Source organism: Streptomyces durocortorensis, from assembly GCF_016901035.1.
GTDB lineage: Bacteria > Actinomycetota > Actinomycetes > Streptomycetales > Streptomycetaceae > Streptomyces > Streptomyces durocortorensis.
Window position 1 is genome coordinate 1 of sequence record NZ_JAFEUF010000026.1, and the last position, 49,006, is coordinate 49,006.

Sequence of the window (49,006 nt, forward strand, 5' to 3'; positions counted from 1 at the left end):
GTCCCGTCCCGTCCCGCTCTCCCCGTCCCGTCCCGTACGGTTCAGTCCTCGTGGCCCAGCTGGAGGTCCCGCTCGGTGCGGCCGCCGCCCGCGACCTGGAGGACCGTGGCGACCGGCGGGTATCCGGCGGCGATCACGGTGTACTCCCCCGACGACAGGTCGACGAACCGGAACGAGCCGTCCGCCCCGGTGGTGAGCGTGTCCACCACGTTCCCCGCCGCGTCGAGCAGGGTGACCCGGGCGTCCTCGACGGGCCGCCCGCCGGTGGCCCGGACCACGCCGCGCAGGACGGCCCCGCCCGCCAGCTGGATGTCCTGCCGGGTCTCCCGGGCGGCCTGCACGCTGACCGGGAGGGCGGCGGGGCGGAAGGCGGGGGCGCTGGCGGCGAGGGTGTACTCGCCCGCGATCAGCTCGCCGATGACATAGCCGCCCTCGCGGCCGGTCCGCGTCGAGGCGACGACCTCGCCCCGTACGTCGGTGAGGGTGACGGCCGCGTCGGGGACGGGGGCGCCGTCAGGGGTGAGGACGGAACCGGCCAGGCGGCCGGCGCCGCCGAGCACCACGTCCAGCTCGACGGGGCGTTCGCCCACGGTGACGCTGACGGCCTGCGGCTGGTGGCCTCCGGCGGCGGCGATCAGGACGTACGAGCCGGCGCCGGGGACGCTGAGTGCGTACCGCCCGTCCTCGCCGCTGCCCCCGCGCCCGACCTGCTGCCCCTGGACGTCGATGAGGGTGAGGGCGGCCCGGGGAACGGTGGTGCCGTCGGGGTGCTGGACGCCGCCGTGGACCGGGACACCGGCGCGCTGACCGGAGGCGGCGGGCCGGCCGGAGTCGGCGCGGGCGGCGGGGATCTGGGTGGTCGTGGGCTCGGCGGCGGCTTCGGGGCTGTGGTGGGACACCAGCGGTTTCTCCTTGAGGAAGAAGGCGAGGATCAGGCCGAGCACGAGCACCGGCACGAGGTAGAGGAAGATGCGCGGCATCGCGTCGACGTACGCCTGGATGTAGGCGTCGCGCAGCGCGGGTTCCATCGCGTGGACGATCTGCGGGGTGATCGACTCGGGGTCGGGCAGCTCCGCACCGGTGGGCAGGCGGACGCCGAGGGCGTCGGAGAGCCGCCCGGCGAACAGCGTGCCGAAGATCGCCGCGCCGACGCTGCCGCCGATCTGCCGGAAGTAGTTGTTGGCACTGGTGGCGGTGCCGAGGTCGGACGGGCGTACGGAGTTCTGCACGGCGAGCACGAGGACGGACATGACCAGTCCGATGCCGAGGCCGAGGACGGCCTGGTAGAAGCTGTACGCCAGGGGGGAGGTGTCCGCCTCCAGCAGGGACAGCAGCGCCATGCCGACCACCGAGACGGCGCCGCCGACGATCGGGTAGATCCGGTAGCGGCCGGTGCGGGTGATGAGCTGGCCCGAGGCGATGGAGCCGCCGACGATGCCCATCATCATCGGGAGCATCAGCAGCCCGGACTCGGTGGCGCTGACCCCGTCGACCATCTGGAGGTAGGTGGGGAGGTAGCTGGCGGCGCCGAAGAGCGCGACGCCGACGACCGCGCCGATCAGCCCGGTGACGTTGAAGACGGAGTCACGGAACAGCCGCAGCGGAATGATCGGTTCCGCGGCCCGGTGCTCGACGGCGACGAAGAGCGCCGTGGAGACCACCGCGCCCGCGGCGAGGCCGAGGATGGTGCGCGAGCCCCAGGCGTACTCGGTGCCGCCCCAACTGGTCACCAGCACCAGGCAGGTGGAGGCGACGGCGAGGAGCACCGCGCCCAGGACGTCGAGCCGGGGGCGTACGGCGGGCCGGGGCAGCTTGAGGACGACCGCGATGACGGCCAGGGTGACCAGGCCGAAGGGGACGTTGATGTAGAAGCACCAGCGCCAGGAGGCGTGGTCGGTGAAGAACCCGCCGAGCAGCGGTCCGGCGACCGAGGCGAGGCCGAAGACCGCACCGATGAGGCCCATGTAGCGGCCGCGCTCCCGGGCCGGGACGATGTCCGCGATGATCGCCTGGACGCCGATCATGAGACCGCCGCCGCCGACGCCCTGGAGGGCGCGGAAGGCGATCAGCTCGTCCATCGTGCGGGACCAGCCCGCGAGGGCGGAGCCGATGATGAAGACGACGATGGCGAACTGGAAGACGCCCTTGCGACCGAAGAGGTCGCCGAGCTTGCCGTACAGCGGCAGGACGATGGTGGAGGCGAGGAGATAGGCGGTGACCGCCCAGGACATCTTCTCCAGGCCGTGCAGCTCGCCGACGATCTTCGGCAGGGCGGTGGCGACGATCATCTGGTCGAGCGCCGCGAGCAGCAGGGTGAGCATCAGCCCGAGGAAGACCATGCGGACCTTGCGGGGGCTGATGTCCGCCGCCGCCTGGCCGGATCCCGGTCCAGCCGGAGGGGGCGGCGGGGGCGCCGGTGCGGTGGCTCCGGCGGCCGCCGCCGTGCCGCCCGGATCCGAGCCCTCCGGTCCTGTGCCGTCCGGCTCGTCCTTCACCAGCGTGATACCGCCCACCACGTAACGCTCCCCTCGTCGCACCTGCGCCGCCCATTTCTCGCATCGCGCGGCAAGGCGGGGCAAATGTGACGAGGGGCGTACGCGGCGCGCACAGAGGGCTTATGCGCCGGTGGGAGCCACTACGGCGCACAACCGGCCGCCCCGGAAAACCACCCGTTCCGGTGAGGCCGGTCCTCCCGCGGAGGCCGGATCGTCCGACCTCCGTTGCGGGGAAAGGGAGTTGCTTCTCGACCTCGGGAGCGAGGTTGAGGAAGTTACTTCTCGACCTCGGTGGCGAGGTTCTGGAGCAGCTCGTCGTAGATCCGGGCGAGGCCCTTGGGGGCGAAGGTCCGCTCGAAGAACCCGCCGATGCCGCCCGCGCCGTCCCAGACCGTGACGACGACGGCCTTGGACTTTCCCTCACCGGCCGGGGTGACGGTCCAGGTGGTGACCATGGAGGAGTTGCGGTCCTTCTCGACGAGCTGCCCGTCGGTCGGCTCGCTGACCTCCAGCAGGCAGTCGCGGACGCGCTTGCTGGTCGCCTGGAGCTTCCAGTGCACGAGGGTGCCCTCGCCGTCGCCGCCCTCGCGGACCTCGTACTCGCTGAAGTGCCCGGGCAGCACCTTGCCACGGACGTCCTTGTAGTCGGCCAGCGCGTCGAACACCGCCTCTGCGTCCGCCGCGATGATCCGCTCCGTGGTGGCCTCGACCTGCGCCATGGCTGTTCCTCCAGCACTCGGTTGTTCGGTGGGTGAGCTGAGCCAACCACCTCGGGCACAGCCGCTCAAAATCGGGGCTGGGAGAGGGTCGACGGGAGGGGATCGGGAGGGGATCAGGGGTGACGGGCGGCGAGTACGCAGAATTCGTTCCCCTCCGGGTCGGTGAGGACGGTCCAGCTCGCCCCGCCCTGTCCGACGTCGGCGCGCCGGGCCCCGAGCGCGAGCAGTCGTTCGACCTCCTCGTGCTGTTCCCGGTCGGTGGGGTTGACGTCGATGTGGAGCCGGTTCTTGACGGTCTTGCCCTCGGGAACGCGCGCGAAGGTCAGCGTCGGCGGCACGGGGCCAGGGCGGTCTTTCCCCTCGGGCACGGCGGGCGAGCCGATGGTGACGACGCCCTCCCCCTCCTCCACGCCCTGCACCTCGTAGTCGAGGACCGCGCACCAGAAACGGGCCAGGCCGGCGGGGTCGGCACAGTCGACCGCGAGCTCGGTGAACTTGCTGGCCATGGTCGGGACCTCCCGGTCAGGTAGCGGCTCCTTGACGGGCCACACGCTAGTCGCAGGGCTGCCTCGCACGATCAAGGGAACAAGTGTTCTATTCTGCGAGCAGTGCTACCGAGGAGGCGTCCATGCGCTGGGACAATTTGGTCGAGAACGGCTCGACGACCGGGAACAGCGCGCTCTTCGCCGCGGACGCGGTGACCACGCGCACGTTCGACACCCCGGAGTTCCGGGGCATCACCTTCCACGAGATCCGGGCCCGTTCGATCCTGAACCGGGTGCCCGGGGCCTCGCGGATGCCGTTCGAGTGGACGGTGAACCCGTACCGGGGCTGCTCGCACGCCTGTGTGTACTGCTTCGCCCGCAAGACCCACAGCTATCTGGACCTGGACACCGGCATCGGCTTCGACTCCCAGATCGTCGTCAAGGTCAACGCCGCCGAGCTGCTCCAGCGGGAGCTGGCCTCCCGGCACTGGCGGGGCGAGCACATCGCCATGGGCACGAACGTGGACTGCTACCAGCGGGCGGAGGGCCGGTACCGGCTCATGCCCGGCATCATCAGCGCCCTGCGCGACCGCGCGAACCCGTTCTCGATCCTCACCAAGGGCACGCTGATCCTGCGGGATCTGGAGCTGCTGCGGCAGGCCGCCGAGGTCACCGAGGTCGGCGTCTCGGTCTCCGTGGGCTTCACCGACCGGGAGCTGTGGCGGACGGTGGAGCCGGGCACCCCCTCCCCCGGCCGCCGCCTCGACGCCGTCCACACGCTGACGCAGGCCGGGATCGGCTGCTCGGTCCTGATGGCGCCCGTCATCCCCTTCCTCGGCGACAGCCCGGAGCAGCTGCGCGCCACGGTCTCCGCGATCGCGGCGGCCGGGGCCGTCTCGGTGACCCCGCTCGTCCTGCATCTGCGCCCCGGCGCCCGCGAGTGGTATCTGCGCTGGCTGGGCCTGCACCACCCGCACCTGGTGGAGCGGTACGAACGGATGTACGGGGACGGGGCGTACGCCCCCACCTGGTACCAGCGCCGGATCACCCGTCAGGTGCACGAGCTGGCGGACGAGTTCGGGATCGGCCCGGCGCACCGGGGGGAGACGACCCGCCGGATCACCCCGGCCCCGGCAGCCCAGGCGGCTGCCCCGGAGCCCGGGCCGACCCAGCTGACCCTGCTCTGACATCCGTCCGAAGGCGACCGGTGGGGCCTGTGGGTACTCAAGGCCACCCGTGGGGCCGATGGCGTGACCGTACGGGTCGACTCCGCGCGGAACGGGCCCTTCCGCGGGGGAATTCGGGGAGCATGCGGCGGGGACCGGTGATCCGGCGCCGCGTCCCGCCACTCCGGGAGGCCCCATGACGAAACGTGCAGGAATTCTGGTCGCCGTCGGCGCGACCGTCGCCGGTCTGCTGACCGCCGCGCCCGGTCCGGCCGCCGCCACCTCGGCTAGCACGCCGCCCGCCCCGAAGCTGAAGTGGACCGACTGTCCGACCGAGAGCTACCCGACGCTCCAGTGCGCGAAGGTCCGCGCCCCGCTGGACCACCGTCGCCCCTCGGGCCGTCAGGTCACGCTCGCCCTGTCCCGTGTCCCGCACACCGCGAAGAAGTTCCAGGGCCCGCTGCTGGTCAACCCGGGCGGGCCGGGCGGCAGCGGTCTGTCGATGGCCGGGTTCGTGGCGTCCTCGCTGCCGAAGAAGGTGGCCGCACAGTACGACGTGATCGGCTTCGACCCGCGCGGCGTCGGCAAGAGCACGCCCGCCCTGAACTGCCTGCCCGGGCACTTCGACCCGGTCCGCCCCGACTCGGTGCCGACCTCCTACCGCTCCGAGCGGATCAACCGGGACCGCGCCGAGGCCTTCGCCCGGGCCTGCGGCGAGAAGCACGGCGATGTGCTGCCGTACATGGACACGGTCAGCGCGGCCAAGGACCTCGACGTGATCCGCAGGGCGCTGGGCTCCCGGCAGCTCAACTACTTCGGCTACTCCTACGGCACCTACCTCGGCGCGGTCTACGCCAAGCTGTACCCGGAGCGCGTGCGCCGGCTGGTGCTGGACTCGGTCGTGGACCCGGACGACGTCTGGTACGAGGGCAACCTCGGCCAGGACTACGCCTTCGACGACCGCCACAAGGCCTTCGCCGCCTGGGTCGCGAAGAACGACGCCACGTACGGCCTGGGCACCGACCCCGCACGGGTCGAGGCCGCCTGGTACCGGATGCGGGCGGACGTGGCACGGACGCCCGCCGGCGGCACGGTCGGCGCGAGCGAACTGGAGGACACCTTCCTGCCCGGCGGGTACTACAACGGCTACTGGCCCTACCTCGCCGAGGCGTTCGCCGCGTACGTGAAGAACCGGGACGCCGAGGCGCTGGTCGAGGTGTACGAGAACTTCGGCGCGGTCGACGCGAGCGGCGACAACGGCTACTCGGTCTACACGGCCGTCCAGTGCCGCGACGCCGGCTGGCCCGAGCACTGGAGCACCTGGCGCAACGACAGCCGGCGCATCCACAAGAAGGCGCCGTTCATGACCTGGAACAACACCTGGTACAACGCGCCGTGCGCGAACTGGCCGGTGCCTCCGCTGCGGCCCCTCCCGGTGAACAACCGCCAGCTGCCCCCGGCGCTCATCCTCCAGGCCACCGACGACGCGGCGACCCCGTACGGCGGGGCGGTCAGCATGCACCGCAAGCTCAAGGGCTCCAGCCTCGTCGTGGAGGAGGGCGGCGGCAACCACGGCATCACGCTGAGCGGCAACGACTGCCTGGACCGGCATCTGACGGCCTATCTGACCGACGGCACGGTCCCGCGCGGCCGGGGCGAGGCCGACGCGGTCTGCGCCGCCCTGCCGGAGCCGAAGCCGCTGCCCGCCGAGAAGGCGGCGGCCCAGTCGGTGGACAACAGCAAGGGCAGCCGTCTGCACGGTCTGCTGGGCTTCCGCCGCTGAGCCGTCTCTCGCCGGCCCGTTGACGCGGCGTCGAAAATCACGGGCGGGGCGCGAGGGAGTGGTCGAGGATGGTCCGGCATGAGCCACTCCACCACTCCCCCGCACCCGCCCGGCACCACGGTCCGTGACATGCGGATCGAGGACTGCGAGGCGGTCGCCGCGGTCCGGGTGCGCGGCTGGCAGCACGCCTACCGGGGCCTGCTGCCGCAGCCGTATCTCGACCGGATGGACATCGCCGAGGAGACCGGGCTGCGGCGCAGGCACTTCGAGGAACGCGGCGAGACCGTCAACGTGGTCGCCGAAGAGCCGGACGGCACGGTGACCGGCTGGGCCTGCGTCGGCCCGCACCGCGCCGAGGACCACGGGCTCCCCGGGTGCGAGCTGTACGCGATCTACATCCTGCCCGAGCACATCGGGACCGGGACCGGCCGCGCCCTGCTGGCCGAGCTGACGGCCCGGGCCGCCGCCGCGGGCCACCCGGACATGGCGCTGTGGGTGCTCCGGGAGAACGCGCCGGCGCGCCGGTTCTACGAGCGGGCCGGATTCCGGCCGGACGGGGCCGAGGACACGTTCCTGGCGGGCGGCACCCTGGTGAACGAGGTGCGCTACGTCCGCCCGCTCACTGCACCGAACGTACGCCCCCTCACTCCCCCGGCAGCCGGCTGAGCGCCGCCGCGGCGGCCGCGCCGAGCCGGGGATGCGGGAGGGCAGCCGTGAGGACCGGACGGGCCTGTTCGTCGGCCAGTCGGCCGAGGCCCTCGACGCAGGCCAGGGCGACGCGCCAGTGGGGTTCGCCGGGGGCCAGCAGGCGCTGGAGGGTGGTGACCAGGGCGGGGACCGACTCGGGGGCCCGCAGGTCGGTCAGCAGGCGTACCGGGTGCAGGGCGTAGGCGGTGCGCAGGGCGTTGGTGGCGAGCGCGGCGGCGGCCCGGGATGTGCGGGGGTCGTCCAGGCGGGCCAGGGCGTGGGCGGCGGAGACGCAGCGTTCGGGGTCGCGGTGGTTGAGCAGGAGCACCAGTGCCTCGAAGGCCCGCCGGTCGCCCGCGCAGCCGAGCCGGAAGGCGGCCATCTCGCGGGCCCACAGCGGCTGGTGCGGCTCCACGAGGACGCGGGCCAGCTCCTCGGGGTCCTCGGCGGCGACGAGCAGGGCGTAGCGCGGTGACCCGGCCGCCTCGGGCTCCAGCCGGTCCACGAGTGAACGGAACTCCTCGTCCATGACGTCATCCATGACGCTCAGCGTATCGACGGACACGCTCCGTGCGGGGCCGGTCGGCGGAGCCCGTGTGGTCCAGGGCACACGAACCCAGGGGTGGCGCGCTCGTTACTCGCCGGTTAATCTCATCTGAGCGGGGCACACTCCCCGCAGGCTTCGGTGGCCTGGTGACGCAGCCATCGGAGTGCTTGTCGGTTCGGCTTTACGTGCGACGGACTCCGGGACAGAGTCCGTCACCCCTCACGGCCGGGCGCGCTCGCTCGCGGCGCGTCGGCCCCGTGCTCCACGACACGCAGCTCCCGTACGCCACGCGCCGCTCCCTCATCGCCGCGCGCGCCGTGCTCCCACAGTCGTCACTCACCCTGGAGTCCCGTGATGGACACCCCTCTCTCCACCATCGCCGTCGTCGGCCTCGGCACCATGGGCACCGGCATCGCCGAGGTCCTGGCCCTGGCGGGCCGCGAGGTCATCGGCATCGACATCAGCGAGGCGGCCGCCGTCGGCGCCGTCGCCTCCCTCGAAGCGTCCACCGCACGGGCCGTCGCCCGCGGGCGGATCACCGAGCAGGAGCGGGCCGCCGCGCTCGCCCGGTTCCGCACCGGGGACAGCCTCCGGGCCGCCGCCGATGCCGAGCTGGTCATCGAGGTGGTGCCCGAGTCGTACGAGATCAAGCAGCAGGTGTTCCGGGAACTCGACGCGATCGTCTCCCCCACCGCGATCCTGGCCACCGGCACCAACGCCCTGTCGGTGACCCGGCTGGCCGCCGAGTCGCAGCGCCCCGAGCGCGTGCTCGGCCTGCACTTCTTCAACCCGGCGCCCGCGATGAAGCTGGTCGAGGTGGTCTCCTCGGTGCTGACCGCACCGCCCGCCGTCGAGACCGTCACCGCGCTGGCCCGGGAGCTGGGCAAGGAGCCCGTCGCGGTCGGCGACCGGCCCGGGTTCGTCGCGGACGGGCTGCTCTTCGGCTACCTCAACCAGGCCGCCGCGATGTACGAGGCGAACTACGCGTCGCGCGAGGACATCGACGCGGCGATGAAGCTGGGCTGCGGGCTGCCGATGGGCCCGCTGGCCCTGCTGGACCTGATCGGCATCGACACCGCGCGCACGGTCCTGGAGGCCATGTACGCCGAGTCCCACGACCGGCTGCACGCCCCCGCCCCCGTCCTCGGGCAGCTCAGCAGCGCGGGCCTGACCGGGCGCAAGGCCGGGCGCGGCTTCTACACGTACGACGCCCCGGGCGGCCAGGACGTGGTGCCCGACGCGCTGACCCCGGCGGCGGAGAGCACGGCCGGGTCCGGGCGCGAGGTGACGTCGGTCGGGGTCGCGGGCTCCGGGACGATGGCGTCCGGCATCGCGGAGGTCTTCGCGAAGGCCGGTTACGGCGTCGTGCTGGCGGCCAGGAGCCAGGAGAAGGCCGAAGTCGCCAAGGGCCGGGTCGCGAAGTCGCTGGAGCGTTCGGTGGCCAAGGGGCGGCTGAGCGCCGAGGCCCGGGACGAGACGCTGGCGCGGATCACGGCGGCCGGTTCGCTGGACGCGTTCGCGGAGGTCGACCTCGCCGTCGAGGCGGTCGCCGAGGACCTGGAGGTCAAGCAGCAGCTTTTCGCGGCGCTGGACAAGGTCTGCCGGCCCGGCGCGGTGCTCGCCACCACCACCTCCTCGCTGCCGGTCGTCGCCATCGCCCGGGCGACCGCACGCCCCGAGGACGTCATCGGGATGCACTTCTTCAACCCGGCGCCCGCGATGAAGCTGGTCGAGGTGGTCCGCACCGTCCTGACCGCCGACGACGTGCACGCCACGGTCCGCGCGGTGTGCGCGAAGATCCGCAAGCACCCGGTGGACTGCGGGGACCGGGCCGGGTTCATCGTGAACGCGCTGCTGTTCCCGTACCTCAACAACGCGATCAAGATGGTCGAGCAGCACTACGCCACGCTGGACGACATCGACGCCGCGATGAAGCTGGGCGGCGGCTACCCGATGGGCCCGTTCGAACTGCTCGACGTGGTCGGCCTGGACGTCTCGCTGGCCATCGAGAAGGTGCTCCACAAGGAGTTCCGCGACCCGGGCCTGGCGCCCGCGCCGCTGCTGGAGCACCTGGTCGCCGCGGGCTGCCTCGGCCGCAAGACGGGGCGCGGCTTCCGCGAATATGCCCGTCGCTGAACCGGGAGCCGGGTGGGGCGGGCTGCTGGGGCCCTCCGGCGGCCCGCCCCCGCAGGCGCGCTCTCCTGCACCGATGCGTTACGTTCATGCCATGTCCCAGCCCGCCAAGTCACCCCGTGCCACCGCCGCGACCGACGCCCCGGAGACCACCACCGCGGGAACCCGCGCCGCCGCCCAACGGCTCAAGATGCGCCGCGAACTGGCCGCCGCGGCGATGGAGCTCTTCGCCACGAAGGGCTACGAGGCGACGACCGTCGACGAGATCGCGGGCGCCGCGGGCGTGGCCCGCCGGACCTTCTTCCGCCACTTCCGCTCCAAGGAAGAGGCCATCTTCCCGGACCACGACGACACCCTCGTCAGGGCCGAGGCCGTCCTGAACGCCGCCCCCGCGCACGAGCACCCGCTCGACACCGTCTGCCGCGGCATCAAGGAAGTCATGAAGATGTACGCGGCCAAGCCCGCCGTCTCCGTGGCCCGCTACAAACTGACCCGCGAGGTGCCCACCCTCCGGGAGGCCGAGATCGCGTCGGTGGCCCGCTACGAGCGGCTGTTCACCCGCTATCTCCTGGGTCACTTCGACGAGCGCGACCACCATGTGGGCAACGACGACCCGCTGCTCGCGGAGGTCGCCGCGTCCGCCGTGGTCACCGCGCACAACCATGTGCTGCGCCGCTGGCTGCGGGCGGGCGGCCAGGGCGATGTGGAGGCCCAGCTCGACCGGGCCTTCGCCATCGTGCGCGACACCTTCGGCACGGGCATCGGGGCCGGCCGGACCGCGGGGGCCGAGCCCGAGCGGGCCCCGGCGGCGTCGGTGGCGGCGGACGGCGAGGTGCTCGTCGCCGTGGCGCGTACCGACGCCCCGCTGGACGAGGTCATGCGGACGATCCAGCAGGCGCTGAAGGACCGCTGAGGCCGGACGCGGAACCCGCGGGACACGGGGCCGTAAACCGTTCGCGGCCACCACGGCCCCGTGGTGGGGTTCCGCCATGCGAAACGACGACGTACGCGCCCTGTACGACCGCACGATGCGCGAGCACGCCCGTCCCGACGGCCCCGGTGTCCGGGTCGAGCGGGACGGGCCCCTCGTGCGCCAGGTGGGCGGCCCCGACGACTGGAACGGGGTCGTCTGGTCGTCCCCGGACCTGGACGCGGAGGGGGCCGACGCGGCGATCGGGGCCCAGATCGCCCACTGCACCGCGCACGGCCTGCCGGAGTTCGAGTGGAAGCTCTACTCCCATGACCGGCCGGCCGATCTGGGCGACCGGCTGCGGGCGGCCGGATTCGTGCCGGAGCCGCCGGAGACCCTGCTGGTGGCGCCTGTCGCACCGCTGACCGGGCCGGTCGCGCTGCCCGAGGGAGTCACGCTGCGCCCCGTGACGGACGCGGCGGGGGCGGAGCTCATGGCGCAGGCCCACGAGCGGGCGTTCGGCACGGACGGGAGTCGACTCCTGCTCCAGGTCGCGAAGCGGCTGGAGGAGGCCCCCGAGGACTTCGTGGCGCTCGTCGCCCTGGCGGACGGCGAGCCGGTCAGCTCGGCCCGTATGGAACTCCACCCCGGCACCGGCTTTGCAGGTCTCTGGGGCGGCGGGACGATCGCCGAGTGGCGGGGCAGAGGCCTCTACCGGGCCTTGGTCGCCCACCGGGCCCGGATCGCCGCCGAGCGCGGCTACCGCTTCCTCCAGGTCGACGCGACCGACATGTCCGCCCCGATCCTCGTCCGGCTCGGCTTCACGGCGCTCGGGACGACGACGCCGTATGTGTACCGACCCGGCCGGTAACCGCCTGCCAGCAGGACAGAACGTCTCGTAACGCCCATCGTGTTGCTCATGCGTGCCCACGAGATGACAAGTGAGAGAAATTGTTGGCACTGGGTGCCTTGTCAGGTGTCACGGAGTGCCATACGTTGAAGGTGTCCGGGCGGCCGGCGTGCTGAGACCTCATACGTACGCCGGCTGTCCCCGCAACCACCGTGCTGCGCGCCCGGACGCCTGCGTCACAGGCACCCTTCTGCTCCACCGAGCAAAGCCGAGCTCCACCTGCCGAACCGACGGCAACACCTCCACACCGCACCGCACGCCCTGCCAGCAGGGCCCCTCAAGCGTTCCCTCGACGCCGCATCACCGGAGGCAACACCGTGAAGGAAATCCTGGACGCGATTCAGTCGCAGGACAGCACCGCCGCGGACTTCGCGGCCCTGTCCCTCCCCGAGTCCTACCGCGCGATCACCGTGCACAAGGACGAGGCGGAGATGTTCGCGGGCCTCGAATCCCGCGACAAGGACCCCCGTAAGTCGATCCACCTCGACGACGTCCCGGTCCCCGAACTCGGCCCCGGCGAGGCCCTCGTCGCCGTGATGGCCAGCTCGGTGAACTACAACTCCGTCTGGACGTCGATCTTCGAGCCGGTCTCGACGTTCGGCTTCCTGGAGCGGTACGGGAGGCTCAGCGAGCTGACCAAGCGCCATGACCTGCCGTACCACGTCATCGGGTCGGACCTGGCGGGCGTCGTCCTGCGTACCGGTCCCGGTGTGAACGCCTGGAACCCGGGCGACGAGGTCGTCGCGCACTGCCTGAGCGTGGAGCTGGAGTCGAGCGACGGCCACAACGACACGATGCTCGACCCCGAGCAGCGCATCTGGGGCTTCGAGACCAACTTCGGCGGCCTGGCGGAGATCGCCCTCGTCAAGTCCAACCAGCTGATGCCCAAGCCGAAGCACCTCAGCTGGGAGGAGGCAGCCGCCCCGGGCCTGGTCAACTCGACCGCGTACCGCCAGCTCGTCTCGCGCAACGGCGCCGGCATGAAGCAGGGCGACAACGTCCTGATCTGGGGAGCCAGCGGCGGACTCGGCTCCTACGCCACCCAGTTCGCGCTGGCCGGCGGCGCCAACCCGATCTGTGTCGTCTCCTCCCCCGAGAAGGCCGAGATCTGCCGGAAGATGGGCGCCGAGGCGGTCATCGACCGCAACGCCGAGGGCTACAAGTTCTGGAAGGACGAGCGCACCCAGGACCCGAAGGAGTGGAAGCGCTTCGGCAAGCGCATCCGCGAGTTCACCGGCGGCGAGGACATCGACATCGTCTTCGAGCACCCCGGCCGCGAGACCTTCGGCGCCTCGGTCTACGTCACCCGCAAGGGCGGCACGATCACCACCTGCGCCTCCACCTCGGGCTACATGCACGAGTACGACAACCGCTACCTGTGGATGTCCCTCAAGCGCATCATCGGCTCCCACTTCGCCAACTACCGCGAGGCCTGGGAGGCCAACCGCCTCATCGCCAAGGGCAAGATCCACCCGACGCTCTCCAAGACGTACTCCCTGGAGGACACCGGGCAGGCGGCCTACGACGTCCACCGCAACCTCCACCAGGGCAAGGTCGGCGTCCTCGCCCTCGCCCCCCGCGAGGGTCTGGGCGTCCGCGACCAGGAAATGCGCGAGCAGCACATCGACGCCATCAACCGCTTCCGCAACGTCTGAGGTTCTCCGATGAACGAACGTCAGAAGGACCGGCCCTGGCTCATGCGGACGTACGCCGGTCACTCGACCGCCGAGGCGTCCAACGAGCTGTACCGCCGCAACCTCGCCAAGGGCCAGACGGGTCTCTCGGTCGCCTTCGATCTGCCGACGCAGACCGGATACGACCCGGACCACATTCTCGCCCGCGGCGAGGTGGGCCGTGTCGGTGTTCCCGTCTCGCACCTCGGTGACATGCGGCGGCTGTTCCAGGACATCCCCCTGGAGCAGATGAACACCTCGATGACGATCAACGCGACCGCCATGTGGCTGCTGGCGCTCTACCAGGTGGTCGCGGAGGAGCAGGGGGCCGACCCCACCAAGCTCCAGGGGACGACGCAGAACGACATCGTGAAGGAGTACCTCTCGCGCGGGACGCACGTCTTCCCGCCGGTGCCCTCGCTGCGGCTGACCACGGACATGATCACGTACACGGTCAACCGCATCCCCAAGTGGAACCCGATCAACATCTGCAGCTACCACCTCCAGGAGGCGGGGGCCACCCCGGTCCAGGAGATCGCGTACGCCATGTCGACCGCCATCGCGGTGCTCGACGCGGTCCGCGACTCGGGCCAGGTGCCCGAGGAGAAGTTCGGTGACGTGGTCGCCCGCATCTCGTTCTTCGTGAACGCGGGCGTCCGCTTCATCGAGGAGATGTGCAAGATGCGCGCCTTCGGCCGCATCTGGGACCGCGTCACCCGCGAGCGGTACGGCATCACGAACGAGAAGCAGCGCCGCTTCCGCTACGGCGTCCAGGTCAACTCCCTCGGCCTGACCGAGGCGCAGCCGGAGAACAACGTCCAGCGGATCGTGCTGGAGATGCTGGCCGTCACCCTCTCCAAGGACGCCCGGGCCCGCGCGGTGCAGCTGCCGGCCTGGAACGAGGCGCTGGGGCTGCCCCGGCCGTGGGACCAGCAGTGGTCGCTGCGGATCCAGCAGGTGCTGGCGCACGAGAGCGATCTGCTGGAGTACGAGGACATCTTCGCCGGTTCGCACGTCATCGAGGCCAAGGTGGACGCCCTGGTCGAGGAGTCGCTGGCGGAGATCGACCGGATCCAGCAGATGGGCGGCGCCATGGCGGCCGTCGAGTCCGGCTATCTCAAGTCCGAGCTGGTCTCCTCGCACGCGGCCCGGCGGGCCCGGATCGAGGGCGGCGAGGAGAAGATCGTCGGCGTCAACATCTACGAGTCCACCGAGCCCAACCCGCTCACCTCCGACCTCGACGGCGCGATCATGACGGTCGACCCCGAGAACGAGGCCCGGGTCGTGGCGTCCCTGCACGAGTGGCGGGACAACCGCGACGAGGCGCGGGCGTCGGAGGCACTGGCCGCGCTGAAGAAGGCCGCCGCGGGCACCGAGAACATGATGGAAGCCACCGTCGAGTGCGCCCGCGCGGGCGTCACCACCGGCGAGTGGTCCTGGGCGCTGCGGGACGTCTTCGGCGAGTTCCGCGCGCCCACCGGGGTCTCCTCGGCCCCGGTCGCGGTCACCGCCGAACCGGGCAGCACGCTCGCCCTGGTCCGCGAGAAGGTCACCCGGACCGCCGCCGACCTGGGTGTCGGGCGACTGCGTCTGTTGGTCGGCAAGCCCGGTCTGGACGGGCACTCCAACGGGGCCGAGCAGATCGCCGTACGGGCCCGTGACGCCGGGTTCGAGGTGGTCTACCAGGGGATCCGGCTGACCCCCGAGCAGATCACCGACGCAGCGCTGGCCGAGGACGTGCACTGTGTGGGGCTGTCCATCCTGTCCGGCTCGCACGCGGAGTTGGTCCCCGACGTGCTGCACCGGCTGCGCGAGGCCGGGGCACCGGACATCCCGGTGATCGCGGGCGGCATCATCCCGCCGGCCGACGCCGCCGCACTCATCGAAGCCGGAGTGGCCGCCGTCTTCACCCCGAAGGACTTCGGCATCACGGAGATCATCGGCCGTATCGTCGACGAGATCCGGAAAGCGAACAAGCTCGACCCTCTGGAGGTCCCCGCATGACCACGCCCACCACCCCCGTGAACCGGCTGCGCCCGCGCCGTTCGTGCCTGGCCGTGCCGGGCTCGAACCCGCGCTTCCTGGAGAAGGCCCAGGGCCTCCCGGCCGACCAGGTCTTCCTGGACCTGGAGGACGCCTGCGCGCCGCTCGCCAAGGAGGGTGCCCGCCACACCATCGTGGACGCGCTCAACAACGGTGACTGGAGCGGCAAGACCCGGGTCGTGCGGGTCAACGACTGGACGACGCACTGGACGTACCGGGACGTCATCACGGTCGTCGAGGGCGCGGGGCCGAACCTCGACTGCATCATGCTGCCGAAGGTCCAGGACGCCCAGCAGGTCGTGGCGCTGGACCTGCTGCTGACCCAGATCGAGAAGACGATGGGCTTCGAGATCGGGAAGATCGGCATCGAGGCGCAGATCGAGAACGCCAAGGGTCTGGTGAACATCGACGAGATCGCCGCCGCCTCGCCACGCCTGGAGACGCTGATCTTCGGCCCGGCCGACTTCATGGCGTCGATCAACATGAAGACCCTGGTCGTGGGCCAGCAGCCGCCCGGCTACCCGGCGGACGCCTACCACTACATCCTGATGCGCATCCTGATGGCGGCCCGTACGCACGACCTCCAGGCGATCGACGGCCCGTTCCTCCAGATCCGTGACGTGGACGCCTACCGCGAGGTGGCCGGCCGCGCCGCCGCCCTCGGCTTCGACGGCAAGTGGGTGCTGCACCCGGGCCAGGTCGACGCGGCGAACGAGGTGTTCTCGCCCTCGCAGGAGGACTACGACCACGCCGAGCTGATCCTCGACGCCTACGACTGGTGCACCTCCGAGGAGGGCGGCAAGAAGGGCTCCGCGATGCTCGGCGACGAGATGATCGACGAGGCCAGCCGCAAGATGGCCCTCGTCATCGCGGGCAAGGGCCGGGCCGCCGGAATGCAGCGCACGTCCAAGTTCGAAGCCCCGGAGGCCTGACCATGCAGTTCGGACGCACTTTTGAGGAGTTCGAGGTCGGTGCCGTCTACAAGCACTGGCCCGGAAAGACGGTCACGGAGTACGACGACCACCTCTTCTGTCTGCTGACCATGAATCACCACCCGCTGCACATGGACAGCAACTACGCGGAGAGGACGACCGACTTCGGAAAGAACGTCGTCGTCGGCAACTACATCTACTCGCTGCTGCTCGGCATGTCGGTGCCGGACGTCTCCGGAAAGGCCATCGCCAATCTGGAGGTCGAATCGCTCAAGCACATCGCGCCGACCTTCCACGGCGACACCATCTACGGCGAGACGACCGTGCTGGACAAGACCCCGTCGAAGTCCAAGAACGACCGCGGCATCGTGTATGTGGAGACCAAGGGATACAAGCAGGACGGCACGGTCGTCTGCGTGTTCCGGCGCAAGGTGATGGTCCCCACCGAGACGTACATCAAGGAGCGCGGCGGGGAGCAGCCCGGCCGCCCGACGCCCGCCAAGTAACCGTGTGCAGCCTTAAGGCCATCCGCGTGAAGCCACAGGAGAAGCAGCCATGACGCGACTCGCCCAGACAGCCGGTCTGAACGACATCCAGCGGGAAATCCTTTCCACGGTCCGGGATTTCGTCGACAAGGAGATCATTCCGGTCGCGACCCAGCTGGAGCACCGCGACGAGTACCCCACGGAAATCGTCGAGGGGCTCAAGGAACTCGGCCTGTTCGGGCTGATGATCCCCGAGGAGTACGGGGGTCTGGGTGAGTCGCTGCTCACCTACGCGCTGTGCGTGGAGGAGATCGCGCGCGGCTGGATGAGCGTGTCGGGCATCATCAACACGCATTTCATCGTGGCCTACATGCTCAAGCAGCACGGTACGCAGGAGCAGAAGGACACGTTCCTGCCGCGGATGGCCCTCGGCGAGGTGCGCGGCGCGTTCTCGATGTCCGAGCCGGCGCTCGGCTCGGACGTCTCGGCGATCTCGTCCAAGGGCGTGAAGGACGGCGACGAATACGTCCTCAACGGCCAGAAGATGTGGCTGACGAACGGCGGAACGTCTACTTTGGTGGCTGTTCTGGCCCGAAGTGACGAAGGCCACCCCGAGGGCACCGCACCGCACAAGTCGATGACGACCTTCCTGGTGGAGAAGGAGCCCGGCTTCGGAGAGGTCCGGCCCGGCCTGACCATCCCCGGGAAGATCGACAAGATGGGCTACAAGGGCGTCGACACGACCGAGCTCATCATGGACGACCTGCGCATTCCGGCCAATCGCGTCCTCGGCGGCACGACCGGCCGAGGGTTTTACCAAATGATGGATGGCGTCGAAGTCGGCCGGGTGAATGTCGCCGCGCGTGGCTGCGGTGTCGCGCAGCGTGCATTCGAACTGGGCGTTTCGTACGCCCAGCAGCGCCACACCTTCGGCAAGCCGATCGCCCAGCACCAGGCGATCCAGTTCAAATTGGCCGAAATGGCCACCAAGGTCGAGGCCGCCCATGCGATGATGGTCAATGCAGCACGCAAAAAGGACTCCGGGGAGCGCAACGACCTGGAGGCAGGGATGGCGAAGTACCTCGCCTCCGAGTACTGCAAGGAAGTCGTCGAGGACGCCTTCCGCATCCACGGCGGCTACGGCTTCTCCAAGGAGTACGAGATCGAGCGCCTCTACCGCGAGGCGCCGATGCTGCTGATCGGTGAAGGTACCGCCGAGATCCAGAAAATGATCATTGGCCGGCGACTCCTGGAGGAGTACCGATTCCAGGGCTGATTGTCCGTTTCGGGGTGATTTAGTGGCGAAGAACGTCACACCAAGTCACCCTCGACGGGCGGCGTTCGACAGTCCGACTCGGCTGCTGGCTTGCCCAGTTGCGCCCGGCAACCGATAGCATCTTCGGAAAGCCGCCGTCCCCCGTTGCCAGCGCGGCATCATCCGCTACGAAGGTCATTCATGCCCGACAGCACTTCCACCGCATCCCGCGGCGGGGTCCGCATCGCCCGCGGAGCATCGCCGTGGCTCCTGCCGACCGTCGCCACCGCAGCCCTCAGCCTGGCCCGCGCCCGCAAGTCGGGGCGCTGGGCAGCAGCGGCCGTGCCCACCACCGCGCTCGCGGCGGGCATGCTGTGGTTCTTCCGTGACCCCGAGCGCGAGATCACCGAAGGCCGGGTCATCTCCCCGGCCGACGGCGTGGTGCAGAGCATCATGCCGTGGAAGGACGGGCGCACCCGCGTCGCGATCTTCATGAGCCCGCTCAACGTCCACGTCAACCGCGCGCCGCTGGCGGGCACCGTGACGTCGGTCGAGCACATCCCGGGCGGGTTCGTTCCGGCGTTCAACAAGGAGAGCGAGAACAACGAGCGCGTTGTCTGGCACTTCGACACCGAGCTCGGCGACATCGAGATGGTGCAGATCGCGGGAGCGGTCGCCCGTCGGATCGTGCCGTACCTCCCCGAGGGCACGAAGGTGGAGCAGGGCGAGCGCATCGGCCTGATCCGCTTCGGCTCGCGCGTGGACATCTACCTCCCGGAAGGGATCGATGTCGCGGTCGAGGTCGGTCAGGCCACTACCGCGGGGGTGACTCGAATTGACCGTGATTGATCCTGACAGTAAGGCCGACTGGGTTCCGGAGGCCGACAGCGAGAACGACGTCGACGGCGACGACATGCCGCTGTCGATGCGGCTGTCGATAGCGGACACGCTCACGCTCGGTAACGCGACGTGCGGGTTCATGGCGGTGTACTTCACCACCACGGGCATTCTGATCCCGCACCTCACGGGCAGCGACGAGACGGGCATGGCCCGGCACTCGGCCGCCACCGCCGTGATCCTCATGCTGATGGCCGCGATCTTCGACCTGTTCGACGGACTCGTGGCCCGCAAGCTGCGTTCCTCGCCGATGGGCGCCGAGCTGGACAACCTCTCGGACCTCATCAGCTTCGGGCTCGCACCGGCCTACTTCGTGCTCGTGTACGGCATGGTCGCCGACGACGCCCATCAGCGGGTGTCGGCGCTGGCGGCGATCGTGGTGTTGCTGGCGGTGGTCCTCAGGCTGGCCAGATTCTCCTGCGTGACACTGAAGGACGGCATGTTCCAGGGCATGCCGAGCCCCTTCGGAGCGCTGACGGTCGTCTCGATCGTGCTCCTGGAGCTGCCCTTCGTGCCGACCCTGCTCGCGATCGTCGGCGTGGCATGGCTGATGGTGAGCCGGGTGGAGTACCCGAAGCCGCGGGGCATCCTCGCGGTGGCGATGCTCGGCTGGATCGTGGCCGCGATGGGGCTGCTCGCCGCATGGGCGTTCGACGCGCCCGGCGGTCAGCTGCTGCTCCAGACGGGCTGCGCGCTCCAGGTGGTGCTCGGCGCGGTGATCCCGCTGTTCGCCACGGCGCGGCGCGTGAACACGTTCCGCGACAACCGGCGCGAGGCACGGGCGGCCCAGCTGCCGTAGCGGTACGTGTGTGAACCAGGGCGATGGCCCGGATGCTCCCCGGCATCCGGGCCATCGTGCGTTCCCGGTCCGCCGTCCGCCCGGTCGGGGCGGCTCTCCGCCGCATACCACCGCGCGCGTCCCACCGCCAGAGGCGAAGCCCTCCCGGTGGCTGAGAAGTTTCGGCAGCGAGGTGAGTACCGGGTTCCCGTCCCTGTGCCGTGCCCGGCTTCTAGAATCGCCTCGCGACCGATACCCGAGCCATTTCGGCCACGGCGCGGTCCGCGGGATCAGGGGGGTCCGGGATGAAGCTGATGCTGGTGGGGACACGCGTGGTGGCGGTCGCGGCGGCGGGGGTGCTGCTGGCTGGATGCGGCGGTTCGGGGTCGAAGGACAAGGACAGGCCCGACCCGAAGCCGAGCGGATCGGCGAAGCAGGGCGGCCCGGCGACCGGAGGGGAGAAGACGGGAGCCTCGGGAAAGCCGGACCCGAAGCAGTCCACGCTGCCGGGTGCGCTGCCCAGCGCCTACGACTTCACGCCGGATCCGGCCCGCGTCCCGAAGAACGCGGCCCAGGCGCGGAAGCTGACCCGTAACGCCGCGCTCGGGGAGAGCGACTGGACGGCGGGGATGGTCCGCCACACCCCGTACGAGAGCGGCGGCAGCTGGCCCGTGCTCCCGGACTCCTGCGTCTGGACCCGGTCCGCGCTGCCGTCGGGCATCCTGGACAGCTTCACTCGGCGGCTCGACATCCCGGCGCAGGGCGGCAAGGGCCGGGTGCAGGGGGCGGTGACCGTGACCGTGCACCGGACGGAGGCGGGGGCCGACCGGGAGATCAAGGACACCGTCCAGGAGAGCTTCCGGTGCCCGAACCAGGAGCTGGGCGGCGGGCAGCGTCTCAGCGGTCTGATGTCCCTCCAGTTCGACCAGAAGGACGTGCGCAACGCGGACGCCTCGCTGTTCGAGGCGGGGAAGTACACCGGGCCCGAGTCGGGCGGGGTCCAGGACTACGTCTGGTCCAAGTCCCGCATCGGCCCGGTGACGACCGCCGTGTCGGTCAAGGGCGCCAAGGGCTACACCAACACCGATCTGCTGCGGATCGCCGCCGAGGGCGGTGCCAAGGTGCTCTACCGCGTCGAGCTGGAACTGAAGTGACCGCGGGCCCGAACCCGAAGTGACCGCGCGCCCGGACGAAAGGCACTGACCCCTGATGGAACCGCTCCGTTCCACCGACCCGGCACGGATCGCCGGGTACCGCGTCCTCGGCCGCCTCGGCGCCGGGGGCATGGGCGTGGTGCTGCTGGGCCGGTCGCCCGGCGGCGCGCTGGTGGCGATCAAGCTGATCCGCGCGGAGTACGCCGACGACTCCGGCTTCCGGGCCCGCTTCCGGCGGGAGGTGGCGATCGCCCGGCAGGTCCGCAACCGCTGGGCGGTGCCGGTCGTCGACGCCGACACCGAGGCGCCGGCCCCGTGGCTGGCCACCGAGTTCGTGCCGGGGCCCGCCCTGAGCGAGGCGGTCGGCACCGGAGGGCCGCTGCCGGAGCGCGGGGTGCGGGCGCTGGGCTCGATGCTCGCGGAGGCGCTGGAGGCCGTCCACACGGCGGGCCTGGTTCACCGGGACGTGAAGCCCGGCAACGTGCTGCTGGGTCTGGACGGCCCCCGGCTGATCGACTTCGGGATCGCGCGGGCCCTGGACGACACCGTCCTCACGGCGACCGACGTGATCGTCGGCTCCCCCGGCTTCCTCTCGCCCGAGCAGGCGCAGGGGCGGCGGATCGGCCCGGCGAGCGACGTGTTCTCGCTCGGCTGCGTCCTGGTGTACGCGGCGACCGGCGGGCGGCCGTTCGGCACCGGCCCGGTGGAGGCGATGCTGTTCCGCACCGTGCACGACACGGCGGACCTGAGCGCGCTGCCGCCCGGGCTGCTCCCGGTCGTCGAGGCCTGCCTGGCCAAGGAGCCCGAGGACCGTCCGGCGGCGGCGGACATCCGGCAGGCGTTCGCGGAGGACCTGTCGGGCGGCAGCTGGCTGCCCGGTCCGGTCACCCATCTGATCGCCGAGCGCTCGGCGCGGATGCTCGCGCTGCCCGACATCGACGCGACGAGCCTGGACGCCGGCGCGGACACGGGGACAGGAACCGGTACGGACACAGGCGGCGGGGCCGGAGGCCGGGACACGACGGCAATCCCCGCCGCCCCCGGCCGTCGCCGCTTCCTCGCGTACGTCACCGGGGGCGCGGTGCTCGCCGCGGCGGGCTCCACCACCGCCTGGCTGGTCTCATCCGGCGACGACAAGGACCCGGGCGGCGAGGGCGAGGGCGACGGGAAGACAGCCCGTCCGGAACTGCACATCGGACTCCAGGCCGATCTGAGCGGCCCGTCGGCGGCTGTCGGCAAGGGCCAGGACCGGGCGGCCCGGCTCGCGGTGGCGGAGCACAACGCGCGGGGCGACGCGCCGTTCACGCTGCGGCTGACGACGGTCGACGACGGGGGCGAGGAGGACCGGGCGAAGGCGGCGGTGCGCCGCTTCGCCGAGGACCCGCTCATGGTGGCCGCGATCGGGGCGACCGGCACGGACGCGGCCCGGGAGGCGCTGGTCGCGTACGACGAGGCGGCGCTGCCGCTGCTCAGCGTGGTCGACGGGGACATCCGCCATCTGAACCGGATCTTCCTGTGCGCCCGGCCGCGCAACGACATGCAGATGCTGCCGGTGGCGGAGTTCCTCGGGGCGTACGAGATCGACAAGGTCGCGCTGGTCGACGACGGCACCGAATACGGCCGGCAGACCACCCGCTTCCTCGACGCGGGGCTGCGCGGCAACGGCCGCACGGTGTTCGCGGAGACCGTACGCGAGGGCGCCCGGGACCTGGACGCGGAGGCCGAGCGGATCGTCGCGAAGCAGCCGGGGGCGGTGGTGTACGGAGGCGGGTGGCGGGATGCCGGACGGTTCGCGAAGTCGCTGACGAGGGCCGGGTTCCTGGGGCCGAAGATCGGCACCCAGGCCGTGCACGACCCGCGGTTCCTGGCGGAGGCGGGCGAGGACGCGGCGGGCTGGCTGGTCGTCTCGACGGCCGCCGACCCCGCCTCCGTACCCGCGGTGCACCCGTTCGCGGCCGCCTACCGCAAGCGCTTCGACCACGCGCCGCCGCTGTTCGCGGCCGAGGCGTACGACGCGGTGGGGCTCATCGCCGCCTGCGCCGAGAGGCTGAAGCGGGAGAAGGTGACCCGCCAGGATCTGCTGCCCGCGCTGCGGACGACCTCGTACAAGGGCGTCTCCAAGAGCTACGCCTTCGAGTCCGCCAACGGGATGTACACCGGGACCGGGGTCTTCATCTACCGCGTGGAGCGGGGCCGCTTCCGGTACATCGGGATGGACGGCCGGGAGGTCTGACCGGGGTGCCCGGTCGGACCTCCCGTCGAAGGAGAGTTCAGGAGCCGGTGGTGAAGGACTCGGCCGCCGGGGCGACCTCGGCCGGTCGGACCACCTTCAGCCCGCCGGCTGCACCGGCGTCGGGCTTCATGATGACGCTCTCGCGGGTGGACGGCGCCTTCGGGTCCGAGAAGTCGTGCGTCACCCCGAACTCGGTCCCGTACCCCTTGATCGTGAGGAGCGCCTTGTCGATGCCCTCGCGGGTGAGGTCCTTGTCGTCGCAGGCCTTGGTCAGGGCCTCGCCGAAGAGGGAGGCTGCCGTGTATCCGGCGACGACGCCGTTGTCGAGGACGTCCTTCGGGTACTGGGCGGCGTACTCCTTGGCGAGCTTGGCGGGGCCGTCGCCGGGGTCGCCGATGGGGAGCGTGGAGGAGGCGACGTAGTAGTCCTTGAGCAGGGCCGGGCCCGCCTGGGTCTTCAACAGCTGGGGCGCGAAGGCCGAGTTGTTGCCGACGACCGGAACGTTGAAGCCGGTGGCCGCCGCGACGCCGACGAGCGAGGCCGCCTGGCGCGGTCCGGCGCTGACGATGACGGCCTTGACCCCTGCCTGCTTGAGGGCGGCGACCTGGGCCGTCATGTCGTTGTCGGTCGGCTTGATCTTCTGCTCGACGACCGTGAGCCCGGCCTCCTTCGCCGCGTGCTTCGAGCCGACGAGCGCGTTCTCGCCGTAGTCGCCCTCGAAGTACACGTGACCGATCTTGTCGCCCTTCGCGATGCGCTTCTCGGCGAGGAGGTAGTCGATGAGGTTGATCGTCTCGACGTCGTAGGTGGCGCCGATGACCCGGATGTACGGGGAGCCCAGCAGGTTCGCCGACCAGGCCTGCGGCAGCACGAGGCCCTTGTCCTGGCCGTCGATGCGCTGCTCGACGGCGGCGACGAACGGGGAGCCGATGAACTGGGCGAAGCCCGCCACGTCCGGCACCAGTTCGGTGTACGCGGCGATCGCCTTCTGCGGGTCGTATCCGTGGTCGCGGACCGTCAGTTCGATCTTCCGGTCGCAGATGCCGCCCGCGTCGTTGGTCTGCTTGACCCACAGCTGCTGGGCCTGGGTGACGCTCTTGCCCAGCGAGGCGTAGACGCCGGTCATGTCGGTCAGCACACCGAGGGAGATCGTCGAGGAGGAGACCCCGGGGCCCGTCTTGATCCCGCCCTCGCCCTCCCCGTCCGCCTTCCCCTCGGTCGCCTTGCCGCTGCACCCGACGAGGGTGACGGCGAGGGCCGCGACCACGGCCGTGAGCACTCTCAGTTTCATGACTTCTCCCCTGGATTCTTCGGAGCCGCTGGTTGCTTCGGAACAGCCGGATTCTTCGGCTTCTTCGTGCGGGCGAGGCCCAGGCGGGCGAGGCCGCCGGGCAGGAACAGGACCACCGCGACGACCGCCGCGCCGTACAGATAGCGGGACGCCTCACCGGGTGCCAGACCGCCCGTGCCGGGGGCGGAGACCAGCGGCAGGGAGTCGCTGTAGTGCGTGAACACCTGCGGGAGCAGGGAGACGAAGGCGGCGCCGATCACGGCTCCCGCGACGCTGCCGAGCCCGCCGATGACGATCATGGCGAGGTATTCGAGGGACAGGATCATGCCGAAGTACTCGGGCACGGTCCGCTGGAAGACCAGGGCGAGCAGGACGCCCGCGAGGCCCGCGTACATCGAGGACAGGACGAAGACGCCGGCCCGGTAGCGGGCCACCGGCACACCCATCACCCCGGCCGCGATCCGGTGGTCGCGGATGGCGTTCATGGCGCGTCCGGGACGGCCGCGCAGCACGCCCCGGGCGAACAGCGCGCTCAGCAGGAGCGCGAGCAGACCGGCGTACCAGAGCTTCTCCGAGGAGCCGAACGGCACGGCGGCGACGACGAGTTCGGAGTCGTCGAAGGTGAACCCGAAGACGGACAGCGGCGGTACGGCCCTGCCGTTGTAACCCCCTGTCAGCGAGCCCGCGTTGAACAGGATGTGCTGCCCGATGAAGATCAGCGCGAGGGTCGCGATGCCGAGGTACGCGCCGCGCAGCCGTCCGGCGATGGGGCTGAAGATGCCGCCCGCCGCCCCGGCGAGCAGCACCGCGAGGATCGCGGCGAGCCAGGTGGGCAGCCCGAGGCCGTTCAGCGTGTGGCCGTTCTCGGTGCTGCTCTCCCCTGCCAGGACGCAGTAGCCGTACGCGCCGACGGCGAGGAAGAAGGCGTGGCCCATGGAGAGTTGGCCGGTGGCGCCGGTGAGCATGTTGAGCCCGATGGCACCGATGGCCGCCGCCATCGCGAACAGTCCGGCCTGGAGCCAGAAGCGGTCCAGGTAGAACGGGAGGGCGAGGAGCAGGAGGGAGCCGATGAGGACGGCGTACGTGCGGGGGCTGCGCAGCCGGTCGGTGAGGCTCTCCGGTCCGCCGCCGCGTACGGAAGTGGCGGGGACGGCGGGGGTCTCGGCGGTGGTGTCAGACACGGGCCAGCTCCTTCGTGCCGAAGAGTCCCGCGGGGCGGATCAGCAGGACGGCCACCATCACCAGGTAGGGCGCCAGATCGCCGATGCCCCGGCCGAGGAAGGAGAGATCGCTCTGATAGCCGGTGGCGAGCGACTCGGTGACGCCGACGATGAGTCCGCCGGCCAGCGCCCCGGTGGTGGAGTCGAGTCCGCCGAGGATCGCGGCGGGGAACGCCTTGAGAGCGGCGAGCGAGGTGGCGCGCTCCAGGCCGGGGGTCGGGAACACCGTGAGGAAGAGCGCGGCGACGGCGGCCAGCGCCCCGGCGACCGCCCACGCGGCGAGCGAGACCCGCCCCAGCTTGATGCCCATGAGCGCCGCCGTCTGCGGGTTCTCGGCGGCGGCCCGCATCGACACGCCCCACGAGGTGTAGCGGAAGGCGAGCAGGAACACCGTGATCAGCAGCCCGGCGGCGAGGAACGCGGCGATGCGGGTCTGGGCGAGGGTGACACCGCCGATGGTGACGACCTCGTTGCCCCAGGGGTCTCCGAGGGCGAGCACGTCCGTGCCCATCCGGCGGGTGAGTTCGGTGATCAGGAGGATGTCGACGCCGATGGTGACGATGGCGAGGACGCTGTGGTCGCTGCCCCGGTAGCGGCGCATCACGAAGAACTCGATGGCCGCCCCGACGGACGCGGCCCCGGCGATCCCGACGAGCAGCGCGGGCCAGAACCCGATGTCGTCGTGGAGCACGGCGGTGACGTAGCCGCCGGCCAACAGCAGGGACGCGTGGGCGAAGTTGACGACCTCGGTGGCCTTGAAGATGACGACGAACCCGAGCGCGATGAGTGCGTAGACCGAGCCGATCGACAGGCCGCCGAGGAGGAGTTCGACGAACGTGGTCATTGAGGTGCTCCCAAGTAGGCCTGGACGACGGCCGGGTCGTTCTGGACCTCGGCGGGGGTTCCCCCGGCGATCCGTCGTCCGAAGTCGAGTACGGTCACCGCGTCCGCGAGCCGCATCACCACCCCCATGTCGTGCTCGACCAGCACGATGGAGATGCCGAGGCTGTCGCGCACGTCGGCCACGACGGCGGCGGTGCGGCGGCGTTCGTCGGCGGTCATCCCGGCGATCGGCTCGTCCAGCAGCAGGACCTTGGGCTCCATGCACAGGGCGCGGCCGAGTTCGACGAGCTTCTGCTGCCCGTACGGAAGCGATCCCGCGGGTCGCTCCAACTGCCCCTCCAGTCCGATGAACTCGGCGATCTCCCGGACCCGGTCGCGGTGGCGTCGCTCCTCGCGGACGGCGGAGGGCAGCCGCAGGCCGGTGGCGACGAACCCGGAGCGGGTCAGCCGGTGGCGGCCGAGAAGGAGGCTGTCGGCGACGGTCGCGTGCGGGGGCAGCGCCAGGTTCTGGAAGGTGCGGGCGACCCCGAGGTCCGCGATGGCGTGCGGCGGGAGTCCGGTGAGCTCGGTGTCGCCGAGGCGGACGTGTCCGGAGGTGGCGCGGTAGACGCCGGACAGGACGTTGAAGCAGGTGGACTTGCCCGCGCCGTTGGGTCCGATGACGGCGTGCACGCTGCCGGGTTCGACGGTGAAGGAGACGGCGTCCAGGGCGGTGAGCCCGGCGAAGCGGACGGTGACGTCCTGCACGGCGAGAGCGGCCGCGGTGGTGTCCTGGCGGGCCGGTGCGGTGGTCGTCATGCGGACCACCTGCTCAGGGTGCGCCGGGTCCGCGCGGCCGGGTCGGCGTCCGCCGCCGCGTCCTCGTCGACGACGCCGAGGTAGCGGCGGCGGACCTCGTCGGAGGCGGCGAGTTCGTCGGCGGGCCCGGCCAGGGCGACCTCGCCGACGTCGAGGACGTACGCCGTGGAGGCGAGGCGCAGGGCGATCGCCGCGTTCTGCTCGACGAGCATGACGGAGGTGCCGCTCGCGTTGATCTCCTGCACGGTCTCGGCGATCCTGGCCGCCATCAGCGGGGCGAGGCCGAGCGAGGGCTCGTCCAGCAGGAGCAGCCGGGGCCCGGCCATCAGGGCGCGGCCCATGGCCAGCATCTGCTGTTCGCCGCCGGACAGCAGCCCGGCCCGCTGGTGCGCGCGGTCGGCGAGCACCGGGAACAGCTCGTGCACCCGGGCGAGGGCCGCGCTCGTCTCCTTGCGCCCGCCGCGTGCCCCGAGGGCGCCCGCCCGCAGGTTGTCGGCCACCGTCATCCGGGCGAAGACCTGCCGGCCCTCCGGTACCTGGACGACTCCCGCGGCCACCACCTGGGCGGGCCGCAGCCCCTCCAGGGGGCGGCCGTCGAACCGGATGGTCCCGGTGCCCGTCCCGCGGTGGAAGCCGAGGGTCCGCGACACGGCCCGCAGCAGCGTGGTCTTGCCCGCGCCGTTGCCGCCGAGTACGGCGGTGATCCCGCCGTCCGGTACGTCGACGGAGATGTCGCGCAGGGCCCGGACCGGCCCGTAGCCGACGGACAGCGCGCGGATCTCTAGCGTTGCCATGCGTCCTCCTCCTTCCGCCATGTCGTGTGTCGTGCTTCCGCCATGTCGTGTGTCGTGTGTGGTGCTCATCGGTGGGGGTGGTGCCACAGACCAGCACCGGGCGGGACGTGCGTCCACGGGGCGGGGCCGACTCGATGCGGGCGACCAGCGAACGAGGGGCCTCGTTGTGCACGCGCACAGACGCGGTGACGGGCGGGCGCCCGCCCGCGGGGCCGGTGGCATCCTCATCGGTCATCAGGAGCGCCCGGACCCGGGGACGGAGCGGCGGATGCGGCGGATGCGGCGTGGAACGCGGTACGGGGCGCTGCTCGGCCCGCTGCTGGCGGGCGACGCCGCGCCGGACCTGGTGGCGCGTGCGGCGCGCGGCCTCGGGCTGCCGGAGCGGGGGCGTTACGCGGTGGTGGTGCTGGGCGCGCCGGTGCCGCCGGCGGCGGTGGTCCAAGGTCCGGACACAGACGGGACGCGCTGGTGGTGGGGCGCGGCGGCAAGTTTTCCGGGCACGGAGGCGGGCCGGGAGGGCTGGGAGGTGCAGCGGGCTCAGGAGGGCTGGGAGGATCGGAGGGCTCACGGGCCTCGGGAGGGCCGAGGGGCTCGGGAGGCTCAGGCGGGCCGGGAGGCTCAGGAGGCTCAGGCGGGCCGGGAGGCTCGGGAAGTCGCGGTGGTGCTGCTGGGCCCGGCGGGCCCGGCGCGGGCGGTGGTGCGCCTCAGGGAGCTGGGCGCCGGGCCGGGGGGCGTGAGCCCGGTGGTGGGCTCGCCGGCGGAGTTGGGCGCGGCGCGCCGACTGGCGGGTACGGCGCTGCTGACGTGCGAGCCGGGCAGCCGGGAGATCGTCCGGCTGGACGAGCGGCTTCCGGCGGCCCTGCTGGTGAGCCGCCCGGAGCTGTCCACCCGGCTCCTTGCGGAGGTGTTCGGCCCGCTGCTGACGCTGGTACCGGCGGAGCGGTCCCTGCTGGTCGGGACGCTGGAGGCGTGGATGGAGTGCGGGGGTTCGGTGGGGCGGGCCGCGGCCCGGCTGGGCTGTCACCGCAACACGGTGTTCAACCGGCTGCGGCGCCTGGAACGCCTGACCGCACGCTCGCTGTCCCGGCCGCGCGAGCTGGTCGACCTGGTGCTCGCGCTGGACGTGCTGCGGCTGTCATCGGCCCCACCGCGACGGCTGTCGTCAGCCCCACCGTGAGGGGAGGCCGCCACGGGGCGGAGCCGACGACAGCCGGTCGTACGGTCGTCAGCCCGCCAGGAAGTCCCGGGCGATCGACTCCGCCGCCCGCTCCAGCAGCGGCCCGGCCTGGGCCATCGACACCGCCGGGTCCGGTTCCAGGTCGGCCAGGGCGTAGGCGCGGCGGATGCCCGCCTTCTCCAGGGCCTCCGGGGGCAGGGCGAGGCGGCCGCAGACCGCGACGACCTCGATCCCGGCCGCGCGGGCGGCGGAGGCGACCCCGGCCGGGGCCTTGCCGTGCAGGGTCTGCTCGTCGAGCGAGCCCTCGCCGGTGATCACGAGCGTGGCGCGGGCGAGCGCGGGGGCGAAGCCGAGGACGTCGAGCATGACCTCGATGCCGGGGCGGAAGCGGGCGCCGAGGGCGACGAGCGCCCCGTAGCCGATGCCTCCGGCCGCGCCCGCGCCGGGCAGGGCCGCCGTGTCGGGGCCCAGGATCGAGGCGTAGTGGGTGAGGGCCGCGTCGAGGACCGCGATGTCCTCCTCGCTCGCGCCCTTCTGCCGGCCGTACACCTCGGGCGCGCCCTTGGGCCCGGTCAGCGGGTTGTCGACGTCGCTGGCCAGGATCAGGTCGACGTCCGCCAGACGCGGGTCGAGCCCGGAGAGGTCGGCCTCGGCCAGCTCCGCGAGGGGGCCGCCGCCGGGGGCGACGGGCTTGCCGTCCGCGTCCAGGAAGCGGGCGCCGAGGGCGGCGAGCATGCCCGCGCCGCCGTCGGTGGTGGCGCTGCCGCCGACCCCGAACACGATCGTCGTCGCCCCCGCCTCCAGGGCCGCCTTCAGCAGCTCGCCCGAGCCGTACGTGGTGGCCGTGAGCGGGGCGAACACCCCGTCGGGCAGGTGCTGGAGGCCCGAGGCCTCGGCCATCTCCACCACGGCGGTGTCCCCGCGCAGCGCGTACGCCGCCGTCACCGGATCCCCGAGGGGCCCGGTCACCCGCGCCTCGCGGCGCTCGAATCCGGCGGCCACCGCCCCCGCGACCGTACCGTCGCCGCCGTCCGCGACCGGCAGGGTTTCCACCGCCAGGCCGGGTACGACACGCCGCAGCCCGGCCGTCACCCGCTCCGCGACCTCTACGGCCGTGAGCGAGCCCTTGAACTTGTCCGCCGCCACGAGCACGCGGGCGGTCTCCACATCTGCTCCGTCCGTCACCTTGCATCCCTTGCTTTCGAACAGGCAGTCGCGCCGCCCCGACCCTATCCGCACGACCCCTGATCTGCCCATGGCCGTCCGGAACCGCCCCGCTGCCCCGCTCCCCCCACTACGCTGTCGGCCGTGACGACTCCCGACGCCGACTACGCCGCGTACATCGCCGGCCTCCCCCGGGTCCTCGCCGGTGCCGCCTCGCTCTTTCGCGACGCGACCGGCCGGGTCCTGCTCGTCGAGCCGAACTACCGCAAGGGCTGGGCACTGCCCGGCGGGACGATCGAGTCGGAGACGGGCGAGGGCCCCCGGCAGGGCGCCCGCCGCGAGACGGCGGAGGAGATCGGCCTCGACGTGGCCCCGGGTCGGCTGCTCGCCGTGGACTGGGTGCGGGGCGCGGGCCGGCCGCCGATCGTGGCGTACTTGTACGACGGCGGGATCCTCACCGCCGACCGGCTGGCCGCGATCCGGCTCCAGGAGGAGGAGCTGCTGTCCTGGCGACTGGTGGCCCCCGCCGAGCTGGACGACTACCTGCTGGGCACGCTCGGCGGCCGGGTGCGGGCGGCGCTGGAGGCCCTGGCGACGGGCGGCGGCCCTGTGGAGCTGGAGGACGGCGAGCCGGTCGCGTAGGAGAACCTCCCGGCAGCGGGCCGTACGGTCCGGCGGCGGGTGATCGAATCGTTGCCGTCCGACGTACAACCGCGCACCGCCCTCCCCGGTCTCCTGATCAGCCGTGAGGACACACCTCGGGCCGGCGCACCCGCGTGCCCGCCCCCGGCGGCAGGGAAGAGGGACGGATCGCACGTGAGGAAGACGATCGGGCGAGCGGTCGTGGCCGGTGGGGCCGCTGCCGTGTTCACCGGGGTGGCGGCGGTGCCGGCCGGGGCAGCGGAGGGCGGGGTCGCCTTCAGCCGGGTCACGATGAACGGCGGGAAGCCGATCGTGGTCGGGGTCGAGGAGGAGGTCAAGGTGTACGGAACCCTCCGGATGACCACCAAGCTGAAGTACGACTACGGGCCGACGGCGTTCCCCTACCGCGGCAAGCCCGGCTGGGGGGACGAGCTGTGGAACGCCATCGAAGGCAGTGACTGCAAGGTGGTGAACAAGGCGAAGGGCATCTGCGACTTCGAGCAGTGGCTGTACATCGACCCCCGGCACCTCGACTTCGGGAACGAGGACGCCGGAGCGTGGAAGACCGCCGCTCGGATCCGCCTCGCGGGCGACGCCTGGGACATCGACGACGAGAACCTTCCGCTGTGGGTCCAGCGGGCCACCCGGGTCACGGTCAACGCCTCGCCCGAGCCTGTCGCGAAGGGGAAGACGATCACCGTGACCGGCAAGGTCACCCGGGCGAACTGGGACACCCACACCTACCAGGGGTACGCCGGCCGCTCGGTGAGCCTGCAGTTCAAGGCGGCCGGGTCCTCCTCGTACAAGACGGTCAAGAAGGCGACGTCGGGGAAGTCGGGGGTCCTCAGGACCACGGTGAAGGCGACCGGGCCGGGCACCTGGCGGTGGACGTACCACGGCAACACCACCTCCGGCGCGAGGTCGTCGAACGGGGACTACGTCGCCGTACGGTAGGCGCCGCACGAAGCCGTGACCGTGACCGTCCCCGTACCGGCTCCGGTGCGGGGACGGTCACGGCCGGCAGCGGAGCGAACGGCGGTCAGCCCTGCTGGGCCTCGGGTTTGGGCTCCACGTCGCGCGCCGTCCCCTCGCGCTCGGCGACCAGAGCCTCGGTGCGGTGGCCGCGCGCGATGTAGTCGCGGACCACGAGTTCGACGGCGTCCTGGGGGTTTCCGACCCCCGCGAGCACCATGACTTCGACGACGAGTTCGGCATCCAGACTGACGGTCACCTTGGCCATGCGCGGACCCTACCCCGGCGCGTTCCGTCCAAGGGCCGGGTTCCCCGAAGAGCCGGTGGCCGCGGCGCTGGAACGCTGGCTGGACGACGGCCGACGCCCCCCGTCGAGCCGCACCCTGAAGCTGTCAGCGGAAGCCACTCCCGCCGAACGGCTCACCCGCTGCCCGCCGGCCGGGTAGCCGCCCATGGTGCCGGTCCCCACTCTGCGACGGCTCACTGTGGAGATTCACGCCATGGGATGTCCGGCCGTGTGTCTCTAGCGTTTCCGGCCATGACGAGCCAATTTCACGCAGCCTCCGCTTCCCCGGCGCCGGACGCCGGGGCCGTGGACCTCAGGGGGCGTACCGCCCTTGTCACCGGCGGCGGCAGCGGCATCGGGCGGGCCGCCTCCGCGCCGCTCGCCGCCGCCGGGGCCCTGGTCCACGTGGTCGACCGGGAGGCGGAGAGCGCCAAGTCCGTCGCCGCCGCGATCCGCGGGGTGGCCCACGTCGTGGACCTGGCCGACGCGGAGGCGGTCGGGTCGCTGCCGGCCGGGGTGGACGTGCTGGTCAACAACGCCGGGCTCCAGCACGTGTCCCCCATCGAGGAGTTCCCGCCGGCCCGGTTCGCGCTGATCCAGCAGGTGATGGTGACCGCCCCGTTCCTGCTGATGCGGCAGTGTCTTCCGCACATGTACGCCGGTGGGTGGGGCCGGATCGTCAACGTCTCCAGCATGCACGGGCTGCGGGCCAGCGCCTTCAAGTCCGCCTACGTCGCCGCCAAGCACGGCCTGGAGGGGCTGAGCAAGGTGGCCGCCCTGGAGGGCGCCGCGCACGGGGTGACCAGCAACTGCGTCAACCCCGGTTACGTCCGCACGCCTCTGGTGGAGGGCCAGATCGCGGGCCAGGCCGCCGCGCACGGGATCCCCCCGGAGGAGGTCGTCTCCGACATCCTCCTGGACCGCTCCGCGATCAAGCGGCTGATCGAACCCGACGAGGTCGCCGCGATCTGTCTCTGGCTCTGCGGCCCCCACACCGGATACATCACCGGCGCCTCGCTCCCCGTCGACGGGGGCTGGGGCGCCCGCTGAACCCCACTCCGTCTCCGGCCCCCCACCGGAGCCGGGCGCACGACCCGCACCCCCCTCACCACGCGCACGACCCGCACCCCCGTCCCTGACAGCCCTGCCAATGAAACGCGGTGACTCACCATGGGTTCCCTCAGTTCCGCTCCGCCCGGCAACAGCCGCATCGGCCGCATCGTCGCGGCCAGCCTCGTCGGCACCACCATCGAGTGGTACGACTTCTTCCTCTACGGCTCGGCCGCCGCGCTCGTGTTCAACTCGCTGTTCTTCCCCAGCAGCGATCCCCTGGTCGGCACCCTGCTCGCCTTCCTGACGTACGCGGTCGGCTTCGCCGCCCGTCCCCTCGGCGGCGTCGTCTTCGGCCACTACGGCGACAAGATCGGCCGCAAGAAGCTGCTCGTGCTCAGCCTGCTCATGATGGGCGGCGCCACCTTCGCCATGGGCCTGCTGCCCACCCACGCGAGCATCGGGGTGTGGGCGCCGATCCTGCTGACCGTCCTGCGCCTGGTGCAGGGCTTCGCGCTCGGCGGCGAGTGGGGCGGTGCGGTGCTGCTCGTCTCCGAGCACGGCGGCGACGAACGGCGCGGCTTCTGGGCCTCCTGGCCGCAGTCCGGTGCGCCCGGCGGCAATCTGCTGGCGACCGGCGTCCTGGCGCTGCTCGCGGCCGTCCAGTCCGAGGAGGCGTTCCTCGCCTGGGGCTGGCGCATACCGTTCCTGTTGTCCGGCGTCCTCGTCATGATCGGCCTGTGGATCCGGATCTCGGTCGAGGAGTCCCCGGTCTTCCTGGAGGCGCAGCGCAAGTCGGCCGAGGCCGCCGCACAGGGGGAGAAGGAACAGCCCCCGGTCGTCGAGGTGTTCCGCAAGAACTGGCGCGAGGTGCTCCTCGCGATCGGCACGCGCTTCGGCGAGAACATCTCGTACTACATCCTCACCGCCTTCCTGCTCGTCTACGTGACCGTGCACCTGGAGATGTCCAGGAGCGATGCCCTGAACGCGGTCCTGATCGGCTCCGCGGTGCACTTCGTCACCATCCCGCTGTGGGGCGCGCTCTCGGACCGGCTGGGCCGCCGCCCGGTCACCCTGATCGGCGCGGTGGGCATGGCGGCCTGGGCGTTCGCCTTCTTCGCGCTCCTGGACACCAGGTCGTTCCCCGTCATCGTCCTCGCGGTCACCCTCGGCCTGCTCCTGCACGGCGCGATGTACGGCCCGCAGGCGGCGTTCATCTCGGAGATGTTCGACACGAAGGTCCGCTACTCCGGCGCCTCGATGGGCTCCCAGCTCGCCTCGATCATCGGCGGCGCCCTCGCCCCGCTGATCGCGGTCGAACTGCTCAAGGACTACGAGTCGTCCGTCCCCGTCTCCCTCTACCTCTGCTTCGCCTCCCTGGTCACCGCGGTGACGGTCTGGGTGGCCAAGGAGACCCGGGGACGCGACCTCACCAAGGACGGGCCGGACCGCTCCGTCCCGGCCCAGCCGACCGCGACCGTCAAGGACTCGGTCCCCCTCGGCCGCTGATTCCCCGCCCTCCCGCGCGCCGCACCGCTTCGTACGCGGTGCGCGGGAGGGCTGTCCCCTGTTGCCCGCTCGGCCCTTCCCGGGAGGCGATCACCGTATGCTCACCGGCGTGACACGCCCCGCCCAGCACTCCGCGCCCGCCCTGCGCCGGCTCCTCGACCTGCTGGCGCAGGGTGCGGCGGCCGAGGAGTTCGACCGGCCGGCCGCCGACGCCCGGCAGGCGGGGGCCTCCGCGGCCGAGCTGGCGGAGATCGCCGAGGCCGCCGCCGTGGCGCTGCGCATCCGGCGCACGCTCGGCCAGCACCGGGTGCGCGAGGCGCAGCTCACCGCCCTGTTCGACACGGCCAGCGACCTGGCGGCCCTGCGGGACCTGGACGCCGTGCTACGGGCCATCGTCCACCGGGCGAAGCTGCTGCTCGGCACCGACGTCACCTACCTCTCGCTCAACGACGACGCCGCGGGCGACACGTACATGCGGGTCACCGACGGTTCGGTGGCCGAGGCGTTCCAGCGGGTGCGGCTCGGCATGGGCGAGGGCCTGGGCGGGCTGGTGGCCCAGACGGCCCGGCCGTACGCGACCGGGGACTACCAGGCCGACACCCGGTTCCACCACACCACCTCCATCGACAGCGCGGTCCTGGACGAGGGCCTGCGGGCGATCCTCGGCGTCCCGCTGCGGCTCGGCGCCCGCGTCATCGGGGTGCTGTACGCGGCCGACCGGGCCCCCCGCGAGTTCACCGCCACCGAGGTGGCGCTGCTGTCCTCCCTCGCCGACCACGCGGCGATCGCCATCGACGGGGCGCGGCTGCTGGAGGAGACCCGGGCCGCGCTGGTCGACCTGAACGCCGCGTCGGAGACCATCCGGACGCACAGCGAGGCGATGCGCCGCGCCGAGGAGGCGCACGACCAGCTCACCGACCTGGTGCTCCAGGGCGGCGGGGCCGACGACGTGGCGGCGGCCCTCGCGGACATCCTGGACGGCGGGATCCTCATCCATGACGCGGACGGCGCGGAGCTGGCCCGGGCCCGCGCCGAACCGCTGCCGCAGCCGATCCCGGCGGTGTCGGCCTCCCGGGCCAGGGGCCGGGCGGTTCCGCTGGACGGCACCTGGGTCTGCGCCGTCCTCGCCGGGCCCGAGCTCCTCGGTTCCATCGCCCTGACCGGCCGGGCCGGGCTCGCGGACGCCGACCGGCTGCTGTTCGAGCGGGCCAGCGTCGTCACCGCGCTGCTCATGCTGCTGCGCCGCTCGGTCGCCGAGACGGAGGACCGGGTACGGGGAGAGCTGCTGGGCGATCTGCTCGCGCGCACCGGAGACCCGGGCACCCTCGCCGCGCGTGCCCGCAGGCTCGGCGTCAATCTGAACCGCCGCCACAGTGTGTTCGTCGCGCACAGCGAGGTGGCCCCCCGCCACCGGCTGCTGGCCGCGACCGCCCGCAGCGCGCAGGCCCTGAACGGGCTGGCCGGACTCCACCACGACCATGTCGTCCTGGTCGCGCCGTCCGACGCACCGGGAGCGGCCGCGCAGGCGCTCGCCGCCGAGCTGGGCCAGGCGGTCGGCTTCCCCGTCACGGTCGGCGCGGCGGGCCCGGCCACGGGTCCGGCCGAGCTGCCCGACGCACACCGCGAGGCCGGCCGGTGCCTCTCCGCGCTGCGCGCCCTCGGCCGCACGGGGAGCGGCGGGGCCGTCGCGGACCTGGGGTTCGTCGGCGTACTGCTGGGTGATCAGGCGGACCTGGGGGGCTATGTGCGGCGGACGCTGGGGCCCGTGCTCGACTACGACGAGCGGCGCGGCACCGATCTGGTCACCACGCTGGACGCCTATTTCGCCGAGGGCGCGAGTCCGACCAGGACCACGTCGTCGCTCCACGTGCATGTGAACACGGTGGTGCAGCGGCTGGAGCGCATCGGCCGGCTCCTCGGCCCGGACTGGAACGCACCCGCCCGCACGCTGGAGATCCAGCTGGCCCTGCGGCTGCACCGGCTGACGCAGGGCCTGTGAGGGAGCCCCGGCGGTGCGGGGTTCTCAGCCGTCCAGGCCCGCCGAGACCCGGCGCGAGGGCTTGAAGACGTACAGGTCGAGGATGTCCGGGGCGTCCGCGAGCCCCGGGCCGCCGGCCGCCGCCCAGGTCACGATGTCCTGCTCGGCGTGCTCGTCGTTGACCAGGCCCAGCCAGACCGGCCGTCCCCCGGCCCGGCGCCCGTCGGCCGAGGGCTGGACGACGATCACGTTGCCCTGCTCGCAGGCGTCCAGGCACTCGACCGCCCGCACGGTGGCGGCGCCGTCCAGACCGGAGCGCAGCCGGGCCAGCTGGGCGGCGTGGTCGACGCCCGGGATCTTCTCGGTACCGCAGCAGCAGCCCCGGCAGACGCTGACGGTGGGGCGGCCGGCGCCCTGGGCGGGCACGTCCTTGCGGGAACGGCGGCTCATCGGGGCACTTCCCGTCGCGGAGAGGGGTGGTGGGGCGACCACCGGCGGTCCGGGTGATCACCACGACTCTACCGAGGCGTCCACGGCTCGAACACCAGCACCCTTGCCGAAGCGGGTGGGGTATCGTTGACGGCTGCGAAGGGGAGTAGCCCCGCAAACCGGTCGTCGACACACTGGAGCCCTCGGGTTCCCGGTGGCCGGGCTCGTGGATCCTGAGAAGGAATCCCCGGGCGGGCGAGACCTTCGGTCCTGTATGACACGCCCACGCCCTGTGGGTGCTGCCGTCATGCCGGGCCGAGTGGTCCTCCCGAAAGCCCGTGCGGCGCTTCGCGAAGATCCGGGGCCCGGCTCGCACAGAAAGCCACCCGGAATGCATCTCGACCTTCTGGCGATCATCACCGCCTTCGGGCTGATCTTCCTCGCGGAGCTCCCCGACAAGACGATGTTCGCTTCGCTCGCCATGGGCACGCGGATGCGCCCGCTCTACGTATGGTTCGGCACCTCGTCCGCGTTCATCGTGCACGTCGCCATCGCCGTCGGCGCGGGCAGCCTCATCGGGCTGCTGCCCGACTGGATCGTCAAGCTCGTCTCGGCCTCGCTCTTCGCCCTCGGCGCGTTCCTCCTGCTGCGCGGCAGCGGCGGGGACGACGATGACGAGACCGAGGTGAAGACGGTGACCGGCTTCTGGCCGGTCTACTCGACCGCGTTCATGGCGGTCTTCATCAGCGAGTGGGGCGACCTGACGCAGATCACCACCGCCAACCTGGCGGCGAGCAACGGCACCTGGTCCACGGCGATCGGTTCGGCCGCCGCCCTGATGTCGGTGTCGGCCCTGGCGCTGCTGGCGGGCAAGTTCATCGCGAAGCGCGTACCGCTGAAGACCGTGCAGCGCATCGGCGGGATCTGCATGCTGGGCCTCGCCATCTGGACGGCCGTGGAGATCTTCACCGGCTGAGGACCGGTTCGACGCGGGTCGGCGCGGGCCCGGGAGCGTACCGGCTTCGGTATCCCCCGGGCCGCCCCGTCTCAGAAGAGCGCCTGGGCCCCGCCCTGCGTCCCACCGCGCTCGAAGGCGAGCAGCCGCCGCTTGCGGTCCAGGCCGCCGCCGTATCCGGTGAGGCTCCCGGAGGCGCCGATCACCCGGTGGCACGGCACGATGATCCCGACCGGGTTCTTGCCGTTGGCCAGGCCGACCGCCCGGGAGGCGCCCGGCTTGCCGAGTTCCTCGGCCAATTCGCCGTACGTACGGGTCTCGCCGTACGGGATCTTCAGCAGCTCCGCCCAGACGCTCCGCTGGAACGGGGTGCCCGCGAGGTTCAGCGGGAGGTCGAAGGCGGTGCGGTCCCCGGCGAAGTAGGCGCCGAGCTGCTCGATCACTTCGCCGAACGGCTCCGGATCGGGCACGCCGAAGGTCTCCTGGGGTGGGCGGTGGCGCTGGTCGGTCATGTAGAGGGCGGAGAGGACGCCGTCGGTGGCGACGAGCGTCAGCGGGCCGTAGGGGCTGTCGGCGACGGTGTGCTGCTTGGCCGTGGCGGCGGGTGTGGTGGTCATTGCGGTGCTCCTTCAGGCGGGCAGGTGGTTGATGGGGTGGTCGTCCACCGTCCAGAGGTACTGCACGGCGTACGCGCGCCAGGGGCGCCAGTCGGCGGCCCGTGCGGTGAGGGCGGCGGGGGTGGCCGGGAGGCCGAGGTGTTCGGCCGCGCGGCGGATGCCGAGGTCGGTGGGGAGGAAGGCGTCGGGGTCGCCGAGGGCCCGCATGGCGATGGACTCGACCGTCCAGGGGCCGAAGCCGGGCAGCGCGGCCAGTTCGGCACGGGCCCGCTCCCAGTCGGTGTCGGTGCCGAGGCGCAGCCGGTCCTCCGCGAGGGCGGCGACGAGCGTGGTGAGGGTGGTGCGGCGGGTGCGCGGCAGCGCGAGCGCCTCCGGGTCGAGGCCCGCCAGCGCCTGCGGGGTCGGGAAGAGGTGGGTGAGCCCGCCCTCGGGGTCGTCGACCGGAACACCGTGGGCGGTGACCAGCCGGGCCGCGTGGGTCCGGGCGGCGGCGGTGGAGACCTGCTGGCCGAGCACCGCGCGTACGGCGAACTCCGCGCCGTCCACGGTGCGCGGCACCCGGCGGCCGGGGCCCGCGTCGACCAGCGGGGCCAGCAGCGGGTCGGTGCGCAGGTGTGCGTCGACGGCGACCGGGTCCGCGTCCAGGTCGAGGAGCCAGCGGCAGCGGCTGATGGCCCGGGTGAGGTCGCGCGGGTCGGTCAGGGAGAGCCGGCAGGCGATGTGGTCGGGGTTCGGGGTCAGGGCGACGACGCCGTGCCCGTACGGGAGGGTCAGGGTGCGGCGGTACGCGCCGTCGCGCCACTCCTCGACGCCGGGGACGGCGGTCGCGGCGAGGTGGCCGAAGAGGTTGCCGGGGTTGAGCGGGGCCCGGTACGGGAGGCGGAGCGCGATGACGCCCGGTACGGCGGTGGCCTGCGGGCCCCGGGCGGCGCGGGTGCGCAGGTCGCCGGGGGCCAGGGCGAAGACCTCGCGGACCGTCTCGTTGAAGGTGCGGATCGAGGAGAAGCCTGCGGCGAACGCCACCTCGGCCATGGGCAGCGCGGTCGTCTCGATGAGGAGGCGGGCGGTCTGGGCACGCTGGGCGCGGGCCAGGGCGAGCGGTCCGGCGCCCAGTTCGGCCAGCAGCTGGCGTTCGATCTGGCGGGCGGAGTAGCCGAGCCGGGCGGCGAGGCCGGGCACGCCCTCGCGGTCGACGACCCCGTCCCGGATGAGGCGCATGGCGCGGGCGACCGAGTCGGCGCGGGCGTTCCACTCCGGGGATCCGGGGCTGGTGTCGGGGCGGCATCGCTTGCAGGCCCGGAAGCCGGCCTGCTGGCAGGCGGCGGCGCTCGGGTAGAAGGTCATGTTGCGGACCTTGGGCGGCACGACGGGGCAGCTGGGGCGGCAGTAGATCCGGGTGGTGAGGACCGCGGTGAAGAACCAGCCGTCGAAGCGGGCGTCCTTGGACTGGACGGCCCGCACGCAGCGCTCGGTGTCGGTGTGCATGGTTCCAGGATGGTTCACCGGTCAGGGGCCTGGCTGGCGGAAATCCGACACGGAGGTCGCGCGGAAATCCGACAGCCGTTCGCACCTTGGTGGCAGCCGCCGGACGCGGTGTCAGCGCATCGCGAGGACTTCCTCGAACTCCACGTAAGCGTGCGCGTCGAAGAGCACGAAGCGCACCTCCTCGACCGGCTCCAGGGTCTCCGCCAGGACCGTGCGCACCGCGATCCGGGCCCCGTCGTCCATCGGCCAGCCGTAGATGCCGGTGGAGATCGCCGGGAACGCGATGGACTTGGCCCCCAACTCGGCTGCCAGGCGCAGGGATTCGCGGTAGCAGGAGGCGAGCAGGGCGGAGCGGTCCTGGGCGCCGGAGAAGACCGGGCCGACCGTGTGCACGATCCACTGCGCGTCGAGGCGTCCGGCGGTGGTGGCGACGGCCTGCCCGGTGGGCAGCCCCTTTCCGTACTGCGAGGCGCGCAGTTCACGGCAGGCGGCGAGGATGTCCGGCCCGCCGCGCCGGTGGATGGCGCCGTCGACCCCGCCGCCGCCGAGGAGCGAGGAGTTCGCCGCGTTGACGATGACGTCCACGGACTGGTCGGTGATGTCGCCGCGGACCAGACGTACGGCGGGAGAGGCAGAGGTGCTCATGCGGACATCATGCCGCGCGCCGGGGGCCTTCGCCGCCCGGTCGGGGCGACCCGCCGGGCGGACCCGCAGTGCGCTCCGGGCCGGGCGGCCGCCTCAGGAGGCCGCCCGCAGCCGTCGCCATACGGCCTTGGCGGCGTGGTGGCCGGACATGCCGTGCACTCCGGGCCCGGGCGGGGTGGCCGAGGAGCAGAGGAACACCGCCGGGTGCGCGGTGGCGTACGGGACGCGGGCGAGCTTGGGGCGGATCAGGGTCTGGAGTCCGGCGAAGGCCCCGCAGGCGATGTCGCCGCCGACGTAATTGGCGTTGCGCGCGGCGAGTTGGGGCGGTCCGGCGAGCGCGCGGGCCAGCACCAGGTCACGGAACCCGGGGGCGAAGCGCTCCAGTTGGCGTTCGATGACGTCGGTGGCGTCGCCCTCCCAGCCTGCCGGGACGTGTCCGTACACCCAGAAGACATGGCGTCCCTCGGGGGCCCTGGAGGGATCGGTGAGGCTGGGCTGGGCGGTGATGAGGAAGGGGACGCTGGGGTCACGGCCCTCCACGGCGGCCCGCAGCGCGGTGTCGATGGTGGTGGCGTCGGCCCCGATGTGGACGGTGCCGGCGCGGCGCGCTTCCTCGGCGGTCCAGGGGACGGGGCCGGACAGGGCGTAGTCGATCTTGAAGGCGGAGGCGCCGTAGCGGTACCGGTGGTAGGCGCTGCCGAGTCCGGCGATACGGGCGAGCGCCGAGGGCGAGGTGTCGAAGATGTAGGCGCGGGCGGGCGGCAGTTCGTCCAGGCGCTTGACCTCGCTGCCGGTGCGGATCGTGCCGCCGTGTTCGCACAGGAGGGAGGCGAGCGCGTCGGAGATGGCCTGGGAGCCGCCGCGCGGCACCGGCCAGCCGTTCTCGTGGGCGGCGAGCGCGAAGACGAGGGCGATCGCGGAGGTGGCGAAGCCGCTGGTGGGAGCTATGGCGTGGGCGGCGAGCCCGGCGAAGAGGCCGCGCGCCTTCTCGCCCTGGAAGCGCCGGGAGACCCAGGTGGCGGGCTGCACGCCGAGCAGCCCGAAGCGGGCCATCCGGTACGGGTCGCGGGGCAGGCTCTCCCAGGGGGTGCGCAGGAAGTCGGCGGCCAGGGTGTCCCAGCGGCCGAGGAAGGGGGCCATGAGGCGGCGGTAGGCGCCGGCGTCGGCGGCCCCCAGCGACATGGCGCTCTCGCCCACGGAGCGGGTGAGCGTGGCGGCCGTCCCGTCCGGGAAGGGGTGGGCGAGGTCGACCTCGGGGTGCAGCCATTGAAGGCCGTGCCGGTCCAGGGGCATCGCCCGGAACGCGGGCGAGCCGATCCCGAGGGGGTGCACGGCGGAGCACGGGTCGTGCCGGAACCCCGGGAGGGTCAGCTCCTCGGTGCGGGCTCCCCCGCCGATGGTGTCGTGCGCCTCGTGGACCTCCACGGAGAAGCCCCGGCGGGCCAGTTCGGCCGCGGCGGTCAGTCCGTTGGGCCCCGCGCCCACGACGACCGCATCGAGCATCGACGGCACTGGGGACTCCTTCGTCGGCCGGCAGTCGGACTCCCAGGGTATGCGGCCGCACCGACAGCGCGGACGCGGACCCCTGTGGAGGGGGGCGCGCCCCCGCTTCCGTCAGCCGCCCGCCCGCAACGCCGTCAGGACCCGCTCGGCGGTGGCCTCGTCGCGGGCCGCGGTGAACGGCAGGTCGTTGCCGCCGGCGATCCGGAACGGGACACCGGACAGCGTCGACTGCGCGCCGCCCGCCTCGGTGACCAGGAGCAGCCCGGCCGCGTGGTCCCAGGCGTACTCCCAGTTGAACGCGGTGGCGTCCAGGTCCCCGCGCGCCACCGCGAGGTACTCCAGGCCGGCCGAGCCGCAGGGGCGGGCCGCGATGCCCTCGGTGCGCAGGCCGAGCAGGGCCCGCTTCTGGGCGTCGGTGGTGTAGTCGGGGTGCGACATGGCGACGTTCAGTACGGCGCCGGGGGCGGGTGCGCCGGACCGTATCGGCGTGCCGTTGAGCGTCGCGCCCCGGCCGCGTACGGCGACGGCCATATCGCCCAGGACCGGTGCGTACGTCCAGGAGGCGAGGACCTGGCCGTGCTGGGCGAGGGCGACCAGGGTGCAGAAGCCGGCCTCGCCCCGGACGAACTGGCGGGTGCCGTCGACCGGGTCGACGATCCAGACGGGGGCGTCGCCGCCGAGGGCATCGTAGACGGACGGGTCGGCGTGCACGGACTCCTCGCCGACGACGACCGAGCCGGGCAGCAGCTTGGTGAGGGCGGCGGTGAGGTGTTCCTCGGCCAGCCGGTCGGCGGCGGTGACCAGGTCGTGCGGGCCGCTCTTCTCGATGATCTCGTGGTCGGCGAGTTTCCGGTGGCGGGGCATGATCTCGGCCGCGGCGGCGGCGCGCACGGCGGCCTCGACCTCGGCCGGCGGTCCGGTGTGCCCGGCGGTCCCGTACAAGAAGTCATCGATCATGGCTCCACCCAATCACGGTCGGCCCGCGACACCGCCGCCGGGCTTGCGAAGGCGCTGGTCAGCAGCTTTTCGCAGCGCCGGTCAGCGGCCGTTCCGCAGCCTCGGCCAGCAGCCGCTCCGCAGCGCCGGTCAACGGCCTACGGCGTACCCCTGCATGCCGCGCGGATTGGCGGCGGCGGACAGGACGCCGGTCTCGGGGTCGCGGGCCACGGCGCACAGGCGTCCCTCCGACCACGGCTCGCCGACCGTGACGTGGTGGCCCCGGCGGCGCAGTTCCGCGATCACGCCGGGGTCCATGCGGCTCTCGACGGTGACGCTGCCGGGGTGCATGGGGCGCGGGTGGAACGAGCCCGGGAAGCTGTCGTTGTGCCAGTTCGGCTCGTCGATCGCACCCTGGAGGTCGAGCCCGCCGCGGACCCGGGCCCGCCGGGCGACGGCGAGGAAGAAGTGCACCTGCCACTGGTCCTGCTGGTCGCCGCCGGGCGTGCCGAACGCCATCACGGGAACGCCGTCGCGCAGGGCGAGGGAGGGCGTGAGGGTGGTGCGGGGGCGACGGCCCGGCGTCAGGGAGTTGGGCAGGCCCTCGTCCAGCCAGGCCATCTGGAGGCGGGTGCCGAGCGGGAAGCCCAGCTCGGGCACGACCGGGTTGGACTGGAGCCAGCCGCCGCTGGGCGTGGCGGAGACCATGTTGCCCCAGCGGTCGACGACGTCCAGGTGGCAGGTGTCGCCCCGGGTGGTGCCGTCCGGGGCGACCAGCGGCTCGGCGTCCGGGCTGGTGCGGCGGGCCATGGTGGGCTCCCCCGCGCCGGGGGCCGGGACGAAGCCGGGGCCGGCCGCGCCGGGCTTCCCGGCGGCGACGGCGCGGGCGTGGGCGGAAAGGCGCGGGGAGCGGCCGCCGGGGCTGCCGGGGCGCAGTTCGGTGGACGCGGTGTGCGTGATCAGCATCCGGCGGTCGGTGTTGTACGGGGCGGAGAGCAGGTCGTCCAGGGGGACGTCGGCGGCGTCCCCGTACCAGGCCTCGCGGTCGGCCATGGCGAGCTTGCAGCCCTCGATGAGCAGGTGGACGTAGTCGGCGGAGCCGTGCGGCGGCAGTGCGTCCGGGAGGAGCGCGAGCTGCTGGAGGAAGGCGGGCCCCTGGCTCCAGCCGCCCGCCTTGGCCAGCGTCCAGCCGTTCCAGTCGTACGTGGCGGGGGCTTCGTACGACGCGGACCAGCCGGCCAGGTCGGCAGCGGCCAGGGTTCCCGTGTGCCGGGCGCCGCTGCTGTCCAGGGTGGGGACGGCGGCCTGCCGTACGAGGGCCTCGGCGACGAACCCCTCCCGCCAGATCGCGCGGGCGGCCTCGATCCGGGCGGTGCGGTCCGCTCCCCCGGTCTCCTCCGCCTCGGCGATCAGGCGTCGCCAGGTCGCGGCCAGGGCGGGGTTGCGGAACAGCTCGCCGGGGCGCGGGGAGCGGCCGCCGGGGAGGTAGACCTCGGCGGAGGCGGTCCACTCGGTCGTGAAGAGTTCGCGCACGGTCTCCACGGTCTCGCCGACCCGCTCGACGGGGGCGTGGCCGTCCTCGGCGTATCCGATCGCGTAGCGCAGCACCTCGGCCAGGTCCTTGGTGCCGTGGTCGCGCAGGAGCAGCATCCAGGCGTCGAAGGCTCCGGGGACGGCGGCGGCGAGCGGCCCGGTGCCGGGGACGAGACCGAGGCCGAGGGAGCGGTAGTGGGCGACGGTCGCCCCGGCCGGGGCGGGGCCCTGACCGCACAGGACGCTCACCTCGCCGTGCGCGGTCGCCAGGATCATCGGCACCTCGCCGGCCGGGCCGTTGAGGTGCGGCTCGACGACATGGAGGACGAACCCGGCGGCGACGGCGGCGTCATAGGCGTTGCCGCCGTCCTCCAGGACCGCCATCGCGGACTGGGAGGCCAGCCAGTGGGTGGAGGACACCATGCCGAAGGTGCCCTGGAGGGTGGGACGGGTGGTGAACACGGCTGATCCTTCCGGTTGTTGCCGAAGGTAGTTCCCAGGGCTGTTGCAGAGGGTTGTTGCCGAGAGGTGTTCCCGAGGGTTGTTGCCGAAGGGCTGTTCCCGAGGAGTCGGGCCGTCGCCCGTCACCACGCTCGGGCGGCTTCGATCAGGAGGTCCCGCACCCGCGCCACCTGAGGGTTGGCGGCGGAGCCGGGGCGCTGCACGAGGTACGCGGTGTTGATCGGCGGGTCCTCGGGGGCGTACAGCTCGACGAGGGCGCCCGAGGCCAGTTCGTCCGCGCAGAGGTAGCGCGGCAGCACCGTGAAGCCCGCCCCCGCCACCACGGCGGCGAGCACACCGCGCAGGTCGGGCACGGTGACGGCGGCCCGGCAATCGAGGCGGCGGCCGAAGACGTGGCGCCAGTAGCGGCGGGCGATGGGCAGGTCCTCGGCGTACGTGATCAGGGGCAGGCCGTGCAGCACGCCCGGCCCCTCGGCCGCGATGCGCTCCGCTCCCCCGGTCCGGGCCGCCCGGTGCGGGGCGGCCGTCAGCACGAACTCCTCGTCCATCAGCGGCACGGCCGCCAGGGCCCGGCCGCGCGGCCGGGTGGTCGCGATGACCAGGTCGTGGCGGCCCGCCCGCAACTCGTCCAGGAGCGGATCGGTGAGCCCGGTCGCGGCGCGCAGCAGCAGCCCCTCCGCGACGAGCGGAGCCAGCGCGGGCAGCACCCGCAGGCACATCAACTCGGCGGGGCCCGCCAGGTGGACGGGGTCGGCCGGGCGCTCACCGGCCGGGACCGTGTCGCCGGTGACCTCGGCCAGGGCGTCCAGCGGGGCGACGATCCGGGCCGCCAGCTCGTCCGCGTACAGCGAGGGGGCGACCCCGCGCGGCAGCCGCTCGAACAGTTCCCGGTCCACCTGCCGCTCCAGGGTGCGCATCTGGGCGGTGACGGTGGGCTGGGAGAGGCCGAGCAGCCGGGCGGCGGCGGTGAAGGACCCCGACCGGTGCACGGCGAGGAAGGTACGCAGCAGATTCAGATCCGCCGGACCCGACGGCCCGGCCGGAGCCGGCTGCGGGTCCGGACCCGGCTGCGGGTCCGCCGTACGGCCCAGCCCGGCGGACCCATCAGGATCCCTATCTCTCATAGCTGCCAGCCTATTGGAAACCTATGGGCGATCCGTCCTACGGTCGCATGAGTCAGCCCTCACCGGGAATCCCCAGCACACACACTCTCGGTCTACAGACACTCTCTCGATCTACGGAGACGTACGACATGGCAAAGATCCTTTTCGTGGTGACCGGCGCGGACCACTGGACCCTGGCGGACGGCACGAAGCACCCCACGGGTTTCTGGGCCGAGGAGGCCGTGACCCCGTACGAGACCCTCACCGCCGCCGGTCACGAGGTGGTCGTCGCGACCCCCGGCGGCGTCGTCCCGACCGTGGACCGCGGGAGCCTGGCGCCCGAGTTCAACGGCGGGCGGGAAGGCGCCGACCGGGTCGCGGCCGCACTGGACGCGTTCGAGGAGCTGCGGAGTCCCGTCGCGCTGGAGGGCGTGGACCTGGACGCGTACGACGCGGTGTTCTATCCGGGCGGCCACGGCCCGATGGAGGACCTCGCGGTGAACGAGGCCTCCGGCCGGCTGCTCGCCGACGCGCTGGCCTCGGGCAAGCCGCTGGGCGTCGTCTGCCACGGTCCGGCGGCGCTGCTCGCCGCGACCGGCCCCGACGGCGTCAACGCGTTCGCCGGGTACCGGCTGACCGGTTTCACCAACGCCGAGGAGGCCCAGGCGGGCTTCGCGGACAAGGCGCGGTGGCTGCTCCAGGACCGGCTGGTGGCGCTGGGTGCGGACTTCCAGGAGGGCGAGCCCTGGGCCCCGTTCATCATCACCGACCGGAATCTGATTACCGGTCAGAACCCGTCCTCGTCGGCCCCGTTGGCGACCGAACTGGTCAACCGGCTCGGCTGACCGTCCGGTCGGCGGCTCGGCGGCTCGCCGGCCGGCCGGCCGGGGTGTTCAGATCCAGTCCCGCCGTGCGGGCGGCTCGCAGAGTTCCAGCACCACCGCGCCCGTCTCCGGCTCGTCCCCGGAGACGGGCCGGACGCGTGCGCCGACCGTCACCAGATGCGGGGCGGCGCCCACGATCTGGCAGCGGAAGACGAATCCTTCGGGGAACCGCACCAGGGACTCGTTGCGTGCCGCCTCGGTGTAGCGGTGGACCACGGCGGTCCGGACGACCACGCCGTGGTCGGTGGTGCGTTCGGGCTCCAGTTCGCTGGACGCGCACACCGGACACAGCAGCCGCCGGAAGGAGGCGGTGCCGCACCAGCGGCAGCGGTGATAGGAGAGGCCGCACTCCTCGTGCGCCTTCTGGATGGTGCCCATTCCTGTCTGGGACACGGCTCGACCCCCTGCGCTCGACTCGGACGCGCCGCACCTGCACTACCGGCGCGTCCGCACCATATGGCACTGAGTGCCGACCCGTAAAGGCACTGAGTGCCCATTGATACTCAGCTCTCGCCGACGGCCGCCTCGATCTGCTGCACGACGCGCCACATCGGGGCGCCCTTCCGCGCGACCATCACGATCACCTCCCCGTCCCCCTCCCCTTCCACCCCGTGGGAGACGGGGAAGGGAACGGCGGGTGCGGGAGCGACGGACCGCCCCCACACCTCGCGCACCAGAGCGAGCGCATGGTCGACGGCTGCCTCGGGATCGCCCGCCCCGCCCGAACGCAGCCACAGCCGCAGCCCGTTGTTGTGCGCGGCGACCACGGACGCGGCGATCACCTCCGCCCGCAACTCTCCGTCACCGTCCTCGCCGAACCGGCCCCGCAGATGGCCGGCGAGGGTCTGTTCGTAGCGGCGCACCACGGACAGCTCGTACGTCCGCAGCCCCGGCACCTCCCGGGTGAGCCGATAGCGCTGCACGGAGAACTCGGGGTTTGCCGCGTACATCCGCAGCACGATGCGCGCGGCGTCGCACACCGCGCCGACCGGGTCACCGCCGTCGTCGGCGGCCAGGAACTCGGTCATCTCGGCGAGGCAGCGCTCATGGTCCGGGAAGACCGCGTCCTCCTTGGACGGGAAGTAGCGGAAGAACGAACGCCGGCCCACTCCGGCCCGCGCCACGATGTCGTCGACGGTCGTCCGCTCGAAGCCCCGCTCCAGGAAGAGCTGGAAGGCCGCCTGCGCGAGCACCTCCCGCATGGGCGCCTTCTTCTCGGGCTTCTCGGGTCCTCGTGCCTCGCTCATGCGGCGAAACGTAGCACCGGAAGGAGGGTTTTGGCACTGGGTACCTTTACAGAGGGTACTGAGTGCCATAATCTCTCCATCAGTACGAATGACACCCAGGTGGGACCACACCCAGGTAGGCAGGAGAGCCGGCGTGAGCTTGAGGATCGTTGTCTGTGTGAAGTACGTGCCCGACGCGACCGGTGACCGGCGTTTCGC

General features: G+C 72.3%; 45 protein-coding genes. 24 read left to right on the plus strand and 21 right to left on the minus strand.

What is annotated here, in order from left to right:
* Nucleotides 1–41 precede the first annotated feature (41 nt).
* From JS521_RS08125 to JS521_RS08135, 3 genes are all read right to left on the minus strand, one after another.
* Nucleotides 42–2,516 carry an MFS transporter gene (locus tag JS521_RS08125; RefSeq protein ID WP_205082052.1) on the minus strand — a complete coding sequence of 825 codons (2,475 nt, stop codon included), beginning with the start codon at nucleotides 2,514–2,516 and terminating at the stop codon, nucleotides 42–44.
* Between the two features lie 254 nt (nucleotides 2,517–2,770).
* The gene (locus tag JS521_RS08130; protein WP_205082053.1) at nucleotides 2,771–3,214 is read right to left on the minus strand and encodes an SRPBCC family protein; all 444 of its coding nucleotides are present in this window, start codon (nucleotides 3,212–3,214) and stop codon (nucleotides 2,771–2,773) included.
* Nucleotides 3,215–3,327: 113 nt separating this feature from the next.
* Nucleotides 3,328–3,720: a VOC family protein gene (locus tag JS521_RS08135; RefSeq protein ID WP_205082054.1), complete on the minus strand. Its 393-nt coding sequence runs from the start codon at nucleotides 3,718–3,720 to the stop codon at nucleotides 3,328–3,330.
* Between the two features lie 122 nt (nucleotides 3,721–3,842).
* Between JS521_RS08135 and JS521_RS08140 the strand changes: the two genes are divergently transcribed.
* The 3 genes from JS521_RS08140 to JS521_RS08150 all read left to right on the plus strand — a co-directional run bounded on the left by JS521_RS08140 (nucleotide 3,843) and on the right by JS521_RS08150 (nucleotide 7,314).
* Nucleotides 3,843–4,886 (plus strand): Rv2578c family radical SAM protein, encoded by a 1,044-nt coding sequence (locus JS521_RS08140; RefSeq protein ID WP_205082055.1) that lies wholly within the window; start codon nucleotides 3,843–3,845, stop codon nucleotides 4,884–4,886.
* 175 nt (nucleotides 4,887–5,061) lie between these two features.
* Nucleotides 5,062–6,648 (plus strand): alpha/beta hydrolase, encoded by a 1,587-nt coding sequence (locus JS521_RS08145; protein WP_205082056.1) that lies wholly within the window; start codon nucleotides 5,062–5,064, stop codon nucleotides 6,646–6,648.
* A 78-nt stretch (nucleotides 6,649–6,726) separates the two neighbouring features.
* Entirely contained in the window at nucleotides 6,727–7,314 is a 588-nt protein-coding gene (locus JS521_RS08150; protein WP_205082057.1) for a GNAT family N-acetyltransferase, read from the plus strand.
* Here JS521_RS08150 and JS521_RS08155 read toward each other — a convergent pair.
* Nucleotides 7,292–7,876 (minus strand): adenylosuccinate lyase, encoded by a 585-nt coding sequence (locus JS521_RS08155; RefSeq protein WP_239486947.1) that lies wholly within the window; start codon nucleotides 7,874–7,876, stop codon nucleotides 7,292–7,294. The two genes, JS521_RS08150 and JS521_RS08155, sit on opposite strands and share 23 nt — an antisense overlap.
* Before the next feature lie 360 nt (nucleotides 7,877–8,236).
* Here JS521_RS08155 and JS521_RS08160 point away from each other — a divergent pair, with 360 nt between their 5' ends.
* The 12 genes from JS521_RS08160 (at nucleotide 8,237) to JS521_RS08215 (ending at nucleotide 23,285) form a co-directional block, all read left to right on the plus strand.
* The gene (locus tag JS521_RS08160; RefSeq protein ID WP_205082058.1) at nucleotides 8,237–10,018 is read left to right on the plus strand and encodes a 3-hydroxyacyl-CoA dehydrogenase family protein; all 1,782 of its coding nucleotides are present in this window, start codon (nucleotides 8,237–8,239) and stop codon (nucleotides 10,016–10,018) included.
* A gap of 91 nt (nucleotides 10,019–10,109) precedes the next feature.
* A complete protein-coding gene (locus tag JS521_RS08165; protein WP_205082059.1) occupies nucleotides 10,110–10,928 on the plus strand; it encodes a TetR family transcriptional regulator in 819 nt (272 codons plus the stop codon).
* Nucleotides 10,929–11,004: 76 nt separating this feature from the next.
* Nucleotides 11,005–11,796, plus strand: coding sequence for a GNAT family N-acetyltransferase (locus tag JS521_RS08170; protein ID WP_205082060.1), 792 nt, complete (start codon nucleotides 11,005–11,007; stop codon nucleotides 11,794–11,796).
* Between the two features lie 356 nt (nucleotides 11,797–12,152).
* Complete coding sequence (gene ccrA / locus JS521_RS08175) at nucleotides 12,153–13,490, plus strand: crotonyl-CoA carboxylase/reductase (protein ID WP_205082061.1); 1,338 nt, start codon at nucleotides 12,153–12,155, stop codon at nucleotides 13,488–13,490.
* 9 nt (nucleotides 13,491–13,499) lie between these two features.
* The gene (locus JS521_RS08180) at nucleotides 13,500–15,512 is read left to right on the plus strand and encodes an ethylmalonyl-CoA mutase (RefSeq protein ID WP_205082062.1); all 2,013 of its coding nucleotides are present in this window, start codon (nucleotides 13,500–13,502) and stop codon (nucleotides 15,510–15,512) included.
* The gene (locus JS521_RS08185; protein WP_030801199.1) at nucleotides 15,509–16,483 is read left to right on the plus strand and encodes an HpcH/HpaI aldolase/citrate lyase family protein; all 975 of its coding nucleotides are present in this window, start codon (nucleotides 15,509–15,511) and stop codon (nucleotides 16,481–16,483) included. Before JS521_RS08180 ends, JS521_RS08185 begins: the two co-directional genes overlap by 4 nt.
* A gap of 2 nt (nucleotides 16,484–16,485) precedes the next feature.
* On the plus strand, nucleotides 16,486–16,989 hold the full coding sequence (locus JS521_RS08190) for a MaoC family dehydratase (protein ID WP_073742845.1): 504 nt from the start codon (nucleotides 16,486–16,488) through the stop codon (nucleotides 16,987–16,989).
* A 49-nt stretch (nucleotides 16,990–17,038) separates the two neighbouring features.
* The gene (locus JS521_RS08195; protein ID WP_010058363.1) at nucleotides 17,039–18,244 is read left to right on the plus strand and encodes an acyl-CoA dehydrogenase family protein; all 1,206 of its coding nucleotides are present in this window, start codon (nucleotides 17,039–17,041) and stop codon (nucleotides 18,242–18,244) included.
* A 180-nt stretch (nucleotides 18,245–18,424) separates the two neighbouring features.
* Nucleotides 18,425–19,072, plus strand: a complete 648-nt coding sequence (locus JS521_RS08200; RefSeq protein ID WP_010058364.1) for a phosphatidylserine decarboxylase — start codon at nucleotides 18,425–18,427, stop codon at nucleotides 19,070–19,072.
* Entirely contained in the window at nucleotides 19,059–19,919 is an 861-nt protein-coding gene (pssA, locus tag JS521_RS08205) for a CDP-diacylglycerol--serine O-phosphatidyltransferase (RefSeq protein ID WP_205082063.1), read from the plus strand. The genes JS521_RS08200 and pssA overlap by 14 nt, the downstream gene beginning before the upstream one ends.
* 284 nt (nucleotides 19,920–20,203) lie before the next feature.
* Nucleotides 20,204–21,052 (plus strand): hypothetical protein, encoded by an 849-nt coding sequence (locus JS521_RS08210; protein ID WP_205082064.1) that lies wholly within the window; start codon nucleotides 20,204–20,206, stop codon nucleotides 21,050–21,052.
* Between the two features lie 55 nt (nucleotides 21,053–21,107).
* The gene (locus JS521_RS08215) at nucleotides 21,108–23,285 is read left to right on the plus strand and encodes a bifunctional serine/threonine-protein kinase/ABC transporter substrate-binding protein (RefSeq protein WP_205082065.1); all 2,178 of its coding nucleotides are present in this window, start codon (nucleotides 21,108–21,110) and stop codon (nucleotides 23,283–23,285) included.
* Between the two features lie 37 nt (nucleotides 23,286–23,322).
* Here the strand turns inward: JS521_RS08215 and JS521_RS08220 are convergent, their stop codons facing one another.
* The 5 genes from JS521_RS08220 to JS521_RS08240 are packed head-to-tail and all read right to left on the minus strand — an operon-like array spanning nucleotide 23,323 to nucleotide 28,231.
* Nucleotides 23,323–24,576, minus strand: a complete 1,254-nt coding sequence (locus tag JS521_RS08220) for an ABC transporter substrate-binding protein (protein ID WP_205082066.1) — start codon at nucleotides 24,574–24,576, stop codon at nucleotides 23,323–23,325.
* On the minus strand, nucleotides 24,573–25,757 hold the full coding sequence (locus JS521_RS08225) for a branched-chain amino acid ABC transporter permease (protein ID WP_205082067.1): 1,185 nt from the start codon (nucleotides 25,755–25,757) through the stop codon (nucleotides 24,573–24,575). Before JS521_RS08225 ends, JS521_RS08220 begins: the two co-directional genes overlap by 4 nt.
* Nucleotides 25,750–26,640: a branched-chain amino acid ABC transporter permease gene (locus JS521_RS08230; RefSeq protein ID WP_205082068.1), complete on the minus strand. Its 891-nt coding sequence runs from the start codon at nucleotides 26,638–26,640 to the stop codon at nucleotides 25,750–25,752. Before JS521_RS08230 ends, JS521_RS08225 begins: the two co-directional genes overlap by 8 nt.
* A complete protein-coding gene (locus tag JS521_RS08235; RefSeq protein ID WP_205082069.1) occupies nucleotides 26,637–27,437 on the minus strand; it encodes an ABC transporter ATP-binding protein in 801 nt (266 codons plus the stop codon). Before JS521_RS08235 ends, JS521_RS08230 begins: the two co-directional genes overlap by 4 nt.
* The gene (locus tag JS521_RS08240) at nucleotides 27,434–28,231 is read right to left on the minus strand and encodes an ABC transporter ATP-binding protein (protein WP_205082070.1); all 798 of its coding nucleotides are present in this window, start codon (nucleotides 28,229–28,231) and stop codon (nucleotides 27,434–27,436) included. The genes JS521_RS08235 and JS521_RS08240 overlap by 4 nt, the downstream gene beginning before the upstream one ends.
* A 277-nt stretch (nucleotides 28,232–28,508) precedes the next feature.
* Between JS521_RS08240 and JS521_RS08245 the strand changes: the two genes are divergently transcribed.
* The gene (locus tag JS521_RS08245) at nucleotides 28,509–29,408 is read left to right on the plus strand and encodes a PucR family transcriptional regulator (protein WP_239486948.1); all 900 of its coding nucleotides are present in this window, start codon (nucleotides 28,509–28,511) and stop codon (nucleotides 29,406–29,408) included.
* Between the two features lie 48 nt (nucleotides 29,409–29,456).
* Here JS521_RS08245 and JS521_RS08250 read toward each other — a convergent pair whose 3' ends face one another.
* Nucleotides 29,457–30,575: a glycerate kinase gene (locus JS521_RS08250; RefSeq protein WP_205082089.1), complete on the minus strand. Its 1,119-nt coding sequence runs from the start codon at nucleotides 30,573–30,575 to the stop codon at nucleotides 29,457–29,459.
* Nucleotides 30,576–30,716: 141 nt separating this feature from the next.
* Here JS521_RS08250 and JS521_RS08255 point away from each other — a divergent pair, with 141 nt between their 5' ends.
* The gene (locus JS521_RS08255; RefSeq protein ID WP_205082072.1) at nucleotides 30,717–31,214 is read left to right on the plus strand and encodes an NUDIX domain-containing protein; all 498 of its coding nucleotides are present in this window, start codon (nucleotides 30,717–30,719) and stop codon (nucleotides 31,212–31,214) included.
* Nucleotides 31,215–31,388: 174 nt separating this feature from the next.
* Nucleotides 31,389–32,168: a hypothetical protein gene (locus JS521_RS08260; RefSeq protein WP_205082073.1), complete on the plus strand. Its 780-nt coding sequence runs from the start codon at nucleotides 31,389–31,391 to the stop codon at nucleotides 32,166–32,168.
* An 85-nt stretch (nucleotides 32,169–32,253) separates the two neighbouring features.
* Here JS521_RS08260 and JS521_RS08265 read toward each other — a convergent pair whose 3' ends face one another.
* Nucleotides 32,254–32,454 (minus strand): type II toxin-antitoxin system VapB family antitoxin, encoded by a 201-nt coding sequence (locus JS521_RS08265; protein WP_205082074.1) that lies wholly within the window; start codon nucleotides 32,452–32,454, stop codon nucleotides 32,254–32,256.
* Between JS521_RS08265 and JS521_RS08270 the strand changes: the two genes are divergently transcribed.
* From JS521_RS08270 to JS521_RS08285, 4 genes are all read left to right on the plus strand, one after another.
* On the plus strand, nucleotides 32,453–32,632 hold the full coding sequence (locus JS521_RS08270; RefSeq protein WP_205082092.1) for a hypothetical protein: 180 nt from the start codon (nucleotides 32,453–32,455) through the stop codon (nucleotides 32,630–32,632). The two genes, JS521_RS08265 and JS521_RS08270, sit on opposite strands and share 2 nt — an antisense overlap.
* 92 nt (nucleotides 32,633–32,724) lie before the next feature.
* Nucleotides 32,725–33,522, plus strand: a complete 798-nt coding sequence (locus JS521_RS08275; protein WP_205082075.1) for a 3-hydroxybutyrate dehydrogenase — start codon at nucleotides 32,725–32,727, stop codon at nucleotides 33,520–33,522.
* 120 nt (nucleotides 33,523–33,642) lie between these two features.
* Nucleotides 33,643–35,031 (plus strand): MFS transporter, encoded by a 1,389-nt coding sequence (locus JS521_RS08280; protein WP_205082076.1) that lies wholly within the window; start codon nucleotides 33,643–33,645, stop codon nucleotides 35,029–35,031.
* Between the two features lie 97 nt (nucleotides 35,032–35,128).
* Nucleotides 35,129–37,030 carry a helix-turn-helix domain-containing protein gene (locus tag JS521_RS08285; protein ID WP_205082077.1) on the plus strand — a complete coding sequence of 634 codons (1,902 nt, stop codon included), beginning with the start codon at nucleotides 35,129–35,131 and terminating at the stop codon, nucleotides 37,028–37,030.
* A gap of 24 nt (nucleotides 37,031–37,054) precedes the next feature.
* On the opposite strand, the gene JS521_RS08290 is transcribed toward JS521_RS08285, so the two are convergent.
* A complete protein-coding gene (locus tag JS521_RS08290) occupies nucleotides 37,055–37,459 on the minus strand; it encodes a (2Fe-2S) ferredoxin domain-containing protein (protein WP_205082078.1) in 405 nt (134 codons plus the stop codon).
* A 370-nt stretch (nucleotides 37,460–37,829) separates the two neighbouring features.
* On the opposite strand from JS521_RS08290, the gene JS521_RS08295 reads away from it, so the two are divergent.
* Complete coding sequence (locus JS521_RS08295; RefSeq protein WP_205082079.1) at nucleotides 37,830–38,414, plus strand: TMEM165/GDT1 family protein; 585 nt, start codon at nucleotides 37,830–37,832, stop codon at nucleotides 38,412–38,414.
* Between the two features lie 71 nt (nucleotides 38,415–38,485).
* Here the strand turns inward: JS521_RS08295 and JS521_RS08300 are convergent, their stop codons facing one another.
* The 7 genes from JS521_RS08300 to JS521_RS08330 form a co-directional block, all read right to left on the minus strand.
* Complete coding sequence (locus JS521_RS08300; RefSeq protein ID WP_205082080.1) at nucleotides 38,486–39,010, minus strand: methylated-DNA--[protein]-cysteine S-methyltransferase; 525 nt, start codon at nucleotides 39,008–39,010, stop codon at nucleotides 38,486–38,488.
* A 12-nt stretch (nucleotides 39,011–39,022) separates the two neighbouring features.
* Complete coding sequence (locus tag JS521_RS08305; protein ID WP_205082081.1) at nucleotides 39,023–40,495, minus strand: AlkA N-terminal domain-containing protein; 1,473 nt, start codon at nucleotides 40,493–40,495, stop codon at nucleotides 39,023–39,025.
* A 111-nt stretch (nucleotides 40,496–40,606) separates the two neighbouring features.
* Nucleotides 40,607–41,140 (minus strand): O-acetyl-ADP-ribose deacetylase, encoded by a 534-nt coding sequence (locus JS521_RS08310; protein ID WP_205082082.1) that lies wholly within the window; start codon nucleotides 41,138–41,140, stop codon nucleotides 40,607–40,609.
* 93 nt (nucleotides 41,141–41,233) lie between these two features.
* Nucleotides 41,234–42,652 carry a phytoene desaturase family protein gene (locus JS521_RS08315; RefSeq protein ID WP_205082083.1) on the minus strand — a complete coding sequence of 473 codons (1,419 nt, stop codon included), beginning with the start codon at nucleotides 42,650–42,652 and terminating at the stop codon, nucleotides 41,234–41,236.
* A gap of 102 nt (nucleotides 42,653–42,754) precedes the next feature.
* Nucleotides 42,755–43,600, minus strand: coding sequence for an inositol monophosphatase family protein (locus tag JS521_RS08320; protein WP_205082084.1), 846 nt, complete (start codon nucleotides 43,598–43,600; stop codon nucleotides 42,755–42,757).
* A gap of 129 nt (nucleotides 43,601–43,729) precedes the next feature.
* Entirely contained in the window at nucleotides 43,730–45,574 is a 1,845-nt protein-coding gene (locus tag JS521_RS08325; protein WP_205082085.1) for a gamma-glutamyltransferase family protein, read from the minus strand.
* 122 nt (nucleotides 45,575–45,696) lie between these two features.
* Nucleotides 45,697–46,698, minus strand: coding sequence for a LysR family transcriptional regulator (locus tag JS521_RS08330; RefSeq protein WP_205082086.1), 1,002 nt, complete (start codon nucleotides 46,696–46,698; stop codon nucleotides 45,697–45,699).
* Nucleotides 46,699–46,826: 128 nt separating this feature from the next.
* On the opposite strand from JS521_RS08330, the gene JS521_RS08335 reads away from it, so the two are divergent.
* The gene (locus tag JS521_RS08335; protein WP_205082087.1) at nucleotides 46,827–47,522 is read left to right on the plus strand and encodes a type 1 glutamine amidotransferase domain-containing protein; all 696 of its coding nucleotides are present in this window, start codon (nucleotides 46,827–46,829) and stop codon (nucleotides 47,520–47,522) included.
* A gap of 48 nt (nucleotides 47,523–47,570) precedes the next feature.
* Here JS521_RS08335 and JS521_RS08340 read toward each other — a convergent pair whose 3' ends face one another.
* Entirely contained in the window at nucleotides 47,571–47,939 is a 369-nt protein-coding gene (locus JS521_RS08340; RefSeq protein WP_205082090.1) for a Zn-ribbon domain-containing OB-fold protein, read from the minus strand.
* 125 nt (nucleotides 47,940–48,064) lie between these two features.
* Nucleotides 48,065–48,763, minus strand: a complete 699-nt coding sequence (locus JS521_RS08345; protein WP_205082091.1) for a TetR family transcriptional regulator — start codon at nucleotides 48,761–48,763, stop codon at nucleotides 48,065–48,067.
* Between the last annotated feature and the right edge of the window lie 243 nt (nucleotides 48,764–49,006).

Excerpts from the sequence above, each read along its gene's own strand:
- JS521_RS08190 (WP_073742845.1), top strand. The coding sequence starts at position 16,486 with ATGCAGTTCGGACGCACTTTTGAGGAGTTCGAGGTCGGTGCCGTCTAC.
- JS521_RS08140 (WP_205082055.1), top strand. The coding sequence starts at position 3,843 with ATGCGCTGGGACAATTTGGTCGAGAACGGCTCGACGACCGGGAACAGC.
- JS521_RS08330 (WP_205082086.1), bottom strand. The coding sequence starts at position 46,698 with ATGAGAGATAGGGATCCTGATGGGTCCGCCGGGCTGGGCCGTACGGCG.
- JS521_RS08215 (WP_205082065.1), top strand. The coding sequence starts at position 21,108 with ATGGAACCGCTCCGTTCCACCGACCCGGCACGGATCGCCGGGTACCGC.
- JS521_RS08245 (WP_239486948.1), top strand. The coding sequence starts at position 28,509 with ATGCGGCGTGGAACGCGGTACGGGGCGCTGCTCGGCCCGCTGCTGGCG.
- JS521_RS08275 (WP_205082075.1), top strand. The coding sequence starts at position 32,725 with ATGACGAGCCAATTTCACGCAGCCTCCGCTTCCCCGGCGCCGGACGCC.
- JS521_RS08335 (WP_205082087.1), top strand. The coding sequence starts at position 46,827 with ATGGCAAAGATCCTTTTCGTGGTGACCGGCGCGGACCACTGGACCCTG.
- JS521_RS08170 (WP_205082060.1), top strand. The coding sequence starts at position 11,005 with ATGCGAAACGACGACGTACGCGCCCTGTACGACCGCACGATGCGCGAG.
- JS521_RS08340 (WP_205082090.1), bottom strand. The coding sequence starts at position 47,939 with ATGGGCACCATCCAGAAGGCGCACGAGGAGTGCGGCCTCTCCTATCAC.
- JS521_RS08160 (WP_205082058.1), top strand. The coding sequence starts at position 8,237 with ATGGACACCCCTCTCTCCACCATCGCCGTCGTCGGCCTCGGCACCATG.
- JS521_RS08345 (WP_205082091.1), bottom strand. The coding sequence starts at position 48,763 with ATGCGGGAGGTGCTCGCGCAGGCGGCCTTCCAGCTCTTCCTGGAGCGG.
- JS521_RS08270 (WP_205082092.1), top strand. The coding sequence starts at position 32,453 with ATGCGCGGACCCTACCCCGGCGCGTTCCGTCCAAGGGCCGGGTTCCCC.
- JS521_RS08265 (WP_205082074.1), bottom strand. The coding sequence starts at position 32,454 with ATGGCCAAGGTGACCGTCAGTCTGGATGCCGAACTCGTCGTCGAAGTC.
- JS521_RS08310 (WP_205082082.1), bottom strand. The coding sequence starts at position 41,140 with ATGAGCACCTCTGCCTCTCCCGCCGTACGTCTGGTCCGCGGCGACATC.
- JS521_RS08290 (WP_205082078.1), bottom strand. The coding sequence starts at position 37,459 with ATGAGCCGCCGTTCCCGCAAGGACGTGCCCGCCCAGGGCGCCGGCCGC.
- JS521_RS08240 (WP_205082070.1), bottom strand. The coding sequence starts at position 28,231 with ATGGCAACGCTAGAGATCCGCGCGCTGTCCGTCGGCTACGGGCCGGTC.
- JS521_RS08300 (WP_205082080.1), bottom strand. The coding sequence starts at position 39,010 with ATGACCACCACACCCGCCGCCACGGCCAAGCAGCACACCGTCGCCGAC.
- JS521_RS08135 (WP_205082054.1), bottom strand. The coding sequence starts at position 3,720 with ATGGCCAGCAAGTTCACCGAGCTCGCGGTCGACTGTGCCGACCCCGCC.
- JS521_RS08180 (WP_205082062.1), top strand. The coding sequence starts at position 13,500 with ATGAACGAACGTCAGAAGGACCGGCCCTGGCTCATGCGGACGTACGCC.
- JS521_RS08305 (WP_205082081.1), bottom strand. The coding sequence starts at position 40,495 with ATGCACACCGACACCGAGCGCTGCGTGCGGGCCGTCCAGTCCAAGGAC.
- JS521_RS08200 (WP_010058364.1), top strand. The coding sequence starts at position 18,425 with ATGCCCGACAGCACTTCCACCGCATCCCGCGGCGGGGTCCGCATCGCC.
- JS521_RS08165 (WP_205082059.1), top strand. The coding sequence starts at position 10,110 with ATGTCCCAGCCCGCCAAGTCACCCCGTGCCACCGCCGCGACCGACGCC.
- JS521_RS08195 (WP_010058363.1), top strand. The coding sequence starts at position 17,039 with ATGACGCGACTCGCCCAGACAGCCGGTCTGAACGACATCCAGCGGGAA.
- JS521_RS08155 (WP_239486947.1), bottom strand. The coding sequence starts at position 7,876 with ATGGATGACGTCATGGACGAGGAGTTCCGTTCACTCGTGGACCGGCTG.
- JS521_RS08130 (WP_205082053.1), bottom strand. The coding sequence starts at position 3,214 with ATGGCGCAGGTCGAGGCCACCACGGAGCGGATCATCGCGGCGGACGCA.
- JS521_RS08280 (WP_205082076.1), top strand. The coding sequence starts at position 33,643 with ATGGGTTCCCTCAGTTCCGCTCCGCCCGGCAACAGCCGCATCGGCCGC.
- JS521_RS08150 (WP_205082057.1), top strand. The coding sequence starts at position 6,727 with ATGAGCCACTCCACCACTCCCCCGCACCCGCCCGGCACCACGGTCCGT.
- JS521_RS08145 (WP_205082056.1), top strand. The coding sequence starts at position 5,062 with ATGACGAAACGTGCAGGAATTCTGGTCGCCGTCGGCGCGACCGTCGCC.
- JS521_RS08285 (WP_205082077.1), top strand. The coding sequence starts at position 35,129 with ATGCTCACCGGCGTGACACGCCCCGCCCAGCACTCCGCGCCCGCCCTG.
- JS521_RS08185 (WP_030801199.1), top strand. The coding sequence starts at position 15,509 with ATGACCACGCCCACCACCCCCGTGAACCGGCTGCGCCCGCGCCGTTCG.
- JS521_RS08210 (WP_205082064.1), top strand. The coding sequence starts at position 20,204 with ATGAAGCTGATGCTGGTGGGGACACGCGTGGTGGCGGTCGCGGCGGCG.
- JS521_RS08230 (WP_205082068.1), bottom strand. The coding sequence starts at position 26,640 with ATGACCACGTTCGTCGAACTCCTCCTCGGCGGCCTGTCGATCGGCTCG.
- JS521_RS08295 (WP_205082079.1), top strand. The coding sequence starts at position 37,830 with ATGCATCTCGACCTTCTGGCGATCATCACCGCCTTCGGGCTGATCTTC.
- JS521_RS08235 (WP_205082069.1), bottom strand. The coding sequence starts at position 27,437 with ATGACGACCACCGCACCGGCCCGCCAGGACACCACCGCGGCCGCTCTC.
- JS521_RS08320 (WP_205082084.1), bottom strand. The coding sequence starts at position 43,600 with ATGATCGATGACTTCTTGTACGGGACCGCCGGGCACACCGGACCGCCG.
- JS521_RS08220 (WP_205082066.1), bottom strand. The coding sequence starts at position 24,576 with ATGAAACTGAGAGTGCTCACGGCCGTGGTCGCGGCCCTCGCCGTCACC.